This is a genomic window from Listeria sp. ILCC792, assembly GCF_900186135.1.
GTDB classification, from domain to species: domain Bacteria; phylum Bacillota; class Bacilli; order Lactobacillales; family Listeriaceae; genus Listeria; species Listeria goaensis.
The window spans coordinates 1-57671 of sequence record NZ_FYBO01000008.1; the positions used below are offsets into that span (position 1 = coordinate 1).

A 57671-nucleotide genomic window follows, 5' to 3' on the forward strand; every position below is an offset into this window, starting at 1 on the left:
GACGCGTCCAACAATTACGGCTAGACCTTGTTGAAGCGGTGGAAGAAGAAAAAATTCTGGAAAACTATTTACAATTTGAGCAAAGTCATACCCACTTTTTCCAAGAACTTTTAGCGCTTGTGATGACGGCGCAAAGAACGATGCGGCAACTCTTGCAGGAAGTCGAGTTTAACGCCCAAACCGGCACCTATACATATCCGAAAGGCTATACCCAGTCGATGGATGCCTTGAAACAGCGGCTTAATACCGTTCGCGGCGTAGACCCAAAACTGGTCGAAGCGCTGAAAGCCTATCAAGTTTTGGCAGTGGTGTACTACGATGCGGAGGGAAAGCCGCAAGTGATGTGGCTGCTTGAACAAAACGGAGTGGGTGTGCATGACCCGAAACTGAAGAAATACTTAGACAAGGCAGGAAAGTATTTAGACCCAAGTGACTACCAAATTATCACGAATGAGGAGTTGAACAAAAAAATCACTGAATCGTGGAAAACCGGCACCTATTATATGGACGGCACGCAATACACCGGTATGGCTGGTGGTACGCTTCGGGCATCAGCGTATGTGGAATCGGTGAAAGGTACGCTGGATGAAAGTGGCCTGATGGACGTGGTGATGGGGCTAGGCTTGAGTACGGCGGCGATTCGGGGGAGTATGACGTATGAGGGAGCTAGTGGGGCTAAGGTACCTAAAGACTATTCTCAAACTAGAGAATACTGGAAAAAAGATGTTGATTTTAAAGATACCAAAGTTTATCAAAGAAATGGTATAATTGATATTAATAGAGTAGACGTTAAAGGACGCTCAAACCTTCAAAGAATGGAACAAGGTTTGGCACCTTTAGGACCAGATGGAAACCCAGTGAATTTGCATCACATGACTCAACGAGATATAAGTTCTATTGCTGAGGTAGAGCAATCTTTCCATCAAACTAATTCTAAAACAATTCATATTAATCCTAACTCAGTTCCGTCTGGAATAGACAGAAAGTCTTTCAATAAATGGCGTTCGGATTATTGGGAAAATAGAGCAAAAGACTTTAAATAAAGGAGATATTACAATGAGTGGAGAGTATAATAAAGCAAAAGAACTAATTGAAGAGAATCAAGATTTAGTAGACGCTTTTGGGGGAGCTTCGGATGATATTATAAAAAAAGCTCAGACAGTTCTTGATTTACAATTCCCCGAAGATTATAAACTTTTCTTATCTTGTTTTGGTGCTTTAACTTTTGGTTCTATTGAAATCTATGGTGTTTTTAGAGAGGATTTTGAAAATTCGGGTGTTCCAGATACTATTTGGTCTACGTTAAATGAACGGAAATTAGTAAATATGCCAAAATATTTAGTTATTTTGTATAATACTGGGATGGGAGAAATGTATTGTTTAAACTACAAGGATTTGAATGAGAAAAATGAACCTAAAATAACATCATACTTCCCAGGTTTTTCTGAAGACGCACAAAAAAATGAAGTTTTATACAATAACTTTGGAGAATTTCTTTTAGACATGGTGAATGAAGAAATTCATTAAAAATAAAAAGGCACGTTACTATCTGATTGGCGTCGGATAGTAAAGCTTTGAACTCACTAATCAAGTTGCTAAAAGCTAGCTGTATTCATTGTATAGAAGCTGTACTACCGAAAAAGATATGAGAAAACTAACTCTGTAAAAAGAGTAGCATACTCATATCTTTTTAACTGCTTTCAAAAGTATAAAATCATTGTGTTGCTTGGTATGAGAGACGGCTTGTTAAGTGGACAGGAGCTGGATGGGAACAAACATCAAAGGGATTAAGTAACATGAAAGTATATCAAGCTAGGACTGTTACAAATAGTGGTATCTAAGCTAAACAAACATTCCCTGCTGAGGGCATGTAAGACATATAAATCTTGGCTATCTGAATAAAAAAAGGAACTTAGGAGAATGGCAATCAAGAAAATAAGTGGGACGAAGCTTTCTGAAAACTGATTTTGGTATAGAAAATCTAATATCTAGGCAAGATTGGAATAATTATTTTAAAGTCAAATAACTAGACATTGTCAAAGAAGAAAAAATTCTGGAAAACTATTTACAATTTGAGCAAAGTCATACCCACTTTTTCCAAGAACTTTTAGCGCTTGTGATGACGGCGCAAAGAACGATGCGGCAACTCTTGCAGGAAGTCGAGTTTAACGCCCAAACCGGCACCTATACATATCCGAAAGGCTATACCCAGTCGATGGATGCCTTGAAACAGCGGCTTAATACCGTTCGCGGCGTAGACCCAAAACGGGTCGAAGCGCTGAAAGCCTATCAAGTTTTGGCAGTGGTGTACTACGATGCGGAGGGAAAGCCGCAAGTGATGTGGCTGCTTGAACAAAACGGAGTGGGTGTGAATGACCCGAAACTGAAGAAATACTTAGACAAGGCAGGAAAGTACTTAGACCCAAGTGACTACCAAATTATCACGAATGAGGATTTAAACAAAAAAATCACTGAATCGTGGAAAACCGGCACCTATTATATGGACGGCACGCAATACACCGGTATGGCTGGTGGCACGCTTCGGGCATCCGCGTATGTGGAATCGGTGAAAGGTACGCTGGATGAAAGTGGCCTGATGGACGTGGTGATGGGGTTGGGCTTGAGCACGGCAGCCATTCGGGGGAGTATGACGTATGGGAAGACTGGTGGAGCTGACCCAATTCTAACAATATCAAATAGATATCCGAATGAAGCACAGTTAGGAAAATCTTATAATTTCACCATAAAAAACGGGAATATTAAGGGTTTAAATGGTATTGAAACAGTAGACTTTATTATTGATATAAATGGGAATCTAAAATTAGGAAGCGGCCATTCATTTTTAGCTAATGGCGAATCTGTTCAGGCTGCTGGAAAACTAAAAATAAATGGAACAACTGGTCAAATTAGAAGGATTACGAATTGGTCAGGACACTATACCCCAAGTCCCGACCAAGCAATATTATCTCCAAATGCCCTTAGAGGTGTTGGGCTAAATGTAAATAATAGTTGGTTAGAAATATATGATATTAATTTGACGAGTTCTGGTTATGTTAATTTGGCAGAAGTTAATTTAGTGTCAAGTATTAAATTGAAAATTAAATAATTAAGGGGAGATTAATGTGGAGAAAGTTACTCAGATGAATAAGGAAATTTTTAAAAATAACTTAATTGCTACGGTAGCGGAAATTAGAGAAAAAAAGAATGTATCTTTTAATGATTGTAAGTTTATTATTGTTCCAGTACAAGAAAAAAATAAACCACTAAGTACCGAAGATGATTATATGAGATTGAATATTTTAAGTAAAGAAAATATTGGTGGAAAAAAAATCCCAGTAAAACAAACGGTAGGAATTTTAGCTGGCTTGCAACCACTTGTGCCAATTTGGATAAATGTATCTTTTTATGAAATGGAAGAAGATACTGCTATATTTAAATTAGAGACGAGTTTACGTTTCAGAAAACCAACCTTATTGAGAAATGCAGAAACAGGACATGCTCCTTTTAAGGCAATTTTTTAATGTTATTTTGCTAGATTCTAAGGATGAAGTAGAAAAGGTTTGAAAGAATAAATTTAAATATTTAGTGTAAACTGTGGACATGTTATGCTTAAGAGGCTCAAGGGACAAGTCAAGGTACTAGCTATTTCGTGAGTGCCTCGGGTACTAACAAACTGACATGTCCGCTAAAGAAAGTCAATAGTGATGTTAGGAGAGCCTAGCGGTCTATTGACTTTCTTTATAATGTTTTACGGATTAGAAGAGACATTATTCTCTTTTTTCCACTTCTTTATCATGGACGGCACGAAATACACCGGTATGGCTGGCGGCACGCTTCGGGCATCAGCATATGTGGAATCGGTGAAAGGCACGCTGAATGAAAGTGGCCTGATGGATGTGGTGATGGGGTTGGGCTTGAGTACTGCGGCGATTCGGGGGAGTATGACGTATGAGGGAGCTAGTGGACTTGGAAAGAATATTGAAAATGCTAACCCTTCGGAAATTAGGTTCAGTCAAACTTCTGTAAATGGTTCAGATGAAATTATTGCTAGCATGAAAGCGAATGGTTGGAAAGGTGACCCAATTGATGTTGTGAGAATGCCTGATGGTAGTTTGACAACTCTTGATAACACAAGAGTTGCAGCAACTAGAGAGGTTGGAATAGACGTCCAAGCCAATGTTAGAAGCTATGATACACCTTTACCTGATTAAGCCACAATCGATAGATTTACGACAAAAAAAGGCGTTCCAAAAACATGGGGAGAAGCTATAGAGTTACGAGTTGGAAAACAGAAAGCTGATTTTAGAAATAACAATCCAATGGGGTCGTTTGATTTAGAAAAAATGAAATAGAAAGAATGTGCTTATAGTCATGAAAAAATTTTATATTGAAGAAGACGTATTTATATACCCTGAAGCCTATAACAAATTAATTGAATTAAACTTGGTAGATTTTGATGTGTGGTATTTAATTGAGTCAGGTCAAGCAACTAGAAGGTACTATGATTTGAAAGAAAGGTATCCTAATAGAAAGTTAATACCCTTTGCAAGAAGAGATGATAATGATGATATAGCTTGTTTTGAGATTGGAAAAGAAAATAAAGTTCAATTAATTCATGATTTCACTACGGAAGGTTTTGAACAAAGAGGCGAATTTGAGGATTTATGGGAGTGGGTAGAATTTGCTGTTAAAACAATGACTGAATATAATCGGGAGGAAGAAATTGTCTAATAAAATAAACTATACAAAATTGAGTAAAGAAGTTTCTTATGCATTACGTCATGCTCCATGGGAATATGAGTTAGAACTGGATAAAAATGGTTGGGTACCAATTGACCAATTATTACAAGCATTACATCAGTCTACCGAATGGCAAAATGTAGAATTTGATGATTTAAAAGTAATGATTGAAAAATCAGAAAAAAAGAGGCATGAAATCAAAGAGGATAGTATTCGAGCATTATATGGACACTCTGTTCCAATGAAAATAGTAAAAGAAGAAGCTATTCCTCCTAAATTTCTGTATCATGGAACTGCACATAATCTTTTATCTGAAATTGAAAAGAGTGGTTTATCTCCCATGTCTCGACAATATGTTCATTTATCCGAAGATATAGAGACAGCTAGTTTAGTAGGGAAAAGAAAAGAGAAAAATCCGATTATTTTAGTGATTAATACAGAAAATGCTAGAGCGAAAGGAACAAAGTTTTATTTGGGAAATGAAAAAGTTTGGTTAGCAGATACTATTCCATCAGAATTTATAGAAGTATTTACACAAAAATAAAAAGGTACTCTACTATCTGATTGGAGTCGAATAGTAAAGCCCTGATTAGTAAGCGTGAACTCACTAATCAAGTTGTCAATAGTTAAAAAAACTAACTGTATTTTTAGAAAATACTTTTCTAGTATTAATAAGTATTGCCAGAAAATATAAGTGAATAATGATAGGTTTTAATGAATCCTTAAAAGCCATATACTATGTTGTAAAATGATACAGAGATTCAACAAATAAACTCCAACTTGCAATACTCAAGGAACAATTTGTGGAACTGGATAAAGATGATTAGGATGCCAAGTTACTTGAAGATTTAAATTTTTCTTCGTATGCTGGACTAAAAACATATTTATTTTTTAATAAAAATAAATGCGCGGTATTGATTAACAAATTTAGGAGCCTGAAAACGGTTCCTTTTTTGGTGTCAGTTTGCTAAGATAAAAGGGAGGGGGCGACAGAAAATTGGATTCGAAAATAACTTTTTATATGACAAGGCACGGTAAGACGTTGCTGAATACACTTGAAAAAGTGCAAGGTTGGTCAGATTCGCCGCTGACGAATGAAGGCCGGGAAGTGGCAGAATACTTAGGTCGCGGTTTAGATATTTCGTTTGATGCGGTTTATACGAGCGACCGTGGACGGACAATTGAAACGGCGGATATTATTTTAGTGGAAAGTGGACAGACCCATCTGGAGAAAAATATTCTAAAAGATTTGCGCGAATTTTGCTTTGGGAAATTTGAAGGTTCGCCGAATGAGGAAATGTTTAGCACCGTGATGGCACATCTTGGTTATGCTTCGCCAGAGGAAGGCATGCGAAATTTAGGTTTAAAAGGGGTCCAATTGGTGCTTGAGGCTGTGAGTGAGCTTGACGAAACCGGTCTTTCAGAAAGCTGGGCAGATATGGAGGCGCGCCTCATGCGCGCTTTAGACAAAATGATCGAGCAGGAACAAGGCGAAAGCGAAAAGCACGTCTTGGTGGTGGCGCACGGAATGACGATTAACGCCTATTTGACGATTTTGGCGCCGGAATTTGTAAACCCGATGCTTGAAAACGCGAGCATTACGAAAATGGTGTATGAAAACGGAGAAATACGCGTGGAGTCGGTGAATGACACTAGTTATATTTTAGCAGGACAAAAATAAATTGAAAAAAGCATAAATCCAGTAAAACCCATCTCTAGAAATGGCGTTATTGCTGGATTTATGCTTTTTATTATATTTCTTATTTCATGAATTTGACGCAAACTGGTTCTGGAACTTTGATATCTTTTTGGAGTAAAGTCAGTTTGCCGGTTTCTTTGTTGACGCTGAAAATAGTAACGTTGTTGGAGTTTTCGTTTGTTGCAACGAGGATTTCGCCAGTTTTATCTAAGTCAAAATCGCGCGGTCCGACACCTAAAACGGGTACCGTTTCCAGCAAACTCAATTGTCCGGTTTTATCAATCGCAAAAGAAACAATCGCATCTTGACCGCGGTTGGAAACATAGAGGAAGCGTCCGTCGTTTGAAATGTGAATCGCACTCCCTTTGTTTTCAGCTGTAAAATCAGCCGGAAGCGATGGAATCGTTTGAACGACCGTCAACTCGCCGCTCGTGCTGTTATACTCTGCTACAACAACTTCTGATGTGAGCTCGGTCATGATATACACGTACTTCGCATTTGGGTGGAAAACTAAGTTTCGTGGCCCGCTTCCAGGTGTGAGAAGCAAATCAGCCACCTTTTCAAGTTTGCCAGACGTCGCGCTATACGTCGTCACGTAGTCCGTTCCAAGGTCACATGTCACGACAAATTTTTGATCGGGCGTAAAGCCAGCAAAGTGTGCATGTGGTTTTTCTTGGCGTTCGTGTACGCTTTTTCCGGTATGCTCGATTTCAGAAATCGGTGCGCCTAGTGCGCCGTTTTCAGTTGGATAACTTAAAATGGTTCCTAAGTGATAGTTCGCTGAAACAACAATTGAATTGTCAGCCGATGCATCAACATAACAAGGAGGATTGCCAGTTTTTACTTGTTCATTTAAAAGAGCAAGTGAGCCGTCCTCATTAATTTTGAATGCAGCAAGGCCACCTTTATCGCCGTCTTTCGCTACAGAATACAAATATTTTTCATCATCTGAAATTTTTAAATAAGTTGGGTTATCCATTGTGCCCGCGTGCTTATTTTCTAAAACTTCGCCCGTTTCGCGGTCCATTACAAGGCGATAAATTCCTTTACTTTCCACTTTCGTATATGTACCAATGTATGCGGTTGCGGTTTTATTTGACATAAATTCGATTCCTCCTGTTAAAAAGTCATTTCACGCTTTATTATAGCACAGACTTAAGCTCCTATGCTGACTGAAAGCATAGGAGCTTAAGTGATTCTTTCTTATACAACGCCTTGTGCAAGCATTGTATCGGCAACTTTTAGGAAGCCGGCGATGTTTGCTCCGACGACGAGGTCACCCTCGTAACCATATTCTTTTGCAACGAAGCTAGCGTTTTTATAAATGTTTTTCATAATATTTTTTAGGTGGTCATCGACTTCAGCAAAACTCCAACTCATTCGACTGCTGTTTTGCGCCATTTCAAGAGCAGAAACACCAACTCCTCCAGCATTTGCTGCTTTTGCAGGACCAAATAAGATTTTATTCTCATGGAAAACCGAAACAGCTTCTAGTGTGGACGGCATGTTTGCCCCTTCTGCAACAGCGATGACACCGTTTTGAACGAGCGTTTTCGCTTGTTGTTCGCTAATTTCATTTTGCGTCGCACATGGCAAGGCAATGTCACATGGCACTGACCAAATATCGCCATTTTCATAAAATTCGGCAGTGGGGTGTTTTTCAAGATAGGTGTGAAGGCGCCGACGCTCTACTTCTTTTATTTGTTTTAATGTTTTAAGATTAATACCTTCTGGGTCAAAAATATAGCCGTCAGAATCGCTACAAGCTACTACTTTTGCGCCTAGTTCTTCGGCTTTTTCAATCGCATAGATGGCTACATTACCAGAGCCAGAAACGACAACCGTTTTATTTTTAAAAGACTGATTTGTTGCGGCGAGCATTTCTTTTGTGAAATAAACAAGACCGTAACCTGTTGCTTCTGTTCGCGTCAAGCTCCCACCATATGTGAGGCCTTTACCAGTGATGGTGCCAGCGTCAAAACGGCTCGTCATTTTTTTATACTGCCCGAATAAATAGCCGATTTCGCGACCGGATACGCCGATATCACCAGCAGGGACATCTGTATCTGGACCAATGTGCACCGCGAGTTCAGACATGAAACTTTGACAGAAGCGCATAATTTCTGCATCGGATTTTTCTTTTGGATCAAAATCGGAACCGCCTTTACCACCGCCGATTGGCAAACCAGTTAGGGCGTTCTTGAAAATTTGTTCAAAGCCTAGAAATTTTACTATACTCCCATTTACCGAAGGGTGGAAGCGAAGTCCGCCTTTGTAAGGGCCGATAGCGCTATTAAATTGTACGCGGAATCCGCGGTTTACTCGTACCTTTCCGGCATCATCTACCCAGGGAACACGGAATGTAATAAGGCGTTCAGGTTCAGTTAGACGCTCTAAAATGCCGTTTTCTTGGTACTTAGGGTCTTTTTCCAGCGCAGGAATAATCGCATTTAAAAATTCCTTTACTGCTTGATGAAATTCAGTTTCTTCTGGATTACGTCTTTTGATTGTTTCAAAAATCTCCGCCGTATATTGCTCAGCAGCTTGACGATTTTCTGAAACCATTGTTGTTTGCCCCATATTAACACTCCTTTGAAAATGATTAACTTGCACGGAATGTTAATTATTCCGCATATGTTTGGTGGGATGTGAAATTATATTACTCTTGTTGTTAAGTTTACCATGTTAAAAATATATCTGGCAAGTAAAAAAACAAATTTTCTGAAAAAAATAAATATATAGGCATAACAAAGAAAATATTGTATGATTGGGCGCACAAAAAAATTCCCATGCGGGGGGACGCATGGGAAAACAGGGAGTTAATTGGAGTTGTGATTTCTGAGACAAAATCAAGGGATAATTGGGAAACTTAATGAATAGACATAAAGTCGTTTGTCTCAGGAAAGTCACAAGTTATTCTTTGGGTAAAGTAACTTTCTCCGATAAAATAAGTATAGAAGAATAGTGGCAATTAATCCTGCTCATTGGCTTACAATTTGCGGGTGCAACATTACAATTTTGTCACAAATCTTGGATTTCCTTACGGTCGCTCGTTTTACTGAGGCGACCTTCGCGTTCAAGGAGTTTTTGTTCGATTTCAGAAAGGGTGACGCCAGATTCCACGAGCAAAACGAGTAGGTGGTACGTCAAATCGGCGGTTTCGCTAATCAATTCGGCTTTTTCATTTTTGGCGGCAATAATGACTTCGGTTGCTTCTTCGCCAACTTTTTTTAAAATCTTGTCTAAACCGCGGTCGAACAAATAGGTTGTGTAGGAGCCTTCTTTTGGCGCGGTTTTTCGGCTCGCAATTTCAGCGTATAGCTTTTCTAACATGACGACACATCCTTTATTTCATTTGTGAAACAAGAGCGCGAACCTAAGTGGCAGGCGGGCCCGGTTTGGTGGACGCGAATAAGCAAGGTGTCCAAATCGCAGTCGGCCGTTATTTGTGCGACTCGTTGCACGTGCCCGCTTGTCGCTCCTTTATTCCAAAGTGCTTGTCTTTTTCTCGAAAAGAACCAGGTGTAGCCGGTTTCGAGCGTTTTTTGGTAGCTTTCTTCGTTCATGTAGGCGAGCATGAGAACTTCGCCGTCTGAGGCGTCCACGATAATGGCTGGAACGAGTCCTTTTGAAAAATCGATTGTCATAAGCGCACCTCCACTGCGTTTTTTTTGAGTGTTTGTTTCACGTCCTGAATATCAAGCTCGCCGTAGTGGAAAATGCTCGCGGCAAGTGCGGCGCTTGCTTCTGTTTGGGTGAAAACATCGACCATGTGCGAGGTGCTTCCGCAACCACCAGAGGCGATGACAGGAATTTTGACGGCCTGCGCAATCGTTTTCGTGAGGGCGATATCATAGCCGTTTTTTGTCCCGTCGCCGTCCATGCTTGTGAGTAAAATTTCGCCAGCCCCGAGTGCTTCCGCTTTTTTTGCCCATAAAACGGCATCGAGGCCTGTATCATGTCTGCCGCCGTGTGTGAAAACGTGCCACGAATCCTCTACGCGCTTGGCATCGATTGCGACGACGATGCACTGGGTGCCGAATTTATTCGCCCCTTCTGAAATGAGCTCTTTGCGTTTGATGGCCGCTGAATTTAATGAAATTTTATCTGCGCCAGCTTTTAGAAGCGCCTGCATTTCTGCGGTCGTTTGAATGCCGCCGCCAACTGTTAATGGAATGAAAACTTGTTCGGCTGTTTTTTCGACGACATCGATCATCGTTTTGCGCCCTTCATTTGTGGCTGTTATATCGAGGAACACAATTTCGTCGGCACCGGCTTTGTTGTATGCTTTCGCGATTTCAACGGGGTCGCCAACGTCTTGTAGGGCAACAAAATTGATGCCTTTGACGACACGGCCATTTGTTACGTCGAGACAAGGAATGATGCGTTTTGTGAGCATTAGTTTTCCACCTCCAAAATTTCTTTCATCGTGAGGCTTTCGCTATATAGCGCTTTTCCAGCGATGGCGCCCGCTAGGTTTTGCTTTTTAAGCGCGATTAAATCCGCTTGATTTTTCACGCCACCAGAAGCAATAATTGCGCAGGAAACTGCGTTTTGTAGCGCCGCAAGCTGTTCAAAATTCGGACCAGCGAGCGTTCCGTCGCGCCCAATATCCGTAAAAATCAGCGTCGCAACACCAAGTTTTTCCATTTGAACCGCAAAGTCAGTGAAGCGAATATCACTCGTGTTCAGCCAACCATCAGTTGCAACAAAGCCGTTTTTAGCATCAATTCCAACCGCGATTCGCTCGCCGTACTTAGTCACCGCCTCGCGCACAAATTCAGGCGAGGAGACGGCACTTGAGCCAATAATCACCCGTGCAATCCCACTTTCGAGATACGCCGCCACTTGCTGCATCGAACGAATCCCGCCACCAACTTGTACCGGTAAACCCGTTTGTTCACTCATTTCTTGGATTAAAGCGAGGTTCGCGGGATCGCCGTTTAATGCGCCGTCCAAATCCACAATATGCAAATACGAAGCGCCTGATTTTTGAAATGCCAGAGCTTGCGCCACCGGATTTGGATTCACAATCGTTTCCTTGTCGAAATTGCCTTGATACAGCCGCACACATTTGCCGTTTTTTATGTCAATTGCTGGGTAGACACGCATCGCACAACCTCCTTAAAGCCACGTAAAATTTCCAAACCAACCGTATCACTTTTTTCAGGGTGAAACTGCGCCCCGTATACATTTTCACGTTGAATGAGCGCCGGCACAGCTAGACTATGTTTTGCTACAGCAGAAATATAAGCCGAATCCGTTTCTGCAAAATAAGAATGCACAAAGTAGACATAACGTCCGTTTAAATTTTCCGTAAGAAGATTTTCTTGCTGCACGTCAATTTGATTCCAGCCCATATGTGGCACTTTGAAGCCAGCCTCTTCGGGGATTTTTTTGACTGTTCCGGGAATCAGGCCGAGCCCTTTCGTCAGCGTGTGTTCCTCGCTTGAATCAAGCAACAGCTGCATGCCAAGACAAATTCCGAGTAGGGGAGTACCTTTTTTTGCGGCCGTTAAAATGGGTGTCACAAGTTTTCGTTCTTCGAGTTTGGCCATCGCATCGGGGAAGGCGCCCACGCCGGGAAGGATAATGCCATCTGCCGTCTGTATTTCTGCCGGGTCCGCCGTAAGTTGGCTAGAAAGTCCCACAAAATCGAGTGCTTTTTTCAAACTGCGTGTATTTCCAGTATCGTAGTCAATAATGGCAATCATTTACAGGACTCCTTTCGTGGAGTTCACGCCTTCGATTTCAGGGTTTATCGTGACTGCTTCAGAAAGGGCGCGCCCGAAAGCTTTAAATAGCGATTCGATTTTATGGTGTGTATTTTGCCCGTAAAGTACGCGCAAGTGCAGGGTCATCTTAGCATTTGATGCGACCGCTTGGAAAAATTCTTGTACGAGCTCTGTGTCGAAATCACCAACTTTATCGCGTTCAAATGGGGCGTCAAAAACGAGAAAACTCCGACCCGAGAAATCGAGCGAACAATGGCCAAGACTTTCATCCATCGGGACAAAAGCGTTGCCGTAACGGTTAATTTGCGCCTTATCGCCGAGCGCTTCCGCAAGGCATTTCCCGAGCACAATCCCAATATCTTCTGTTGTATGATGAAAATCGACTTCCGTATCTCCCTTTGCGAGACAGACCAGACTGAGGCGCGCGTGTTTAGCGAACAATGTCAACATGTGATCTAAAAAACCAACCCCGGTTTGAATCTCAGAAGCATTTTGTTTATCAAGCTGAAGTTCTAGTGTGATTTTTGTTTCGCCAGTTTCCCGGCTTATTTTAGAAGTTCTCATCTTGCCTTTCCTCCAATCGAATTTGAATGGCGCGTGCATGTGCGGTTAAGCCTTCTGATTCAGCGAGCTCTATTACATCTCTGGCCGCATCTTTAAGCGCATTTTCTGAATATAAAATAAAACTTGAGCGTTTTGTAAAATCGTCCACGCCAAGCGGAGAGGAAAACTTCGCTGTGCCTGCCGTTGGAATGACGTGGTTTGGTCCCGCGATATAATCGCCAAGCGGTTCAGTCGCATGTGCACCGAGGAAAATCGAACCTGCATTTTTAATTTGTGGTAAATAAAGCAGAGGGTTTTCCATTTGGATTTCAAGATGTTCGGGTGCAATTTCATTCGCGATTGCGAACATATCCGCCGTGCTCTCCGCCAAAATGAAATGCCCGTTCTGAAGCGCCACCTCACAAATTGTTTTCCGTGAAAGTGACTGAACTTGCCGCAACAATTCGTCTTCTGTCGCTTGAATAAGCGCGTTTGATGTCGTCACCAAAGTGACGCGCGCAAGTTCATCATGTTCAGCCTGTGACAACAAATCCGCCGCAATAAAGGCTGGATTCGCCGTTTCGTCTGCTAAAATAAGAATCTCAGAAGGTCCCGCAATCATATCGATGCCGACTTGACCGAACACTTCGCGCTTGGCTGTTGCCACAAAAATATTTCCCGGCCCAACAATTTTGGCAACGCGGGGAATGGAGTCTGTCCCGTACGCTAACGCCGCAATAGCTTGGGCCCCGCCAATTGTGAACACTTCGTCAACGCCCGCAATTTTCGCAGCGGCAAGTACGGCAGGATTTAAGTCCGCATCAGGCGGGGTCACCATCACAATTTTTTCAACGCCAGCGACTTTTGCCGGAATCGCGTTCATCAAAACCGATGAAGGATAGCTCGCCGTCCCGCCAGGCACATAAATGCCGACTGAATCAATTGGCGTCACACGCATGCCGCGAATAACCCCGTCTTTTTCGCTGTCTAAAAAACCACTGCGTTTTTGTTTTTCATGGTAGTCCGAAATGTTCTTACGTGCAGTTTCAAGCGCCCGAATAAGCGAGGCGGGCACGGATTCATATGCCGCATCAATTTCAGCTTGGCTCACCCGAAATGCCGTCAAATCCACGTCATCAAATTCCTTTGTCAGGCGAACTAAAGCCGCGTCACCGTCTTCTTTCACAGCAGAAATAATTTTGCGTACAGCATCACCTACGTCCGCATGCGTCTGTTCGCGCACTTCCAATTGTTTTAAAATAGTTGCCACATTACCCGTGAGTCGTTTCATTCGCCGTCCGCTCCTTTAAAACAAGTTGTAACTTGTCAATTAATGAAAAAATTCGCGTTTTATTTTGCTTAAGAGAAGCCTTATTCACAATCAGTCGTGCCGAAATCGGATAAAGTTTCTCTACAACCACAAGGCCATTGTCACGCAGTGTCGCGCCGGTTTCCACAATGTCGACGATAGCGTCCGCCAAACCAAGTAGCGGCGCAATTTCAACCGAACCTTCGATTTTAATAATTTCAACATCCTCGCCGCGCGCCCGGAAAAATTCTTCCGTTACGTTCGGATATTTCGTCGCAATCACTTTTCGCTTGTAGTCAGTCGGATCAAACGTAGGCGGAGCCGCCAAACAAAACTGGCATTTGCCAATGTTCAAATCGAGCACTTCATAATAACTACTCGCCGCCTCAAGCAAAATATCACGCCCGACAATCCCAATATCCGCCGCCCCGTGTTTCACATACGTCAGCACATCGACCGCTTTTACGAGGAAAAAATCAATTTCATCCGTGTCACTTTGAAAAATCAATTTTCGCTTCTTATCCGCTAAAACCGTACAATCAACGCCCGCCAAAGTAAGTAAGCGCACAGCCTCGTCCTCAAGCCGACCTTTCGTTAGCGCAATCTTCAACCTCAAACCCGCTCACCCCTCTCAAAAATCACCTTCATACCTTCTTTTTGGAAAGAAACGACAGTCTCGATTTTCCATTTTCTCGCGAAAGCAATCGATTCGTTTTCCGAGTCTAACAGGCTAAGTGTACTATCTGGATTTTCCTGATAATAGCGCTCCGCCGCGCCTAGTTCAGCTAAATCATAATGAATGAGCACTCGTTTTGTAGCCAGCTTTTCAGTTAAGCCGTGTCGCTCTTTGAGAGCTAAAATGGCATCTAAATGGAGGGCAAGCCCAACCGCAGGTACCTTTTCCATCCCAAAATGTTCCGACAGCCGGTCGTATCTGCCGCCGCTTAAAAAATAATCCGCTGCAAAATTCGCAAAGCCGCGAAAAATGAGCCCCGTATAATAGCGCAATTCCTGAACTAAACCAATATCGACAGTGAGTAATGCATCTGGTTCAGCCTGTTTAATCGTTGCTGCAATCTCTAAAATTTCATCAAGTGGTGCATAGAGTTCAGCGTCAGGTAACAATTCCTTCGCCTCTGAAATCGTCGTTTCAACTTGCCCGAATAGTCTTGGCAGGGCGCATAAAAAGCGAGTCCACTGTGGCTCAAATTGTTTTGCGAAGACCTCCATGTCAGACAGGCTTTTATTTTGTAACAGCTTACGAAATTCAACTTCCTCCGTCGCACTTAAACTTAATTTTTGAAGGAGTAGCTCATAAAAACCAGCATGTCCGAGCTCCATCTGAAAATCCGGAATTTGCAGTTCCCGCATAAGCCGAATCCCAGATAACAAACATTCCACTTCCGCTTTTCTTGAGCCGTAACCAATTAGTTCAATCCCAGTTTGCATTTCTTCATTTCGGTCGCCGCCGTGACTGGCATTCGCGCGAAAAATTTTCCCACTATAGGCAAGCTTTACCGGCAACAAAACGCCTGTTGTATGTACCACACGGCCTATCGGTAAAGTCATATCCGGGCGCAGGGCTAACATTCTCCCTTTTTCATCAAAAAAACGATAGTGGGTTTCCTTTGTTTCTAACGAAAAAACATCTTCAAATTCGATAATTGGCGTTTCAATGCGCATAAAACCCCGCTTTTTGAAAAAATCTTGGACGGTGTGCTCCAATTTGTAGGCCGCTTCGGCTTCCCGAAAAAGCTTATCGCGTGTCCCAGTTGGCAAATTTAAATTCCAGTTCATCTGCAAACTCCTTTCTGATATTTTAACTTATTAGCATATTAGCATGTTAAAGCGTTTTTGTAAATGGTTTTATGTTATAATGATGGAAAATAAGGAGGGGACGCGCATGAAATGGGATGGGCACACGCATACGGAGTTTTGTCCGCACGGTTCAAGGGAGGAAGTGGAGCGTTTCATTATTCGAGCTATCGAATTAGGGTTTGATACATATTCTGTCACCGAACATATGCCACTTCCGGCTCATTTTAATCAGCAGGCAGCAGGGGAGCGGGAGGCATACGAAACGGCGAGCATGGCGATGAGCGATTTGCCGTATTATTTGAAGGAGATGGCGCGGCTTAGGGCGAAATATCGGAGCGATCTCAAAATTAAAATTGGTTTTGAGGTGGATTATTTGGCGCAGTTTGAAGCATTTACGCGCGACTTTTTGAATGAATATGGGCCAGAATTAGATGATGGTATTTTGAGCGTGCATTTTTTGGAAGGGCAGGACGGCATTCGTTCAATCGATTTTAGCGCGGCAGATTACAAAACGGGCATTGTCGATTTTTATGGTGGTTTTCGGGAGGCTCAAATCGCGTATTTGGAACAAATAAAAGCCTCGATTTTGGCGGATTTGGGGGCGTTCAAGCCGAAGCGGTTGGGGCATATTTCGCTTTGTCAGAAATTTAGGCACGCGTTTAATACAGAAACAGCTCTTCCAGACGACGTGATGACCGACGTGCTGGAACTTGTGCAGCGTAGCGGCTATGCGCTTGATTACAATACGGCGGGGCTTTTTAAAGTGGACTGCCGTGCGACATATCCGCCTGAGATGTACGTCAAACAAGCGAAACACCTAGGCATTCCGCTTGTTTATGGGTCTGATTCACATGCCGTCCGTGATGTTGGACGAGCTTACTCGGTTTTTTCTGAAAACTTGTCATAGTTCGTCGCCGGAATTTTTAAGCCCGAGGTATGCACGATGCTGTTTTTCTCTACTTTCCAAGTGCCTTTCACAACACCGTTTTGGACGACAATCGGCCGAAAGAGGCCGTTTTTTGTAATGACTTCGCGTTGCAATTCTTCTGGCAAATGCACGGAGCGGTCGCGGTAGCTGATGAGCCATTCGTCAAAGCCGGCGAGCAAAACGGTGTGATTAGTCGCCGTTTTTTTCGTTTCCGGGTAAAAATAAAAGTCGCCATCTTGTACGAGTTCGCCGCTTAAACTCGCAAGCATTTTTTTGATGGTCGTCTGCGGAAGTCCGCTCCACCAATTGAAATCTTGAATGGTCGCCGGGCCGCGGCTTTTAAAATAAATCCGTCCGAGTTCTTGGAGTGCCTCATCAAATGTGGCATCTGTTTTATGCTGCTCCAAAAATTCCGTATTTTGAAACGTATTCGCATCCGCATGGAAAACTAAAATGTCATCTAGATTGGCCCTCGCAATGAGCTGCGCAAATGGAATGCCCGAACATGGCAATTCAAGCTGTTCGATGCTCGCTGAAAGCTCCGCGCGCGTTTTAGGCCCATCGCTAAGCTGCTTTTTAAGTTCAGCGTTACTTCGCTCAAAATCGCTTTCTGAAATCCCTAATTTTTTCCAATAACCGCGAAAGATTTGAAGAGTTCGCGCGCCGTAAACCTCTTTCAGCAAAAAATAATCTTCCGGGCGCATCGCATGAATCGTCCCGCGAAATGCCCATCCGCGAATGATTTGATTCTCCGCGAGCGTCCGCTCAATTTCAGCGCGACTCGAATTTTTTGTCCGACTTGCAATCGCATAAAGCATTTGCGCCCGGTTCTGCGCCTGCATCGCTCCAAAATAAGCGACCACTTCATCTGGCGTTTCAAAAGGCGCTAAAATACGCTGTGCGCCTGTTCGTAAGTGGATTAAATCTGATTTTTTCATTTGCAGCACTCCTTTTTTTTAGAATAGAGAAAGCAGCGTGAAAAAGCAACTAAAAAAAGGTCACGAAGTAAGATTATTCATTAAAAAACTAAAAAATAGCTGAAAAAAACATATTTCAGATTATTTGTTTACAAGTGATACAAATCTATGCTAAGGTAGGATCATTACACGAAAGGAGATGAAGCATTATGACAGAAAAAAAGAAAAATAAAGGTTTGAAGGTACTTCTAAGTTTGATGTTAGGATTTAGCTTTGTGTTTATGTTTCAAGGGCAAAAAGCAGAGGCTCTGCAAGTATCAAGCGTCTTGTACTACTATGAAAAGGGGTTTTATCGGACACTTTTTGGGGTGGAAAATTTCACGAGAAATAAAAATTATCGAACAATCTCTTACCAAAATGGTGCAAGCTACACAACAAAAACAAAACGGCTTTATGCGTACCAATCAGGAAGTTGCACAGCTTACACGAGAACTTGGAAAACATATTAATAAATCGCTTGGAATCTGGTAACTTCACTAGATTCCTGCTTTATAGTAGAAGGAGTAAGTGAACATGCAGATGAACCATATAGCGAAAAGTATTAGGCAGGTCAATATACTAAACGATATCACTTTTTCTTTAGGACGAGGAAAAGTGGTTGCTTTAGTCGGGCCTAATGGAAGCGGGAAAACAACGTTAATGCGGATTATGAGCGGTGTCCTTTGCGCGAGTAGCGGCGAAATCCTAGTTACGGAGGATAATAAAACGCTTTATTTTATGCAAGATAACAGCATTTTATATTCGTATTTAACAGGGATGAATCATCTTCTATTCATTGGACGGATGTATGGGAATGTGAAAAAGATAACAGAGATTGTTGAGAAATTACATATAATGCCTTTTATAAATAAAAAAGTTGGCACGTATTCTTTAGGAATGAAACAACAATTGCTATTTGCGATGGCGCTTGTTGCAGATGGGGATATTTTAATTTTAGACGAACCATTTAATGGACTGGACCCATCTGTAAGCACTGAATTTAAATTTTGTATCCAAGAGTTGAAGCACAGCGGGAAGCAAATTTTTATTTCCTCCCATATTTTGTCAGATATAGATGAAATTGCGGACACCGTTTTATTTTTAAAACAAGGAATGATTGTTCAAGCAGAAGAAGTGGGTGAACAGCATCTGGAGGAATATCAAATCACGCTGAAAACGGGACTAACAGCGCAGGCGATTCAAACGTTAGAAAGCCACAACTCGATTTACTCGCTTAATAGGAAAGATGAAAATTTACTTATAGTTAAAATTTCGGCGGGAAAATTAATAGATTTGACACGGCTTTTAAATGATTTACAGGTGGATGTTGCAAATATTTTGTTGCAAAATGAAAAAACGAAACACTTATATCATGAAATTTATGAACAGAAGGAGGATGGCGGCGAATGAGGAATATGTACCGCTTTGAATGGCAAAAATTAATGAAACGAAAATTATTTCTCATTTTGCTTATTTTAATCGTCAGTTTAATTGCGATACTTTTTGTTTTTTATCAGTCACAATTTAATTTTGAAAAAGAGAACGAGATAAATAGTGAACAAGAGGAGATTCAAAGTATTGAGATGGCGATTCAAGGTGTGAAGGCGGATCCGGCCAAGTCAATTGCAAAAAATCAAGTTCTCAGTGAATATGAGCGAGACTTAAAAGTGGCAAAAGCGAAGTTAGAAGCAATGAAACAAGGGAAATCAAAAGAAAGACTGAAACTGCAAATTACAGAAGACAAAAATTTGTTGCAAGATGTTAGAAGTGGCAATACGTATACGGAAATGACCGAAAAACAACTCGAAATGCAAATTGCTTTAAAAGAAAAATATGACCAAGGAAATTTTGAATACAGCGGAACAGAATTTCATTTAAACGGTTCGGGCTTTACATTGGGTGCGCTTCAATTCCTCTTTCCGTATATTTTTCCGCTGCTCTTTTTACTGGCGTCACTGACCGTCATAGGCTCTGATATTGATTCTGGGAAATTACGCTTTTTCTGGAGTTTGCCAATCAAAAAAAGACATGTTTTGCTTACGAAAGAACTTGTAGCCTTGACTTCTGGCGGTATTTTTCTACTTGTAACACTTTCCGCCGCTTACTTGATTCCAAGTTTGAAAAATGGTTTTAAAACCTTCCAAATGCCAGCTATTATTCAAAAAGGTGCTGATTTTTATATTGGCACAGAAGGTGAAGTTTTAGCTGCTGCCGTCATAATAGCCGTATTTATCGTGCTATTTCTAGTTTCTTTACTGACTGTGCTCAATTTAGTTTGCAGAAATAATATTTTGAGCGTCATTATTATATTCTTGCTTATTTTCAGTTCGGGATTTTTACTAGGCAAAATGGAATCAGATGCAGGCATTTTACTAATGTTTAATCCGTTTGTGTATGTCGATGTTGTCAATTTGGCAAATGGAAATATTGGTGCAAAACTGGGAAGTAGTTTCATAAATGTCATTACGGGTGTAGGCGTTTTACTTTCGTACATTGTAATATGTCAGCTCCTTATTTTTAAACTGTCGACAAATGAAAAGCTAATTTTAAACAAATAAATAGACTTTGAAAAAAATCTCAAAGTCTATTCGCGTTATTTTTAAACAACAAATATAAAATAAAGAATAAACAGCGCCATCATCACATACATGATGGGGTGGACCTCTTTATAGCGCCCTTTTAACACCATCGTAATTGGGTAGAAGATAAAGCCAATCGCAATCCCTGTCGCAATTGAGAAAGTTAAAATCATCATCAAGATGACGAAGAATGCGGGAACCGCGACCTCAAATTTCGACCAATCGATATGCGCCACGTTACCAATCATTAAAATACCAACAATAACGAGTGCAGGTGTCGTGACGGCGCTTGTAATTACGCCAAGCAGCGGCGAGAAGAAAAGCGATAAGGAGAAACAAATTGCGACGACAATCGCCGTAAGCCCTGTTCTACCACCGACCGCAACCCCAGCCGTTGATTCCACGTAACTGGTCGTTGTTGAAGTCCCGAAAATCGCACCAACAACCGTCGCAACAGAATCAGAAAAAAGCGAGCGTCCTGCACGAGGCACTTTATTATCTTTCACAAAGCCAGCCTGGTTCGCCACCGCAACGAGCGTTCCCGCTGTATCAAAGAAATCAATGAAGAAGAACGTTAAAATCACAATTAACATTTGGGGAGTAAAAATATCACCAAGATGGATGATAGCCTGCCCGAATGTTGGTGCCACGCTTGGTACGGCGGAGACAATTTGGTGCGGCACTTCGATTTGACCGACTAGCATGCCGACAATGGCGGTAGTCGCCATCCCAAAGAAAATCGCGCCCTTCAAATTGAGTGTCATGTAAATGACCGTAATAATGATGCCGAAAACGGCCAGTAAAACGGGGCCAGAATGAAGATTTCCAAGTGCGACAATGGTCGATTCATTCGCCACAATTATACCTGCATTTTTTAATCCTAGAAAAGCAATGAAAAAGCCAATACCGGCGCCAACTGCGTATTTTAGTTCAGCGGGAATTGCGTTGATGACTTTTTCGCGAATTCCAGAAACAGTTAGGCAAATAAAAACGAGTCCTGAGACGAGCACGCCTGAAAGCGCCGTCTGCCAAGGAATTCCCCACTGTGCGCATACCGTGAAGGCGAAAAAGGCGTTTAAGCCCATTCCGGGTGCCAAACCAATTGGGTAGTTGGCAATCAGACCCATGAGAAGTGAGCCTACAACAGAAGCGAGCACCGTCGCTACGAAAACCGACTTTAAATCCATACCCGTAGTGTGAAGCATTGTCGGATTCACAAACAAGACATACGCCATGGAAAGGAACGTCGTGAGCCCCGCCAAAATTTCAGTTCTTACATTCGTTTTGTTCTCGCGAAGTTTAAAAAATTTGTCCATTAAAAAAAGCCTCCCTGTTTTTATCACATTCGAAAAAGGGCGAGCTAAAAAAATACGGGAAGATCCCTATGTATTCATTCTGCTCGTAGTCGGGTCATTTACGGTAACCCGGTAGAAACATCCGAACCCTATTTTCGGACATATACGATATCTTTTTATTTTAGAGGAAAAAAGAGGGTTTGTAAATGTAAATTTTGAAAAAGTACCTCCCTCATGAATTTTCTTGGTATATATAGAAAAAATAACATCAAAAAGAGGTGACCATATGGGAGGATTTAGTATCGTCGGATTCGTTCTAATGCTCGCAATAATCGCAATTCTTGTTTACATCATTGTAAGGATTTTAAAAAAATAGCAATGAAAATGTGCAAGTAAGATACATAAAATTAACGTCTTTTTATCCTCATCTAAACAGGTGAGGTTTTTTTATATAAACTTTTAAATAAATTAGTTTATACTTTTAGAATAATCATGTATAATAAAAGAAAAAAATGAACTGGAGGATTTCAAATGAAGTATACATTTCCTGAAAATTTTTGGTGGGGTAGTGCAGCATCAGGCCCGCAAACAGAAGGTGCGGCAGATGTTGATGGACGCAAACCGAGTATTTGGGATTACTGGTATAGTAAAGAACCAGGACGCTTTTTTAATGGCGTAGGCCCAGCTAACACTTCTAACTTTTATTACCAATATAAAGAAGATATTGCGCTCATGAAAGAAACGGGGCATAATTCATTCCGTACATCGATTCAGTGGTCTAGACTCATTCCAGATGGTATCGGTGAAGTAAATCCGAAAGCCGTTGATTTTTATAATCGCGTAATTGACGAAATGATTGCACAAGGCGTCACACCATTTATGAACCTCTATCACTTTGATATGCCAATGTCGATGCAAGAAAAAGGTGGGTTCGAGTCGCGCGAAGTCATTGACGCGTATGCAACCTTTGCCGAAACTTGCTTTAAACTTTTTGGTGACCGTGTCAAACATTGGTTCACATTTAACGAGCCGATTGTACCCGTTGAAGCAGGTTACTTATATGATATGCATTATCCAAACGTTGTGGACTTCAAACGTGCGGTGCAAGTCGGATTCGGTACAACGCTCGCGCACGCAAAAGCTGTCAAAGCGTATCACGGATTAAAGCAAGACGGAAAAATCGGCATTATTTTAAACTTGACGCCGTCCTATCCGCGCAGTCAAAATGAAGCGGACTTGCGTGCAGCCCACTTGGCAGATTTAATCTTCAATCGCAGCTTCTTAGACCCAGTCACACTTGGCGAATTCCCAAGAGACCTCGTCGAATTGTTACGTGAGAAGAATTTCTTACCGGATTACACAGAGGAAGACCTAGCCATCATTAAAGAAAATATTATCGATATTTTAGGGGTCAATTATTACCAACCGCGCAGAGTTAAAGCAAAAGAATATATGCCACATAAAGACGCGCCTTTTGTCCCAGAGCATCTTTTTGATAACTACGAAATGCCTTACCGCAAAATGAATCCGTACCGTGGCTGGGAAATTTACGAGCAAGCGATTTATGATATTGCGATCAACATTCGCGATAACTACAACAATATTCCTTTCTTTATTTCGGAAAATGGGATGGGTGTTGAAGGCGAAGACCGGTATCGAAACGCTGAAGGATTTATCGAGGATACGTACCGAATTGAGTTCATTCAGTCGCATTTGAAATGGCTTCATAAAGCAATTTCTGAAGGTTCCAATTGTCTCGGCTACCATCTATGGACGTTCATGGATTGCTGGAGCTGGGCAAATGCCTATAAAAATCGCTACGGCCTAGTCGAAGTGAACTTAGATGAGAACTATAAACGGACAATCAAAGCATCAGGCAAATGGTATAAAACACTCGCTTCCGAAAACGGATTTGAAGCCTAATTTCATTTTATGGTAAAATTATGAAAAAAGACTCAAGATGAGGTGTCTGAAATGGCAGGAAACCAAACAAAATATAGCTTTATCGCCGAAGAAATAAGAACGCGCATTAAAAATCAAGAATACCCACTAGATAAGCCAATTCCAGATGAGATGACGCTCGCAAAGGAATTTGACTGCAGCCGAATGACAATGAAAAAAGCACTGGAAGTTTTAGTGTTAGAAGGCTTATTATACAGAAAGCGCGGACACGGCACGTTTATTATTAAGTCCGCACTTGATGCCGAACGGCTGCACATTCAAAGTCAAGAAGTGAACGGCTTTACAAAACTCGTGAACGGTGAAAAAGTCGACACCATCATTCTCCGCTTTGAAGTAGTTTTTCCAGATGAAAAAATCGCTGAAAAACTTCACGTGGAAAAAGAAACGCCGGTCTATGAAATCTTGCGGGTCAGAAGTGTTGCGTCCGAACCATATGTCATTGAACACACATTCATGCCCGTACAAATTGTACCCGGACTCACAAAAGAAGTTTTAGAAGGTTCAATTTACAGCTATATCCAAGATAAACTAAACCATAAAATCGCGAGTTCCTACAAGCAAATTCGTGCGGATAAATCTAATGAACTGGACCATAAATATTTAAAATGCCAACAAGACGATCCCGTCATGGACGTCGAGCAAACCGTGTATTTAAACAACGGCGTCGCATTTGAATATTCCATTTCAAGACACCGCTATGACAAATTTGTATTCACGACGGTAAATATTTCGCGGAGATAACAAACTAAAACCACCCCCAAAATCTAATTTTGGGGGTGGTTCATTTGCCAAGCAATTCGTTAGAAAATGCTGAACTGCGGCTGATAGGAACAAAAAGAAATCAAGACTCGCCCTTTTTAGTCCCAGAAGAAGTACCTGCAGTAAACCAGTAGACGATCCCTAAAACAAGGAGGGCGACGATTGAAGACAGGTACATGATGGAGTAATTGCTAAAGGTTGCAACGATACTTAAGCCGAAGCTCCCGATGGCCATGCCTAAATCCATACCGGAAAGAAAAGTACCGTTTGCTGCACCAATCTTGTCTGGCGCGGCACGTTCGACTGCAAGCGCCTGTAGAGCTGGCTGAGTCATGCCATAACCAAGTCCGAAAATTAATGCGGCTACAAAAAGTGTAAAAGCATTCCATGCCATAGAAAGAACGATTAATCCTGCTATCATGGCTAAAACGCCAGGTATAATAACAAAGCGGTGCCCCTTTACATCATAAAGCCGTCCAGCAAAAAAGCGACTGATGAGAATCGTAATCGCTTGACCTAAAAAATAAATCCAAGTATTGGATACATGAATTTCATTCCCGTATACCATCATAAAAGTTTGAATGCCACCAAGAGGGATAGCTAAAAGTAGACATAAAAAGGCTGGGAGTAAAGCGGATTTTTCAATGAGTGAAGATTTTGTTTTAGTAACAGAGCTGTTCTTTTTCAAATGAATTTGTGAAAGTAATATCAAATTTGCGCATAAAAATAGTAAAGCAAAGGTAATTAAAAAATTAAAATCAAACTGATTAATAATGATAATGGCTAGAATAGGGGCAATAGACATGCCTAAGGCCGTCGTTAAGCCGTAAAAACCAATCCCTTCGCCGATTCTATTTGGCGGAACTAAAGAAGAAACGCCAGTCGCGATAGAGGTCGTACTAATGCCCCAGCCGGCGCCTTGTAAAAGCCGAATCATCAAAATTAGAATGACCACAGATGAAAAATAAAAACTAAAAGTCGATACAATTAAAATAACTATGCCAATCAAAATTAAAATTTTTGAGCCTACACGATCGTTCCAACTTCCTGAAACAGCGCGTGTGAAGAGTGCGACAACTGAAAAAAGTCCAACAGAAAGGCTCGCGGAAACTTGCGAGCCGCCAAGTTCAATAATCCGAGCTGGTAAGGTTGGCATAAAAACCATAAATCCGATATAGAGAAATAGGCTTCCTATTAGTAGAAAAATATAATCTTTCGTCCATAATTTGCTGCTTTTATTCAAAATAATCCCTTCTTACTTTATGTTTTGGTCGATTTGGAGCATAATTTGTTGCCACAGCTTCAAATCGTCTGAGCTGATATGACGAAATATAGTTTTACAAGTATCTTCTACAACATATCTTAATTGATTTGTTTCGTTCTCTCCTTTTTTTGTTAAACTAATATGTGTTTTCCGACGATCCTCAGAATTAGTTTGGCTTGTCACAAGCTCTTTTCTTACTAATACATCAATAATCCGATTAACAGTAGGTGTATCCTTATGAACAAACTGAGCTAATTCTTTTTGTGATAGTGGCTGTTTCTGTTGAATTACATTTAAAACAGACCATTGTTCAGGTGTAACATTAAATTCCGATAAGTTCCTTGTTAAGTATAAATGCATGTTTTTAGCCATTACCGTTGTATTGAAAGTAAGGTTGTCAAACTCCTGACGCAAAGTAAACACTCCTATCCCTATATAATTGTCATAACAATCATTGTTATGACAATTATATAAGAAATGATACTAAAATGTCAACTTGTTTATGCGTACAATTGGTTCTGATGCCTTTTATGCTATACTACACGATGTATTTAAATGCAAGCGAATGACGGAGCACTGTATGATTCGTGCGGACGGCGATTATAGGTTGGAGCTTTAAAAATAGACTAAGATACAGAAGTAAAAGAAGATATCCAAGTTAAAAAACATTTTAGAAATCCGAACATTTATATTTTGTAAGCTCTTGTGAAAAAAGGAAGATAGAAGCTTCATTCTGTCTTCCTTTTTATTTTTATGCTAGTCTAAAGGCAGAAGAACAATTAGGGGGAATAGATATGATAAAAGTTGTCTTTACTTACCGGACAAAAGAAAAGGATTTGCCGGAACTGATGGCGAAATTTGCTGAATCTGGAAGTAATCCGGAATTTCATTCGGAGGTTTCGAATCAAAAAATTGAGATGTTTAAACGCACGGACGGCGATGATGTTTTTGTTGTTTTGGATATTTATTATGCGTCGAAAGAGGACTATGAGGTGCGTACGGCATTTGAACGTAGTCAGCCAAAATGGAATGCGATTTGGTTTTCGGATAATTTGAAACATGAGGAAGTATCGGTGGAGGTTTTTGACGTTATTTAATTTATTTTTTATTCAGCACCAGTTTATAAAAAGTTCATTTTTGACATGTAAAATGAAAGCAGAAAATCATTTGGAGCCCGTAAAATACGGTTCTTTTTTGAAAAGTAGGGAGAAAAATGCGGATACGTTCACGATTTTTAATTTCCTTTTTAGGAAGCCTGTTTGTTATTATCCTCGCGCTGATGGCGATTTTTGCAGTGGTTTTTTATGCAATAACGGGCGAGGCGCCTGTGCCGACAACGCTTTATAAAACTGCAACAGAGCAAAAAGCCATCACATTTGCGGAGCAGGAAGCGCTCATCACTTTGCGAAATACGGCGAAAGATGACCCGGCGAAATTACTCACGACAGATACAAAAAAGCAAATTACGGATTATGAAAAAAAAGGGGTAAAAATCGTGATCAGACGAGGAAACTCAATTTTGTATCACTCGGATGGACTAGTTGTCAAGTCGCTTCTTGTTCACGCCCCTAAGTTCGACACGGATAATATTTATACCCAAGGGACGATTGATAATAAGGGCAATTTATTTCGCTATTTAAAATTTGATTTCTATTTTCCAGACCAAGAAAAGGGTAGTGTGATGATTTTAAATCAGGAAAACAGTTTTTCCGAGTTTATGCAGAAATGGGGCGTTATTTTAATTAGCGCAATTCTTCTCCTTGCGATTTTGCTTCTTGTGCTGTTTAATCGGTCGCTCAATCGGTCGGTGATTCGGCCGCTTAGGGAATTAAATGCGAAAGTTAGTGCTATGCGGGGCGGGGACTTGAATGAGCCGCTCGTCATTTCGAGCCATGCGAAAGGGGAAGTGGACGACTTAGCGAATGAATTTGAGTCGCTGCGGTCAGCTTTACATGAGGCGAACAAGGAAAAAGAAAAGTACGAGGAGAACCGAAAAGAGCTGATTACGAGTATTTCGCATGACTTGAAGACGCCGATTACATCGATTATTGGATATGTAGAGGGGCTAAAGGACGGGGTCGCGAAGACGGCAGAACGGCAAAACCAATATCTCGGTATCATTCATAGTCAAGCGAAACATGTGGACCACCTAATTGATGAGCTATTTATTTTTTCTAAGCTCGATATGCATAAATTACCGTTTCAGTTCGAATCGATTCCGATTTATGATTTTTTGACGCATTTTGTTGACGAATACACGATTGAACTGGCGCAAAAAAACATCAAACTCGTAAGTGATTTTAAAGATGAACACATTTTTGTGCGTGCGGACCGGATGCAGCTTCGCCGTGTGCTCGACAATCTCGTTCAGAACAGCACGCGCTACATGGACAAAACGAACAAGGAAATCCGCTTGAGCTTGCGTAGCGGGGACTCGGAGGTCATCATTTCCGTCCAAGACAATGGGGTTGGTATGTCTAAAGCGGAAGTGGCGAAGATTTTTGATCGTTTTTACCGCGTGGAGAAATCCCGGAACCAAATGACCGGCGGCAGCGGTTTGGGGCTTGCGATTACGAAGGAAATTATTGCGGAACATGGCGGCGAAATTTGGGCGGAAAGCGCTGTGGGCGCTGGGACGACAATGTTCTTTACGCTAAAAAAGGGGGAGCGAAACCAATGAAACGCGTATTATTAGTGGAAGACGACCAAAATATTGCGGACTTGGAGCGCGATTATTTGGAAATCAATCAGTTTGCGGTGACGACGCGTTATGACGGCGAATCTGGTCTCACAGAAGGTTTAGAGGGCGATTATGATCTCATTATTTTAGATGTCATGCTGCCCAAATTGTCGGGCTTCGACGTATGCAAGTTGCTCCGCGAAAAAATTGAAACGCCGATTTTAATGGTGTCCGCGAAAAAAGAAGACATCGATAAAATTAGGGCGCTCGGATTAGGCGCAGATGATTACATCACCAAACCATTCAGCCCTAGCGAACTTGTCGCCCGTGTGAAAGCCCACCTTGCCCGTTTTGACCGGCTAACAAGTCGGAAGGAGAGTGCCGACCAAATTGTGATCCGCGACATTGAACTAGATGGCCGTTCACATAAAGTTTACGTTTCTGGCGAGGAAGTCACCTTTACAACGAAGGAATTCGAACTGTTGAAATTTTTGATGCAAAATGTAAACCAAGTTTTTAACAAAGAAGCGCTTTTTGAAAAAATCTGGGGTTTTGACGCCTTTGGTGATACTTCAACGGTTGTCGTGCATATTAAGCGCATTCGTGAAAAAATTGAGCTTGATTCTAAAAATCCGACCTATTTGGAGACTATTTGGGGTTCGGGTTACCGATTTAATGCCTAGAAAGTAGTGATAACCATGAAAAAAGTATTTTTTAGTCTTTTTAGCATCATGATTCTCGCTGCCTGTCAAAATGAGGCGAATTTAAAACCGGAAAAGACGAAAACGGAGGTTAAAACGATGGAAAAAGCTGAATTTGTGGACGGAACACTGCTTAAAGCCACAAGTGCCAATGATTTAGCGGCAGTGAAACACATTGTCGAAAATCAAGAGAATGTGGTCATTGATGAACAAAACGCGCAAGGGGAAACCCCACTTTTAATCGCAACGCATAAAAATTATCCAGAAATGGCCATCTATTTAATGGAAAACGGCGCCGACATAAACGTGCAAGACAGCATTCAAGACAGTCCATTTTTATATGCCGGAGCACAGGGGCGAACTGAAATTTTAACTTTTATGCTAGAAAATAAAACGCCAGATGTGAAAAAAGTGAACCGATACGGCGGCAACGCATTGATTCCCGCTGCTGAAAAAGGTCATTTAGACAATGTGAAACTCCTTTTAGCTCACCCGTCAACTGATATTGACCATCAAAACAATTTTGGTTACACTGCGCTAATTGAAGCCGTCGCACTAACAGATGGCTCCAAACTGTATCAACAAATTGTCGCGGAACTTCTAGAAGGTGGCGCAAATAAAGAATTGCGTGACAATAACGGCATGACCGCACTTGATTACGCGAAACAACAGCAAAATCAGGCGATGATGGGTTTGTTGCAAGAATAAAAGAGCAGAAACGAATGTTTCTGCTCTTTTAAAACTTCTCCTTATGCTCCCTAAAACGCCGAATACTATGATTAAATACCTCAGATAGCATTAGCCCAGCCGCAATGGCACCAGCTACCATTGCGACTTGTACAGAAAAGCCAATTGCCACCGTATACTCGCCCAAAACAAAGTTTCTTACAGCTTGAAAAGCCAAACTTCCGGGAACAAGCGGCACAATACCGGGAACGTTGAAAATCGTAATCGGCATATGCTTATATTTTGCGAAAAAGTGACTCGCCACCGCGACGACGAAAGCGCCCGCAATTGTGGCCATCACCGTTCCGCTACCAAATTTATTTAAAGCATAAAAAAGCATCCAACCAAAAGCGCCCGTAAGTCCGCACGCATTCAGTGCCTTTTTAGGGACATTCGTAATAATCGCGAACGTGACCGTTGCTAAATAACTAAAAATAAATTGAACAAGAATCGTTAAAATCATGAAAGCCCCTCCTCACGTGAAAAAGCGGAAAACAACCGCAATCCCAATTCCAATCGCACCAGAAGTTAAAAGCGCCTCCGTCCCGCGCGCCATTCCACTAAGCAAGTGCCCCGCCAGCAAATCCCGCACCGCATTCGTAATCGGGACACCCGGAACAAGCGGCATAACACCACCAATAATAATTTTGTCTAAATTAACGCCAAGATGAACGTGTACAACAAAAACAGCGAGAATACCGACAATAAACGAGGCGAAAAATTCAGCTAAAAACTTCACTTTCAACCATTCGGCCGTGTAGTAAAAAATAATGAAGCCAGTCGCGCCAATTAAACACGTACTAATGAAATCCACTAATGAACCACCAAAAATAATCATCAGCGCGCCGCTCACAAGACCCGCCGATAAAATTTGCAGCCAAAGCGGGAAGAAGCGTGTATCGTATTCTAATTTTTTTAAACTGGTATTTAGTTCTTCTAATGAAATATGGTTAGCCGCGAATTCGCGGGAAAGATCATTGACTAGGGAAACTTTTTCCAAATTGATAGTTCTTGTTGGAATCGGTTGTAATTGGAGGTTGTGTTCGCCTTCAACGGACATGAAAATCCCAGTTGGCGTCGCAAAACTAACGCCTTTTTTTTGAGTTGCAGCATCGGCAATTCGGTTCATCGTATCTTCCACACGATAAATTTCCGCGCCACTCTCCATCATGATTTTACCGGCCATTAGGCAAGTTTCGAGCATAAAATCGCGATTTTTCTCCAAAAAAATTCCCTCCTTTTTTTAAAAAATAAGCACTGTACTTTATCCTAACCTAGATTACTAAGAAATTCTAGTCTTTTTATGTATAAATTGTGGAGTTTGGGGGTAAAGAATAACTATATTTAGCTGATTATAGGGGGATATTTATGTTTACGTATGATATTTATGAGCCAATCGGAAGGAAAGATGGTGAAACTTTTCCTGTCATTTTTGCTCTCCATGGGTTTGGCGGAGACGAATTAGATGTACCAGGCGTTTTAGAAATTATGATGGATCGTTACGTTGTTGTTGCACTTCGTGGTAAGGTGGAATATGGCCCAAGTTATGGTTTTTACCACATGGCGACAGAAGGTGAACCAAGCGCGAATGAAATTCATGAAGTTTCAAAAGAAGTCCTGCAATTTATGCACGATATTATAACAAAATACGATACCATTAATGAAAAAGATACTTTTCTGGTCGGCTTTGACCAAGGGGCAATGGTTACACTCGATTTAATGTTACGTTACGGTGGCAAAATAAGCGGTGCAGCACTTCTTAGTTCGCGCTTTTTAGCCTATACAAAAGATTTACCCCCAAATTTACTTTTGAAAAACACACCGTTTTTTGTGGCACACGGAACGCAAGATATCGCAGTACCAATTGAAGAAGCAGAAAACTTAACACGCTTTCTAAAAACTATCTCGAATAAAGTCGAGTTTCATAGCTTTTTTACAGGCCATCATTTAAAAGAAGCCGAAGAAGACGAGCTCGAAATTTGGCTGGATAAACTCGTTCAACCGAAAACGCAAAAAAAATAAGAATAGGGAAATTTTTCCCTACTCTTATTTTTTTGTTTAGATATCAAGTTCCAAAATGAGCACTTTTAAGTAGTTGCCTTCTGGAAATTCAGGGTGGACTTTAAAATCACTTGGAAGCGTGTGCGTTTCACGGATTTTGAAAGTACGCTTGCTTTCTTTAAAGGCAGCCGAAATGATTTCTTTAAACTTTTTGAGTGAAAAATTCGCATAGTTTGTCGAGGCAATGATGGTGCCATTTGGTGCTGTAATGCTAATTAATTCTTCCATCAGCGTTCCGTAATCTTTTGCGACACTAAACGTGATTTTCTTTGTACGAGCAAAGCTTGGTGGGTCGGCGATGACTAAATCGAACAGCATATTTTTTCGTTTGGCGAACTTCATGTATTCGAATACGTCCCACACTAAAATCGATTGTTCTTCGGGATTAAAACCGTTCACAACAAGTTGTTCGCTCGTTTTGGTCACGCTTCGTTTTGCAACATCCACGCTTGTCGTATTTAAGGCGCCGCCGTACAAAGCCGCAACGGAAAATGCGCCCGTGTAGGAAAATGTATTCAGCACGTTTTTTTGACTAGCAAATTCTTCCATGATTCGCCGTCTGACATTGCGCTGATCAAGGAAAATCCCCGTCATCCACCCATCATTTAAATAGGTCGCGTACGTCATGCCGTTTTCTTTCACAAGTAACGGAAATTCTGGCACGTCACCGCCAACAAAATCGTGTGTGTTTTCCTCCCGGAGAAATCTCTTTTTCTCGTAAATGCCTTTCACAAAAGGTTGGTCAAACATGGCGCGCAAAAGCGCTTTTTGGTAGCTGTAAATCCCCGCGCTGTACCACTGCAGAAGCAGAAAGCCATCATAATAATCAATCGTTAGACCACCAAGCCCGTCACCTTCTCCGTTAAAAAGGCGAAAAGCCGTTGTGGTGTCATCGTGAAAAAGTTCCTGCCGATTTTGTACCGCTTCCTGTAAAAGTGCGCGAAAAAACTCGGTAGACAGCGTTTCGTCTTCCTTGCGGGAGAAAACCCAGCCATCCCCCTTATTTTGTTTCCCGTAATACGCTTTCCCAAGAAACGCTTTATTCGGCGACACAAGACGCAAAATTTGTCCTTCCGCAATTTGCTTTGGCCAATTCACAATCATTTCGCGCTGCACGAGTGGGAACCCGCTCTGATATCGCTTCACATATTTAGGTGCCACTTGCAAAGTTAGTTCTTCCATCTAATCACTCCATAAAAAAGCTTCCTACACATTGTAGGAAGCTTTAGACTGTGTTCCAATTAGAAATTAGCTACGCGACCAAAACCTACAAGGTATTTGCCCCAGCCAGTTCCATAAATATTGTCATATTTCACGCCAGCGTTTTGTGCGTTGATCATTTGACCGCCACCAACATAAATCCCAACGTGTGAAATACCACTACCATAATCGAAGAATACTAAATCGCCTGGTTTCGCTTGAGCAGCAGAAACTTTCGTTGCTTGAGCATACTGGGAACCAGATGTGCGAGATAAATTCACGCCGATTTTAGAAAATACGTATTTAGTGTAACCAGAGCAATCGAATGTAGTAGGGCCATTTCCACCCCAGCTATAACTTTTACCCAAGTGCTTTTGCGCTTCAGCAATTAAAGCGCTGTAGCTCGAACTTGAGCTTGCTTGGCTAGAACCAGTATTTGTGTTTTGACTTGGTTTGCTTGTATTTGAAGTCGTATTTGTTGGTGTCGATACGTTAGTAGCAGGAACAGTGCCTTTTACTTTAAGTACTTGCCCAACTTGTAAATTATCACTTGTTAGCCCATTTAAAGCTTTTAATTTCGAAACGCTAGTACCAAAAATGCTAGCAATTTTACTTAAAGAATCACCGCTACGAACCGTATAGCTCGATGCATTTGTATTGATAGAAGGTGCTTGTGGCGTTTCTACTTTAGCAGGCGCTTGTGTTGTCGTCTCTTGTTTAGGCGCTTCTGCTTTTTCAGTTTGAGCAGGTGCAGCAGCTTTCACTTCACCTTTAACTTTTAAAACGTCCCCAACAACGATAGCATCGCTAGAAAGGTTGTTTAAAGCTTTCAAATTAGCAACAGAAGTACCGAAAAGACCCGCAATTTTGCTTAAAGAATCGCCACTTTTAACCGTGTAGCTAGACGCATTCACATCAACAGACGGTACCGCTACTTGTTCAGCAGCAGGCGCTTTAGTTGTTTCTTTTTCAGCCACTTGGCTTGTTTCAGCCGGAGCAGTTGTTGCTTGTTTCGGTGCAACCGTTTTGGCAGCACTTTCTTTTACAGCTAAGTTTTGTCCAACGTAAATAGAAGAAGAGGATAAATTATTCCAAGACATAATATTTTGGACAGAAGTACCAAATTTAACTGACAGCGCCCAAAGCGTGTCACCACTTTTAACCGTGTAAGTAGAAAGATTAGCTTCTTCGACTACAGGAGCAGCTTTTTGTTCACTAGCTGGTTGAGTAGTTTCCTTTTCCACTTTTGGAGCAGGAGCAGCCACTTTTGCTTCACCTAAGAATTTTCCATTTACATAACCTGTTTTTCCGTCAGCAAATGTAATTTTATTCCAGCCGTTTGCTTCAGTAGATTCAACAGTTACTTTTGTACCACCTTTAAGCGATGTTACAATTTGATTGTCTACGCTAGGCCCTTTACGGACGTTCAACCAAGTTGCAGAAACAGATTTCTCAGATTTTTCTTCTTTTACTTCACTCACGACAAGTTTTTGACCCGGAAAAATCTTATCTGAATCCAAATTGTTTAATTGTTTTAAAGAATCAACAGTCGTATCATTGGCTTCCGCAATTCCCCATAATGTATCACCAGACTCCACAACAACACTGCTAGCAGAGGCAATTGTTGGAGCCGCAAAAGCTGTTACGGCAATCCCCGCAGTAGCAGTAGCGATAGTCGCTTTTTTCATATTTGTATAACCCCTCTCTTTTCAAAAAACTCAGTTAAAACTTGTATGTATACCGATTAATACCCATTTTACCCAGTTTAAAGCTAAAAAACAAACAAGCGAATGATTTCAAAACGAGGAATATCGGACTATACCAGCTTGTTGTAATAAAGCTGTAATGAAAGAAGGACACGAACGTATATTCCTCGGTCTTCTGACGTATTGCCATGGAACTTTTGGTTGAGAAACAAAAGTTGCTAAAGGTTGAACAAAGTTTCGTAAAAGGAAACCTATTTTAAAAAGACAATAGAAAAATTTAATCAAATTGTAATATTCATTTTTATGAATGATTTATAAAAAAAGAATGTCCATTTTGCAGGGCGTAAAATGAAGACGTAGTGAGACTTTCCGTTTCATGTAACATAAACAAACATTAAATACTCTAAAATAATTCATGAATGATGTATAATAACTTTACGGAGGGGAAAAAATGAAACAGAATTTTGATGATCGCAAAATCGTTCGCGAATATCGCGAAATCGCGCGACAAATTGTTCGCAAAGAAGGTTTATACATCAACATGGAACAAGCCGAATTGCAGGAGCAGACGCGAATTTGGCGCGAAAAATTTGAAACGCAAGAAATGACTTTACGAGATAAAATTAATATTTTTGCCCTTGTCAGAGAAGCAGCAAAACGAATTGTGGGCTTAGAAGCTGTTATTGTCCAACTCATTGGAGCCCTCGTTTTAGGTGACGGTAAAATCGCCGAAATGAAAACTGGGGAAGGAAAAACCCTCGTTTCACTTTTCGTCATGTACATAGAAGTTTTGCGTTCAGGGCGGGTGCATTTAATTACAGCCAATGAATATTTGGCACGACGCGACCGCGAAGAAATTGGACAGGTACTTGAATATTTAGGGATTTCAGTTGCGCTTAATGTAGCTGGATTAGAGAAGGACCAAAAAAAAGCAATTTATACTGCGGATGTTATTTACGGCACCGCTTCTGAATTTGGCTTTGACTACTTGCGCGACAACATGGTGCGGCAGCTAGACGATAAAGTTCAGACAGGCCTAGATTTCGTTTTAATCGATGAAGCGGATTCGATTTTAATTGATGAGGCGCGCACACCGCTTCTTATTTCGGATCATAAAGAAGAAGACTTAACAATGTATGAAAAAGCCAATAAGTTGATGGCGAAAATGTTAAAAGATGATTATGAAATTGATGAACATAAAAGGCTCGTCTGGCTAAACGATGCAGGAATTGAAAAGGCTGAAATGTTTTGGCAAGTAGATTCGCTCTATGCGGCGGAAAATCAGCCGTTATTGCGCATTACGATGCTGCTTCTTCGTGCACATCATTTGATGCATAAAGATAAAGATTATGTCGTACTTAATGACGAAGTGCTCATTGTTGATCCGCACACTGGGCGGGCGCTTCCGGGACGCCGTTTTAATGACGGGCTCCATCAGGCCATTGAGGCTAAAGAAGGCGTAACAGTCAACGAAGAATCGCGCACACTTGCGACTATTACAATACAAAACTACTTTAGGATGTATAAAAAAATCGCTGGAATGACCGGCACAGCCAAAACGGAAGAAGAGGAATTTAGGCAGATTTACGGCCTCGATGTGGTAGTCATCCCAACCAATTTGCGAGTGAACCGAGAAGACATGCCAGACGATGTATTTTATTCCAAAAAAGAAAAAGGGCGTGCGATTGTTTACGAAGTGTCGTGGCGCTATGAGAAGGGCCAGCCAACCCTAATTGGGACCTCATCAATCAAAAGCAATGAGTGGATTAGCGAATTGCTAACAAACGCGGGTATCCCGCATCAAGTGTTAAATGCGAAAAACCATGCGCAAGAGGCCGAAATTATTGCGCGTGCAGGTGAACCTGGTATGGTGACACTTGCGACGAACATGGCGGGACGTGGAACCGATATTAAGCTTAGTCCAAGCGTTCATAAGCTTGGCGGTCTTGCTGTCATCGGCACGGAGCGACATGAGAGCCGCCGAATTGATTTGCAGCTAATGGGGCGCTCAGGTAGACGTGGGGACCCGGGTTTCAGCAAATTCATGGTGTCTATCGAAGACGACTTGTTAGAGCAATTTGATAGTAAGAAATGGGAAAAATATCGTTTCAAATTGAAGCGTCGCCACCCAAAAGACGGCAAGCCCGTTAACTCATCAAGAATTAATGGCTTTATTTTAGATGCACAAAAACGGATTGAAGGCGCCAATTATGACCTTCGAAAAGATCTTTTATCGTATGATGAAGTGATTGATTTGCAGCGCAAGATGGTTTACAAAGAACGCGACCGCCTGTTAGAGCAACACCGGTTAGAAATTTCTTCTGAAAAAATCTTGTTAGAAGTTGCTGAACGAACGTTTCGTGAGGCCAAGGACGAATTTGAACAAGAAGAACTTTATGAACGGCAAAAAGAGCTGCTTGGTGGAACGAAATTTCCGTATACTTTTGATGAAGTGACATTGATGGAACCGGAAGAAGTAGGCGAGAAAATTCTGGAATGGCATCAAAAACAGCGTCGGAAATTTCCTGTGAATACGATTAGCATGATTGAAAAAGAGGTATATTTAAATTTGATGGATCAAATGTGGGTTATCCATTTAGATGAAATGGTGCAACTACGCGAAGGGATTCATTTGCGTGCATACGGGCAGCTTGATCCGCTCGTGATGTATCAAAAAGAAGGCGCTCATTTATTCGAGAAATTTCAAGCGGACTATCATTTCTTTTTCGCGCATGCGCTTTTAGAACTCGACCCAGATGGACTTATTATGGGCTAAATTTTCCTTCTTAAGACTGATTTTTGGCTGAAAAGGGGATTTTAACGAGAATTTTTAACAAAAGGTCAGTATAATGGATAAAAAAAAGTAGGTGAAAAGATGAAAGGAACATTTTCCAAGTTTAAACAATTTTTTATTGAAAATAAATTTGTATTAGGGCTACTCATTTTTTTACTAGTAGCGCTCGATATTTATGTGCTCACGAAAATATCGTTTATTTTTCACCCGCTGATGGTTGTGCTCGAAACAATTGCGGCGCCCATCATTTTAGCAGGTATTTCGTATTATCTTTTCAACCCGATAATTGATTTTTTAGAGCGGAAAGGTTGGCATCGTGGCTGGGCAATTGGGCTTCTGTACATTGTTATCATCGGCATTATCGTGATTGTTTTCAGTTTTGTCATTCCAGCTGTTCGGGATCAAATCGTGAGTTTGGTCAAAACATTTCCTACATATTGGAACCAAATTACGGACAGATTTAACGAGTTTACCCAGTCCCCACTTTTTGATCAAATAAAAGAACGAATTTCGAACAATATGAGCGACATCATGAAAACATTTTCTGAAAAGGGAACGAGCTTTGTAAATAGCGCGATTGACAGCATCGGGAATATTGTTGGAACAGTAACGGAAGTTGTCCTTGCGATTGTCACTACGCCACTTGTGCTTTTCTATTTGTTGAAAGATGGGAAAAAGCTGCCGGATTTCATTTTAAAAATGCTTCCAGTGAATGGACGCGCACATACGCGACAAGTGTTCTCTGAAGCAAACCACCAAATCAGTTCCTACATTCGCGGTCAGATTATCGTAAGTTTCTGCATTGGGATTCTGCTTTTCATCGGCTATCTCATCATCGGACTTCCTTACGCTCTCACGCTAGCGATTATTGCGGCCTTTACAAGTATTGTGCCGTATTTAGGACCAGCAATTGCGATTACGCCGGCGCTTATTATCGCTACCGTCACTTCTCCGTGGTTGCTACTTAAACTGATTGTTGTCTGGGTTGTCGTACAACTTCTCGAAGGGAAATTTATTTCGCCACAAGTAATGGGCAAATCGCTCAAAGTGCATCCGATTACGATTTTATTCGTCATCCTCGTTTCGGGAAAACTATTTGGCGTTTTAGGCGTTATCTTCGCAGTACCAGGCTACGCCGTACTAAAAGTTATCGTAACTCACATTTTCATCTGGTTTAAACGAGTTTCCGGACTATACGGCGAACAACCAGAAAGCGAATACGAGCAAATTGAATCGAAAAAGGATTAAATAAAAATAAGGTAGACAAAAACGTCTACCTCAGTTTGTAGAAAAACTCTAAACTTAAGCCAAACAAAACGTACCACGCACAATTAGACTGTTGACAAATGGTGAGATTCTTACGCATTGCCGAGTACCGCACCGGAGCGTACTGGAGTACGTGATGACTGAAAACAGGAAGGGCGTAGTTTGCCCGACCATGTGAGAAGTTAGGCGAAGCGGAGCGGAACGGAGGCAAAAACTCCGAAGATTGCTGTTTGTCATCAGTCTGAGGTAGACAAAAACGTCTACCTTATTTTACTTAGAAAAGAGATATTTAGTTTAGGCGGGTGATAATATGCGTGTATTTGCAGGAGTTCTTTCAATTCAAGGCTCGATTTTAGGGCTTTTATCTTGGTTTGCCAAATCTGATGTCCCACCAGAGAGTCTTTTTGGAATGCCGGAAAATCTTGCTAAAGTAGCGGGGTTCATTTTATCAGTTGCCATGTTTATCGCGGGCATTTTAATTATTTTAGCTAAAGAAAATGACTTTTTTCTATTTGTCGCTTTAATTTTATGGGTGTTCGGCATTATTATAGGATTGCTCTTTTCACCAAGCTTTTCAGGCGTTTACTTTCGCCCGATTTGCTGCTTCATCTGCCTGTTAATTGGCGCCTACATTTTCACCGACTACACCCGTAAAAAACATTAAACAATTTTGTTTAGAAAACGAATTGCGGCTTCATACGCAAGGCGCCCGTCTGTTTCAGTCGTGTTCGTATCAAAATCATGCGGCAAATTGTGTACGGTGTAAAGTTCACTTTCTAGCGTGCCATTTTTAAGCGTCTCCGACTCAGAAATTGGTACATCTTGGTCAGCAAAACTATGGGCCAAAAAAAGTGGCGGCAGAAAATGAAAATCGCGCTCGGGAACTAAATCGAATGTGTCAATAGTTTGTATTTCAGCGTTTTCCCCAAAAACAAGCTCTTGCCATACCCCGTTTTGTCTCGCGTAAATATAAAGCGGGTAGCGGCTATCAACGGAACCTGTGACAATTGGTTCGGGATGAATCATCGTGTCTTTTAGCGAGTCGCTAATTTTCGGGAAGGATTGAAAGTAAGCAGTTTCTTCGTGCAAGAAAGCGGCATTTACTGTAAAATAGCCGTAGAAAGACAAAACCGCAAATGGATGTGGCAAAGTTGGATCGGTTGCCGCGAGTAGTGCAAGAAAAGCACCGGCTGAACGACCGAACAATGCAAAATCATTTTGTGGAAGTGACAGCGTTTCCGTTGCTTCTTTTTCAAACCATAAAATGGCATCCTGGATATCTTCGTAAATTTCTGGCAGTTTCGTTTCAGGCGCGAGCCGGTAGTCGACCAGTAAAAGGTTGTATCCGCCGTCCAAAAATTGCTGGATGTAGGCCTTGTCTAGGTCGCTCCTAGTGCCGTATAATAGGCCGCCACCGTGAAAATAAATGACCGTTTTAGCACTTGGCGTATCTCGCGTTATGAGGTCTGCGGCTAATTTTAGGCCATTTTTTTCAGAAAAAATAAAGGTTTTTTGATTCACTGTAACAACTCCCTTCCCTTTTAGTGTATGACGTGTTTGTTTAAAATGCTAGTGTTTTCATTTCGGCATTTTGGGGGATAAGGAGAGAGTATAAAACTTGAAGGAGGAAATTGGCATGAAAAAAGAAAAATCTGTCATCATTATGAATTTCTCAGAGGAAAGTGTTGCTTATCAAGGCTTTTCGGAGATGAAACGTCTACATACGGAAGGGAAAATTCGCGGCTATCAAATGGCTGTTTTAAAGCATGATAAAGGTGCTAAACTAAATGCAAAAGATTTTATCGATTTTACTGGGGCGGATAAAAATATAAAAGATAGCCTGATTGGTATGCTTATCGGCATTCTAGGCGGTCCTTTAGGCGTTTTACTCGGCTGGGTAGTAGGTAGCGTTGTTGGCTCCATGCAAGATGCTGGGGAAGTAAAAAGTGCGATGACTGTTTTTGAAAAAACGCTTGAAACAATTCCAGAAGGCGCAACCGGCATCATTTTAATTGCAACAGAAACAGATCGCGAAATCGTCAATGATGTTGTTTACGGCGACCTAAAAGGAAATATTGCGCGCATGGACGAAGAACTTGTTCAAAACGAAATTCGTGAAGCGCAAGCAGCTGAACAAGCAGCAGGCGACACGGCGAAGAAAAAATGGTTTAAGAAATAAGAATTTAGCTTGCGGGCACAACAAAACGTAATACGCAAAATTAGATAGGCACTAGAGAAACTAAAATTTCTAGTGCTTTTTTATTAAAATGAAAATGATAACGCTTTACTCAAAATTCGCTATTTTCAATGCAAATGAAACGTGATACAATGAACAAGTTATTGCACTTTTAAATCGTGAATATTAAATTTATTTGAGTTGGAGATGAAAGATTTGGATATCGAAAGTAGTCCATTAATGCAGAAGATTGATTACAGCACGAAGAAGAAAATTGATTTAGTAAATAATAGTGTTATTCGCTATATCGTTCGTGCCATGCTGGCTTGTTTATTCCTCACACTAGGTACAGCAGTCGCCGTTATGATTGGTGATAAAGTGGACCATTACGCATTTGGGCTTGGCAAAATTGTGTATGCCTTTATGTTTAGCTGGTCGCTCGTGATGATTATTTACATGAACGCTGAACTGGGGACATCAAATATGATGTATATGACAACAGGCGTTTACCAAAAAATTGTACGTCCAGGAAAAGCGCTACAAATTTTATTCCTTTGCGTTATTTTCAACTTAATTGGTGGTATTTGTGCGGGATATCTTGTTTCCTTAACATCGACATTCCATAATTTACCTGCTGATCACTTTTTATTCACAGCAGTAAGTGGAAAGCTTGAAAAGGCACCTATGCAAATTTTTGTAGAAGGAATTTTTGCTAATATCGTTGTAAATACAGCGGTGTTATGTACGCTTCGTATGAAAGACGATGCTGGAAAAGTCATCGCCATGATTTTCATCATTTTCATTTTCGCTTTCTTAGGATTTGAGCACGTTATCGCAAACTTTTCTTCGTTCTCGCTTGCGTTCTTTGCCTCAGGTGGCCATTTAGCAGCGATGACAGCTGGAAGTGTTGCGACAAACTTATCACTCGCTTTCTTAGGAAACTTTGTAGGTGGAGGCCTTGTGATTGGTTTAGGCTATGCTTGGCTAAACCGTACAAAATCAATTTATAAAGACTAAAAACATCCTTTTGGGTGTTTTTTAGTCTTTAGAAAAGAGGGGAAAAAATGAAATATGCTTTTAAACTGGCAATAAATGCTGATTTAAGTTTGGTAAGTCCAAGCATTTATACGGCAGAAGCTATCTATCAGGCACTAGATAATGACCGCGAACATTTACGAACTTATTTGGACTTTGTTGATAAAACAACGAGCATAGAGGACGAGGAAGCCTATATAAAAATGAAGCTCAGCGGCGAGATAAATGGCACAGATCGACTGTTTTTCATCGCTTATCAAGAAAAAATAGTTGGTTCTATCGACTTTCATTTTATGGATTTGAATAACCAGACTGCAGAAATCGGCTATTGGGTCGCTTCCCAGTACTGCGGCAAAAATATCGCAACAGATACCGTCCAAACCCTTTGCAAAATCGCTTTTGATGAAATGGGATTAAACAGACTTACAATTGTAGCCGATGTAGAAAATAAACCGAGCAACCGTGTAGCCGTTAAATGTGGCTTTAAAAAAGAAGGAACTTTCAGACAGAGTAAAAAAGTTTATAATGAATTAAGAGATTTTAATATGTATGCTTTACTTAAGGAAGAATTTTAAGACTTAACTCCCGTTTTGATTAAATTGAAGCGGGAGTTTTGATGTATAATAAAAAGTTAATTTATTCGCATTCTTCATACTCGCTTTTTAATTTAGATTATGGTATATTTTGGTTGTATTTTTCAGATTATTGTACGGGAGAAGTGTGTAGAAATGGAGAAATATGTGAGTTTTGCGCGCGTTATTGTCTTTATCTGTATCGTTTTACCAGCTTGTATCCCGCTCTTTTTCAGACGGCATAAAGAGGAAGAAATACTCGAAGAAGATGACTTGAAAAATTTTGAAAAAGATGAAAACGGGGAATACCCATGGGAGAAGCAACATAATAATAAAAATATATAATCAGGCTGATGATAAGCGGCGTTCTTTGGCGTTCTTGCCTGCTAATTTCATCATTTGTTGTCTGTCTGATTAAGGTGGGGTAGCAGTTTTCTACAATCTAGCCTTTTTAGGGAAAAGGAGACTATTATGGAAAAAACATTGCAAATTCAAGAAATCGTAAAGCACTTGGACGATTATCTCCCCGGACAGTTTTTAAATGACGAATTGCGTCCAAACCATCTGACACAAGTTGAATATCAAAACGTTAAATTAAGTACGGATCCTAATTTGTTAGCGGAAACTATGTTTATTGCTATCTCGAATGAGCGCAGAGACTATGTGAATCGAAAACCTGTTAATTGGACCGATGGTAATGCGCAAATTCAAGGAATGGAACAATCATTAGGTTTAATCGTAACCGAAACGCCAATCGAAAGTGCCCGCCACACCACACCACAGTTTATCGTTGAAAATAGTTGGACGTTTATGCTTGAATTCGCCAAGCTGCTGCGCGCTGACTTCCAAAAACCCGTCATCGCCATTACCGGTTCCGTCGGGAAAACCACTACTAGAATGCTCCTCACACATGTATTTAGCGACCAAAACGTGCTCGAAAACCGCGGCAATCACAATACCCGCTTCGCAATACCGCTCTACATGGCACAACTCATTCAAAACCCAGATATTCTAAATCTCGAAGTTTCATTAAACGCGCTAAACGGCTTTGATACGGGCTCCATGTCGAAACTCATCAAGCCGAACATCGTCATCATCACGTCAATTGGCGAGGCGCACCTAAGTTCGATGAAAGACACGAAAACCATCGCACTGTATAAAGGTAAAGTGTTGGAAGGGGCTAATGAAGATACGGTCGTCATTTTGAACGCAGATATTGGCAAAGAAGAACGCGAAATTCTATTAAACAAAGCGAAAAAATATACGAATCGTGTATTGACATACTCGGCGAGGAACAATGCGGCGGACGTTAGATTGATAAGCGTAAAACATGAAAAGTTTTATGATGAACTGGAAATTGCGTTTTTTGAGGAGAAACTTACATATTGTTTGCCGACTGGTTCGACGGGCCTCATTGAAAACAGTTTGGCGGCGCTACTTGCGTACTGGCAAATTGCTGGCGAAACAAACGGGGCGATTGTTAAAATGGAAACGTTCAAGCCGCTACCAAAAACGATGGAAATGATTCCACTCGCTTTACCAAATGGCGGATTTGCCTATATGGTGGATGATTCGCATAATGCGGCGGTGCCTTCGATGCTGAATGCGATTGACTATTTTAAGTCGCACAAGCAATTTTATCGCGGGAAATCGGTTTTAATCGTTGGGCAAATTGCGGATTTAGGGGAGAAAGGTCCTGAAGTGCACGTTAAAATTATGAAGGACGTGCTAGGCAGTGACGCCGATTATATTTTTGGTTATGGCAGCTTGTTTGAAGGTTTGTTTAAACAAAACCAAAATGAGCGAATTCGGTGGTTCAGCAATTTAGTGGACTTGCGAAGCCTCTTGCGCGACATTTTGACGGAAGATAGTTTGCTCGTGTTGAAGGGTTCTGTGACGGGTAGCGATTTCCATAAATTGGGTGGCTTGCTGAAAAGGGAATACCAAAAAAGAGAAGGCTAAAATGCCTTCTCTTCTGTTTTTTGAAGCAAAAACTCGGATAGGATTGGGGCGAATTTTGGGACTTCGGATTGGACTAAAAAGGCGTCGTGTCCGTAGTCGGAATCAATTTCGTGGTAGGAAACTGGGACGCCAGCTGTTTTTAAGAGTTCGAAATCGCGTCTTAGGTCGCGAATGCGGAAAAGCTGGTCGGACGTAATGCCAATTAAAAGGTAAGGCACTTGAATGTGCGTATAAGATGGCGCTGCCCCGTCTTGACTGCGGATGACATCGAACAGGTCAATCGCCTTTGTCAAATAAAGGTAGCTGTTAGCGTCAAAGCGTTCGACAAAGCTGTCACCTTGATATTGTAAATAGGATTCGATTTGGAAATGTTCTTTGGAGAAGGTGTCTTTTGAGCTTTCGTCCACTGTGAAGCGTTCAAAGCGCTGGGAGAAAAGTTCGCTTGTGCGATACGTCATCATGCCAACCATGCGAGCGGTTGCGAGGCCGCCTTCTGGTTGTGTGAGATAGTTGCCATCGTTGAATTCAGGGTCGTTTAAAATCGCCATTCGCTGGATAAGATTAAATCCGATGGCATCAGGGCTTGCCGCAAGTGGTGAGGCGATATTGATGACGGAACTGACGGCGTCCGAGTAGCTCACAGCCCATTCCGTTGCCTGCATGCCGCCCATTGATCCACCAATGACGGCTTTTAATTTTGTGATGCCAAGCGTTTTGATGAGTTCATATTGAACGCGAACGATATCTTTTACACTAAAACGTGGGAATGATAGGCGATACTGTGCGCCTGTGTCTGGATTGACGGACGAAGGGCCTGTCGAGCCGCTACAGCCGCCAAATACGTTTGTGCAAATAATAAAATAGCGCTTTGTGTCGAGTGCTTTTCCTGGGCCAATGTAATCGTCCCACCAGCCTGGTGCGTCAGTTTCGTGATGCTTCGCCGCATGGGCGGTTCCGGTAAGTGCATGTTCAAGCAAAATCACATTTGTTTTATCATCATTTAGTGTTCCGTAGGTTTCATAACCGATTTCAATCGGCTGAAGTCTTGCTCCGTTTTCCAAAATAAAAGCTTCTTTTTGAAATAATAATTGTTGTTTTAATCCCATTTTTAGACACCCTTTCATGAAGTTGATACGTGCGGAGCGTGCAAAAAACCCCTCCTAGCAAAAAATAAGCCAGAAGGGGTAGATATGTAAGAACGACTACCGACTTATCTTTCAGAATTAACTGCTGGAATTAGCACCGTGATCATTTGTCCGGTTGCTAAGGCTTCATCGGGCCAGTCCCTCCGCCTTTCTTGATAAGAAAACATATGAAATTAAGTTTAATCATAAGCGTGTTCAGACAATTTGTCAAGCAGGCGGAAAAGTTGTTTTTCTGTTTTTTAGGCTGATAAAATGGAGTAGGGGTGCTGGAAATGAAATTTAAGATTGTTAAACGAAAAATTCACGATATTCCAGTTTTGGAAATTACGAGTAAGACGAGCGTAGACAAGCCGCTACCTTTAGCGATTTATTATCATGGCTGGCAGACAAGCAAAGAACTCGTTTTAACACAGGGGAGAAAGCTAGCGAGTCGAGGGTTCAGGGTGTGCCTTCCGGACGCGCCAAACCACGGTGAGCGCCACCAAACTGTGTCCTCGGTCATTTCCTTAACATTTTGGAACAGCATTCAAGGAAATTTAGCAGAATACGAATTTATTCGCGACCATTATTTGGCGCAAAGTCTCACGACAGAAATTTTTGTCGGCGGCGTTTCGATGGGCGGCATTACCACGTGCGCGCTCCTAACGCATCACCCTGAAATCAAGGCAGCAGCTTGCATCATGGGCGAACCAAGCCCACTCAGTTTTCGCGCCCGCACCATTAGCCGGGCTAGTGAACGCCAAATTAAACTCCCGAGTGATTATGCGGATTTACTCGCTTGGCAAGAAAACTACGATTTGGATGGAAAGCCAGAAACCTTAGCGGGACGCCCGCTTTATATTTGGCATGGCACAGAAGACTGGAAAATCCCAATTGAAACCGTAAAAAACTTCGTCAAAAAAAATGCACCTAAGCCATACGGCGCAAATATTAAATTTGAAATTGGAGAAGGCGAAGGACATCTCGTTCAAATTGCCATTATGGATAAAGTGGCTGATTTTTTAGGTGGGGTCATAAAAGTTCAAAATGAAAAGAAATCATGGAAATCGTGAATTAAATTACACATAAAAAGTATAATTTTATATCTCTTTGTGACAAATATGTAAATTAAACTTAAATAGGTTTACACTTACGTAAAACGTGGTAAACTTATCTAGTGTTTACATAAATCATTAGGGAGGCAAAAAATGAAAACTTTTACTCGAATTTTATTACTAATTGCAGGAATTGCTATGATTGGCTTGGGAGTTTGGTTAATGTTCCACCCGCTTGTATCGCTATTAACATTTAGTTTTACAATTGCGTTTGTACTTCTAGTTTCAGGTATTTTTCATATTATTTCCTACTTTTCAAATCGCAAAGCGCAACATGTTTCTGGCTGGGTGCTAGCAGAAGGGATTTTATCTACTTTACTAGGTATCTTCCTACTATTTGACCAAATCGAAGGTGCTGCAACACTTGTACTTGTTTTTGCAATGTGGGTACTTTTTGCAGGTATTATGCGTACAATTGGCGCATTTGCTGCGAAACAAAACAACGTTCAAGGTTGGGGCTGGATTTTAACAATGGGTATTATCGGTATTCTTGTCGGTTTTATCGCGTTGTTCAACCCAGTAGTAAGCCTAGTTGGGATTGTATTTATTACAGGTACATTCTTTATTGTTGAAGGAATTGGCGCAATTTCTACTTTCTTCATCATGGGTAAAATGGATAAATAATTTCGAATACAAGGCGGTTGAGTATAGCTCAATCGCTTTTTTTGTGCACTCAAATGAAATGTTTTGAAAGAAAGTGATTGATTTTGACGGGAATAGATGTTATGATAACGGTGAACGGAGGGAATGAAATGTTAAATGCTGAGCGGAAAGAGAAAATTTTAGACATGCTGGAAAGCCTTGGTGTTGTAAAAATTTCAGAACTTGTAGCTAGTTTGAATTCATCTGAATCAACTATTAGGCGCGATTTGATTGAAATGGAAGAAGATGGATTACTAGAACGCGTACACGGCGGGGCGAAACTTTTGAAGCAACACAATTTGGAGCCAAGTATGGATGAGAAAACATTCAAACACGTTCATAGTAAGCAACAGATTGCAAAACGGGCAGCGGAGCTTGTTGCAGAAAATGATTGTATTTATTTAGACGCAGGTTCTACAACTATCGAAATGATTCCCTTTTTAGCAGATAAAAAAATTACGGTTGTGACGAATGGTTTAGGTCATGTTGAGCGGCTCGTCAATTTGCAGGTGGATGCTTATTTACTCGGTGGCAAAATGAAAGTGCATACAAAAGCCGTTGTTGGTGCGGTGGCGCTTGATAACATTGGAAACTATCATTTCGATAAGGTGTTCATTGGAGCGAATGCGATTCATCATGAATTTGGTTTTATGACGCCGGATACAGAAGAGGCGTTTTTAAAGCGCAAGGCGAGTCAGCTCGCAGGCGAAGTTTTCGTCGTAGCGGATCACTCAAAATTTGCGCAAGCAAACTTCGCAAAAATGTTCGAATTAAACGGTGCGACGCTCATAACGGATTACGTGCCGGTCAATAAAGCGGAGAGTTTTAGTCAAAAATTAAAAGTAATTGAGGTGGGGAAATGATTTATACGATTACGTTAAATCCGTCGATTGATTATATTGTGGAAGTGGCTGACTTGAAAATTGGCGATTTAAACCGAATGAAACGCGATTATAAGTTGCCTGGCGGGAAAGGGATTAATGTTTCTCGGGTTTTAAATCAACTCGGTGTGAAAACGATTGCAAGTGGATTTTTAGGCGGTTTCACGGGTCGCTTCATCGCAGAATGGCTGACAAAAGAAGGCATTGCAACTGATTTTGCGGATATTGCCGATGATACGCGAATTAATATTAAATTGAAGGCTGGGGACGAAACGGAAATTAACGGCCTTGGTCCTGACATTACAGAGGCGGAAGTGGCAGCGTTTTTTGCGCAACTTGAAAAGGTGCAAGCAAATGATGTGGTTATTTTATCGGGCAGTGTACCGCCGTCGCTTGGCGCGAATTTTTATGACCGCATCATTCAGTTGTGCCTAAAAAAAGGCGCCGAGTTTATGATTGATACGACAGGCGCCGAACTGCTTCGAGCACTTTCAAAAAAACCAATTTTAATTAAGCCGAATCATCACGAGTTGGCAGAATTATTCGGCGTACATTTCGAATCAAAAGAAGATTTAATCCCGTATGGTAAAAAGTGTCTTGAACTTGGTGCAAAACATGTTATCGTATCGATGGCAGGCGACGGGGCGCTACTTTTCACGGGCGATGATGTGTATTTTGCCGAACCGATTAAAGGGCAAGTGAAAAATTCTGTAGGTGCCGGGGATTCCATGATTGCGGGGTTTGTTGGAACTTTTGCAGAAACAGGGGATCCAGTACGCGCGTTTCAATTTGGCGTAGCAACAGGAACAGCGACAGCCTTTTCAACGGATTTGGCGACAGCAGACTTCATTCAAGAAATTTTGCCACAAGTTAATTTAGATAAAATGGAGGGGACGAAATGAAAATAACAGATTTGCTCAGTAAAGATGTCATGATCATGTCGCTTAAGGCGACGACGAAAGAAGCGGCCATTGATGAGATGATTGATTCTCTAAAGCGTAACGGCAAAATAAACGATGCTGCTTTATTCAAAAAAGAAATTATGAAGCGGGAAGCTGAGAGCTCAACGGGAATTGGCGAAGGCATTGCGATGCCGCATGCGAAAACGAAAGCCGTTAATACACCCACTGTTGTTTTTGCTAAAAGTGAGGCTGGACTTGATTACGAGTCATTAGACGGTGCGCCAGCTCATTTATTTTTCATGATTGCAGCGCCTGATGGGGCGAATGAAACCCACCTTGAAACGTTAGCAGCACTTTCTCGCTTGCTCGTACATCCTGATTTTGTGGCGCATTTGAAACAAGCGAAAACACCAGATGAAGTTACCGAATTGTTTGACGCGAAGCAAAATGAATCAGAAGCTGCGCCTGTCGAAACGGCTTCCGGCGACCAATTTGTCGTGGCAGTGACGGCTTGCCCAACTGGAATTGCGCATACGTATATGGCGGAAGATGCGTTGAAAAATAAAGCGCAAGAAATGGGCATTTCGATTCGCGTAGAAACAAATGGCTCTGAAGGCGTGAAACACCGTCTAACGGCCGACGAAATCAAACGTGCAGCGGGCGTAATTGTGGCCGCCGATAAAAATGTTGAAATGGCACGCTTTGACGGCAAACACGTTCTTGAAACACCAGTGAGCGACGGGATTCGTAAGCCAGAAGAATTAATTAATCGGGCTTTAAAACAAGATGCGCCAGTGTTTCATGCCGATCATGTGAAAAATGAAGAGGAGTCTTCGGAAAAAGTTTCCATCGGCAGTAAAATTTATAAAGATTTAATGAACGGAATTTCGCATATGCTACCATTTGTAGTCGGTGGCGGGATTTTAATGGCGATTTCCTTCCTAATCGAACAATTATATCCAGATAGCGCAGTTTACCAAATGCTAACTGCTATTTCAGATGGTAAAACAGGTGCCTTCGTATTCTTAATTCCAATTTTGGCAGGTTTTATCGCAAGCAGTATCGCTGATCGCCCCGGCTTAATGCCCGGTATGGTCGGTGGTTTGCTAGCCGCAACATCAGGCGCTGGTTTCCTTGGCGGCTTAGCGGCAGGTTTTCTTGCAGGGTACATCGTTCTTGGACTGAAAAAAGTGTTCGCGGGCATGCCTCGTTCGCTTGACGGCTTAAAACCCATCTTGCTTTATCCGGTATTCGGATTGCTCATTACAGGCGGCTTAATGTACTTCATTATCGATCCAATTTTCAAAGTCATCAACGATTTCCTGACAACGCAACTTAACGGCCTAGGCACAGCCAATGCGGCTGTCCTCGGACTTGTTCTCGGCGGTATGATGGCCATTGATATGGGTGGCCCGTTCAACAAAGCTGCATATACATTTGCAATTGGCGTATTCACTTCAACGGGTGACGGCGCATTTATGGCAGCCGTTATGGCGGGCGGTATGGTGCCACCTTTAGCCATTGCTTTAGCTACAACGCTATTTAGAAATAAATTTACCGAACAAGAAAAACAAGCCGGTCTTACAAACTACATTTTAGGACTTTCCTTTATTACAGAAGGGGCGATTCCATTTGCTGCGGCCGATCCACTTCGAGTCATTACATCTTCCGTCATAGGTTCAGCTATTGCTGGGGCGCTCACGCAAATTTGGGCAGTCGACGTTCCAGCCCCACACGGCGGTATTTTCGTAGCACCACTGGCGAACAAACCGATTCTCTTTATCATCGCCATTTTAATTGGTATGGTCATCTCTGGACTCATTTACGGATTTTGGAAGAAGCCGAAGCAAAACTAAAATTGAAAATGGTTAAGCTGACACACACGTGTGTCAGCTTTTTTGTGTTCAATACAATTTTTCATCACAAGGAAAGAAAGCGCTTTATTTAAAATTGGGATAGAATTACAATTTTATGTAAGGGTTATCATTTACTATTAAAGTATGAGGAGGGGAGTAGATGGAACAAGGAAGTAAGGATTTAATCATCTATCTTTTAACACATGAAAATACGGAGCTATTAGCGGTTGCTAGGCGTTTTCGAATTTCAGAAGATGAACTTTTAGATTGGATTTCAAAAATCAACCATCTACTAAAACAAGAAAAAATTTTTATTCATGAAAGCACGATTCGCTTGACGGAAAAAGGTCGCGAAGAATGCTATCGCCTTTTAACTGCCGAGGAGGAAATGTTGTTCACGTATTATGAAGTAAAACTAAGACGGCAACTTATTTTAATTCAACTTCTGATGGAACCGCGTTTTTTGTCCCTTAAAGCGCTGGCAGATTATGTGTATGTTAGCAAAAATACCGTTTTAAATGACGTCAAATGGATTCGCAACCATTTAAATGAAAGGCGGATTCATTTGGAATATTCTCGCAAGGAAGGCTATGCGGTAAATGGGGCGGAGTTTTTGATTCGAAGCAAGCTTGCTGAACTTTTGCGGGAGGTCATTAAAATACCATACGGGAAATTTGTGCTTGACGAAAAAAATTTAATTACTGTCAGTGAAACTTTTCTTTTGAAAAAAAGGCTTGAAAGTGTGGAGAAAAGACTGCAAGTGACATTTACAGACGAGCAAATGGAGGAGCTACCGTATATTTTAGTTGGCACCATTAAGCGTGCGGAAGTTTTACGTGCGGATTGGTCTTTTCAACTTAAGAAATATGATCTTAAAAATACCAAGGAATACCCGGTTATTAAAGAAATGTTTTGGGGGTATGATTTTTTATCCGAGGCGGATTATTTATACCTTGCTCTGCAAGTTTTGGCGTCTAGTTTGCTCGAATCCGTCCTTTATTTTTCAGAGAGCGATGAAATTGCCGACGCGACAACGGAATTTATTCAGCAATTAGAAATTTATTTTGCGACTGAGTTTGCGCATAAAGCGGAGTTTAAGGAAAAGGTGATGCTGCATGTTCGCCCGGCGGTGTACCGCAATTTGCTTGGCTTTCAAATTGTGAATCCACTGGCTGAGCAATTTAAGACGGAATATTTGCCGACTTTTCAAATTGTGAAAAAAGCGGCTGCGCCGTTTGAACGCCTAGTAGGGCACGCCTGGTCGGAGGAAGAAATTGTGTTTTTATCGATGATTGTGCTCGCTTGGATGTATCAAGAAGAGGAGTCTGCCGAACCTGTTTTTTCAGCCGCTGTTTTATGCCAAAGCGGGACATCGATTTCAAAACTATTGATTGAAAATTTAAAAATGATGTTTCCGACCATTGATTTTAAAGGGGCCTATGCCGTTAGACAACTTCCGGAAGTGGAAGGAGATCTTGATTTTATTTTTACGACGGTTCCCGTGCAAAGTCAGGCGACGGTTTTTGTTGTGCCGCCCATTTTAGGGAAGCTGGAACGAAAAAAACTGCGCAGGCAATTGGAACAGGCAATTTTGCTTGATGAGGGTATGCGAACGAAAGAACTTATGGCGATGCTAAAAGAAGCCATTCCATCTGAAAAACGCCCGTTTGTCGAGCAGCAATTGAATCAGTTCTTTATGAAAAAGCCGCAAATTGAAAAGGCGCCGAAAGAAATGGTCATTTTTGAGGAACAAATTAGCTTTTTAGAGGATGCAACGTGGGAATCGATTGTGGAGGAAGCTTTTGAGCCGCTGTTAAAACGGGGGTCTGTGACTTGGCAGTACGTTGAAAAATGCCGCGCCCATTTTTATGACCACTATGAAACGATGATGATTGGGCCGAATATTTATTTGCCACATGCATCACCAGGCGACGGTGTTTTAAATGCGGATATCCAAATTGTTCGTCTGAAAACGCCTGTTGAAACGCCGTGTGGAAGCGAAGTGGATATTGTGGTTGCTCTTGCGCCGTCTGAAAAAAATCGCCATATTTCACTTCTCTTAAAACTAAACGAACTCTTTTTAGACGAAAAAAAACGGCGGCTAGTACTCTCGGCAGAAAACCAAAATGAATTATACGAAATGATTGATAGGGGGTGAAGTGTTGGAGTATGCCAGTTTATTTCAAGAAAAAAACACCCTGATGGGGCAAATTGCGACAGATCAGCAAAACTTTTTTAGTCTTGCCGCAACGATTTTGGAAGACGGAGATTTTGTGGAGCGCTCTTTTTTTCGAGCGATTGTCGAACGGGAAAAGGTGTTTCCGACTGGCCTTGAGATGAATGACATTCGAATTGCCATTCCGCATACAGATGTTTGTCACGTCAAGAAGCCATTTGTTTTTGTGAGCAAATTGGAACATGCCATTCCATTTGTACAGATGGGAACAACGGATAAAGTGATTGATGTTCAGATGATTTTTATTTTAGGGATTCGGGAGCCACAAAATCAAGTGCCTCTTTTGGCTAAAATTATGGAAAAGTTTGGCGAGGAAAATTTTTCTAAGAGGTTACAAAATCTGCACGATAAGCAAGACATGGTGGCCTTTTTAAAAAAACAATTTGGAGGTTTTGAACAATGAAAAAAGTGATTGTAGCATGCGGTTCTGGTGTAGCGACGAGTCAAACGGTAGCGTCGAAAGTGGACCGAATTTTAAAAGAAAAGGGTGTATCTGCAGTTGTGGAAGCGGTGGATATTAAGTCGCTCGAACAGCACATTAGAACGAGCGATGTGTATATCGCGATTACAAAAGCAAATAAATCGTTTGATATTCCAACTTTAAATGGCATTGCCTTTTTAACAGGAATGGGCATGGAAGAAGAAACAACGAAACTGCTAGCCGCCTTAAAATAAAAAAATCAATAGGGAGCGTGAGGTAATGGAATCCTTACAAAGTGTTGTACAGTTTGTTTTAAATTTAGGAGCCGCTGTTTTTGTTCCAGCTTTAATGATTATTATTGGCTTAATTGTTCGAATGAAAGTGCGCGATGCTTTTAGCGCCGGTATTATTTTAGGTGTAGCTTTCCTTGGTATGAACATTGTGATTGGCTTTATGATTGAAGCGCTAACGCCTGCCGCACAGGCGCTTGCTGAGCGAACGGGTATTGGGCTGACAATTTTAGATGGCGGTTGGACTTCAATGGCTACCCTTGCGTGGGCATGGCCGCTTGCTTTTCTCATGTTTCCGGTTCAGCTCGGAATCAATGCGCTGATGCTCGTTTTCAATCGAACTAAAACGTTAAACGTCGATTTATGGAACGTATGGGGCAAAATTTTAACAGCCGTTCTAGTTTACGGCGTAACGCAAAATTATTATCTGGCCTTTTTAGTTGCTGGTATTCAAATTGTCGTTGAGCTTCTACTTAGCGACGCGAACCAACGACAAATTCAAGAATTAAACGGGATCCCGGGCGTTACAGTATCGCACGGAATGATGATTTTCTGCGTATTCTTGATGCCGTTTGATTGGCTACTAAAGAAAATTCCTTTTTTACGAAAAGATATGGACGCAAATGCGTTAAAAGAAAAAATTGGTATTTTTGCAGAAAATCATGTGATGGGTTTTATTATCGGTGGTTTGCTCGGTCTTGCTGCTGGCTATGATATTCCGAAAATTTTAATGCTCGCGATGCAAGCCGCGGCGGCATTAACGTTATTCCCAATGGTGGCTAAGCTCTTTATGCAAGCTTTATCACCGCTTTCAGATGGCATTTCTGAGTTTATGAAAAGGAAGTTTAAAAATCGCGAATTGTTTATCGGGCTGGACTGGCCCATTCTAGCTGGTTGTAGTGAAGTTTGGGTGGCCGTTGTCATCATGGTTCCTGTGACGCTACTCTTTTCGTTCATCTTACCTGGAAACGGCGTGCTACCATTTGCTGGCATCTTAAACATTTCCTTATGCGCCCCGGCGCTTGTTGTGACAGGCGGCAATTTGCTCCGCATGACCATTTTAGGGGTTATTACAACGCCAGTATTTTTATACGTTGCGACGTTTTTCGCAGACACCATTACGAAGCTGGCCAATTCAACGGGCGCGATTTCTTTAAAGGCAGGACAGGAAATTACGTGGAGCACACTTGAGTATCCTGTATTTCGATTTATTGCGGCGGAGGCGACAAAACCGAGTGTGATAGGCCTAGTTTTACTTGTAGGTTGGCTCGTTCTGCTATTTTTCTACTTGAAAGTCATGAAAAAACGTACGCAACAGTTTGAAGAGGCGGACGCGCAATGATTTATACGATTACGCTAAACCCCGCAATTGATCGGCTCCTTTTTATTCGCGAGGAGCTAGAAAAACGCAAAACGAACCGAGTCGTTCACACGGAATTTGATTGCGGCGGAAAAGGGCTTCACGTTTCACACGTGCTAAGCCAATATGAAATTCCAAACGTAGCGCTCGGCTTTATCGGCGAACAAAATCAAGCACAGCTTTTTGATATTTTAAAGAAACGCGCGATTTCGCATCACTTTTTTGTCGAGCCTGATGTGGCTACACGTGAATGCTTTGTCGTGATTAGCGAAACAACGAGCGGAAGCACGATGATGCCGGAAGCGGGTTTTACTGTCAGCGAGAAAAACAAGGAAAACCTGCTTCATTTCATCAAAGAAAACGTCAAAAAAAGCGACTATGTCGTGATTGCAGGCTCACCGCCGCCAGGTTATGCGCTAGCCGATTTTAAAACTTTATTTTCTACGGTGAAAAAAACAGGCGCTTTCCTCGCGTGCGATTTATCTGGTGAATTTTTGCTCTATGCCGCTAAAAATGGCGTGGATTTCTTAAAACCGAATGAAGAAGAAGTGAAAATCTTAGTACATCAGTCAAATGATGATTTGCTTCAAAATATTCGCGTATTGATGGGGAAAATTCGCTATTTCGTCGTTTCGCTTGGCAAAAAAGGATCGTATGTGGCTTATAACGGTAAGGTTTATCGCGTTTTGGCACCGCAAGTTATTGAAAAAAGTGATACAGGAGCAGGCGATGCTTTCGTCGGTGGCTTTATTGCTGGGTTGTCAGCTAACTTGACGATTGAAAATGTGATTCGTCGCGCTTCAAGTGTCGCCGCTAGCAAAGTGCAGTATATGGACAGCGCCACTTTTAGTGTGGAAGAAGCCGCTCATTTAAGTAAAAAAATTTCAATTATCGAAGTGGAGGAAATGTAATGTTATATGAAAAAGAGCGTAAAGATTTAGCGAAAATTGTGAAAACCATGTTTGAGCGCTTTGAAACGAACGCAGCTGGAGGAAATGTTTCGGTTAAAATGAATGATGAGCATATTATTATGACGCCCACTTTGATGAGCCAAGCCAGATTATGCCAATTATCACCATATGAAATTTTAGTTGTCGATCAAAATAACGAGGTGGTAGAAGGCGACGGCCGAGTCACACGCGAAATTAATCTACATCGTGCTTGTTACAACGAAAATCCAGCAATTGGGTGTGTATTACATGCTCATCCAAAAGAATCCATGCTGTTTGCAACGCTCGGAGTAGATTTACCAAATTTAACAGAAGCGACGCAAAAAATCGGCCGGATTCCAACACTCGAATTTGCCCCCGCGACGAGTAAGGAACTGGCAGAAATCGTAAGGCGGCATGTTGCTGATTTAGGCGAAAAGGCGGTTCCTAGCGCAAGTTTACTGAACAAACATGGCATCGTCGTACTTGAAAGCTCTTTGCATAAAGCATACGATTTATTGGAGCGTATTGAATATAATGCATACGTCGCGCAAAAAGCTATGGTGTTTGATGCGCTGAATATCCACAGCCTAACAGAAGAAAAAGAACTCAATTACAATTTGGAGGAATAAATATGGCAATCAATTTTGGTGTTTTTATTAGCGCGCTCCTCTTTTTAGTGGCCACAATTTTCCAATCGATGCTACTCATGTTTCTCGCGCTTATTTCAGCTATTGTCACGCAAAGAATTTACCGAAAAAAATATCCAAAGACAAACAAAAGTTGGCGAGAATTAATCGCTGAGAAACATCAAAAGGATTAAGTAGAAAAGGCAAAATGGGCGAATCCTATTTTGCTTTTTTTACCCGTATTTGTTAAAATAAAATAAATTTGATGGAAATGGAGGGATAAAGATGCGAAAATTAAAAATGAATCAGCAAATAAGAATTGAAGTAGCAAAATGTACCTTTAGCCCGCCGCATTTCCATTGTGTCCGGTAATAAAGGTTGACTTCAGTTCGCTTATGAACTGGAGTTTTTTATTTTGAAAGGGTGATTAAAATGACAAAGAGAATTAGAAAAAACAACTAACACCCAAGAGAAACACGTTTCTCTTGGCAAAATTTTAAGAGAAAACGAGGAAAAGAAATGTTAACAATTAAAGGAAAATATAACGAAGCCATTTGTTATACAGAACAAGTGGACGATGCAACAATCGGTCAAATTATGACCCTTTGCAATTTAGAGTTTTTAAAGAAAAGTAAAATCCGCATTATGCCAGATACGCATGCTGGAACGGGGTGCGTCATTGGGACAACGATGACCCTTCAAGATAAAGTCGTGCCTAATTTGGTTGGCGTGGACATTGGCTGCGGCTTGCATGTTGTCAAACTGAAACAAAATGTTAAATTGGATTTTGATAAGCTTGATAAAACCATTCGGAATCGCA

General features: G+C 41.4%; 60 protein-coding genes, 1 pseudogene and 2 riboswitches (1 of these 63 running past the window's edge). Of the genes and pseudogenes, 40 read left to right on the forward strand and 21 right to left on the reverse strand.

Going from position 1 to position 57671, the window contains the following annotated elements:
- The 8 genes and pseudogenes from CFS60_RS09285 to CFS60_RS09320 all read left to right on the forward strand — a co-directional run.
- Positions 1-1043: HNH/ENDO VII family nuclease (locus CFS60_RS09285; protein ID WP_304441196.1), on the forward strand; the 1043-nt coding region annotated here is incomplete at its 5' end.
- 13 nt (positions 1044-1056) lie between these two features.
- Complete coding sequence (locus tag CFS60_RS09290) at positions 1057-1527, forward strand: SMI1/KNR4 family protein (protein WP_088816468.1); 471 nt, start codon at positions 1057-1059, stop codon at positions 1525-1527.
- Between the two features lie 610 nt (positions 1528-2137).
- Positions 2138-3106 carry a hypothetical protein gene (locus CFS60_RS09295; RefSeq protein ID WP_159458303.1) on the forward strand — a complete coding sequence of 323 codons (969 nt, stop codon included), beginning with the start codon at positions 2138-2140 and terminating at the stop codon, positions 3104-3106.
- 16 nt (positions 3107-3122) lie between these two features.
- The gene (locus CFS60_RS09300) at positions 3123-3521 is read left to right on the forward strand and encodes a hypothetical protein (RefSeq protein WP_088810613.1); all 399 of its coding nucleotides are present in this window, start codon (positions 3123-3125) and stop codon (positions 3519-3521) included.
- A gap of 279 nt (positions 3522-3800) precedes the next feature.
- Positions 3801-4352: pseudogene (locus CFS60_RS14075) on the forward strand (hypothetical protein); the annotation flags it as partial.
- A 19-nt stretch (positions 4353-4371) separates the two neighbouring features.
- The gene (locus tag CFS60_RS09310; protein WP_088810612.1) at positions 4372-4731 is read left to right on the forward strand and encodes a hypothetical protein; all 360 of its coding nucleotides are present in this window, start codon (positions 4372-4374) and stop codon (positions 4729-4731) included.
- A gap of 4 nt (positions 4732-4735) precedes the next feature.
- Positions 4736-5284, forward strand: coding sequence for an RNA 2'-phosphotransferase (locus CFS60_RS09315; protein ID WP_369821524.1), 549 nt, complete (start codon positions 4736-4738; stop codon positions 5282-5284).
- A 477-nt stretch (positions 5285-5761) separates the two neighbouring features.
- Positions 5762-6421, forward strand: coding sequence for a histidine phosphatase family protein (locus tag CFS60_RS09320; RefSeq protein ID WP_162859601.1), 660 nt, complete (start codon positions 5762-5764; stop codon positions 6419-6421).
- A 79-nt stretch (positions 6422-6500) separates the two neighbouring features.
- Here the strand turns inward: CFS60_RS09320 and CFS60_RS09325 are convergent, their stop codons facing one another.
- From CFS60_RS09325 to hisZ, 11 genes are all read right to left on the reverse strand, one after another.
- Complete coding sequence (locus CFS60_RS09325; protein ID WP_088810609.1) at positions 6501-7541, reverse strand: lactonase family protein; 1041 nt, start codon at positions 7539-7541, stop codon at positions 6501-6503.
- Between the two features lie 101 nt (positions 7542-7642).
- Entirely contained in the window at positions 7643-9019 is a 1377-nt protein-coding gene (gene gdhA, locus CFS60_RS09330; RefSeq protein ID WP_088810608.1) for an NADP-specific glutamate dehydrogenase, read from the reverse strand.
- A gap of 441 nt (positions 9020-9460) precedes the next feature.
- Complete coding sequence (gene hisE, locus CFS60_RS09335; RefSeq protein WP_088810607.1) at positions 9461-9772, reverse strand: phosphoribosyl-ATP diphosphatase; 312 nt, start codon at positions 9770-9772, stop codon at positions 9461-9463.
- Entirely contained in the window at positions 9766-10086 is a 321-nt protein-coding gene (hisI, locus tag CFS60_RS09340) for a phosphoribosyl-AMP cyclohydrolase (RefSeq protein WP_088810606.1), read from the reverse strand. Before hisI ends, hisE begins: the two co-directional genes overlap by 7 nt.
- Entirely contained in the window at positions 10083-10838 is a 756-nt protein-coding gene (gene hisF, locus CFS60_RS09345; RefSeq protein ID WP_088839122.1) for an imidazole glycerol phosphate synthase subunit HisF, read from the reverse strand. Before hisF ends, hisI begins: the two co-directional genes overlap by 4 nt.
- The gene (gene hisA, locus CFS60_RS09350) at positions 10838-11551 is read right to left on the reverse strand and encodes a 1-(5-phosphoribosyl)-5-[(5-phosphoribosylamino)methylideneamino]imidazole-4-carboxamide isomerase (protein WP_088839123.1); all 714 of its coding nucleotides are present in this window, start codon (positions 11549-11551) and stop codon (positions 10838-10840) included. Before hisA ends, hisF begins: the two co-directional genes overlap by 1 nt.
- Entirely contained in the window at positions 11524-12153 is a 630-nt protein-coding gene (gene hisH, locus CFS60_RS09355) for an imidazole glycerol phosphate synthase subunit HisH (protein WP_088810622.1), read from the reverse strand. Before hisH ends, hisA begins: the two co-directional genes overlap by 28 nt.
- Positions 12154-12738 carry an imidazoleglycerol-phosphate dehydratase HisB gene (gene hisB / locus CFS60_RS09360; protein ID WP_088810603.1) on the reverse strand — a complete coding sequence of 195 codons (585 nt, stop codon included), beginning with the start codon at positions 12736-12738 and terminating at the stop codon, positions 12154-12156. It abuts the gene before it with no gap.
- On the reverse strand, positions 12725-14008 hold the full coding sequence (hisD, locus tag CFS60_RS09365) for a histidinol dehydrogenase (protein WP_088839125.1): 1284 nt from the start codon (positions 14006-14008) through the stop codon (positions 12725-12727). Before hisD ends, hisB begins: the two co-directional genes overlap by 14 nt.
- Entirely contained in the window at positions 13989-14642 is a 654-nt protein-coding gene (hisG, locus tag CFS60_RS09370; protein WP_088810601.1) for an ATP phosphoribosyltransferase, read from the reverse strand. The genes hisD and hisG overlap by 20 nt, the downstream gene beginning before the upstream one ends.
- Positions 14639-15823 (reverse strand): ATP phosphoribosyltransferase regulatory subunit, encoded by a 1185-nt coding sequence (gene hisZ / locus CFS60_RS09375; RefSeq protein ID WP_088839127.1) that lies wholly within the window; start codon positions 15821-15823, stop codon positions 14639-14641. The genes hisG and hisZ overlap by 4 nt, the downstream gene beginning before the upstream one ends.
- 106 nt (positions 15824-15929) lie before the next feature.
- Between hisZ and hisJ the strand changes: the two genes are divergently transcribed.
- A complete protein-coding gene (gene hisJ / locus CFS60_RS09380; protein WP_088825390.1) occupies positions 15930-16751 on the forward strand; it encodes a histidinol-phosphatase HisJ in 822 nt (273 codons plus the stop codon).
- Here the strand turns inward: hisJ and CFS60_RS09385 are convergent.
- Positions 16721-17710 (reverse strand): winged helix DNA-binding domain-containing protein, encoded by a 990-nt coding sequence (locus CFS60_RS09385; RefSeq protein ID WP_088839129.1) that lies wholly within the window; start codon positions 17708-17710, stop codon positions 16721-16723. The genes hisJ and CFS60_RS09385 overlap by 31 nt on opposite strands.
- A gap of 188 nt (positions 17711-17898) precedes the next feature.
- On the opposite strand from CFS60_RS09385, the gene CFS60_RS09390 reads away from it, so the two are divergent.
- From CFS60_RS09390 to CFS60_RS09400, 3 genes are all read left to right on the forward strand, one after another.
- Positions 17899-18198, forward strand: a complete 300-nt coding sequence (locus CFS60_RS09390; protein ID WP_088810597.1) for a hypothetical protein — start codon at positions 17899-17901, stop codon at positions 18196-18198.
- 64 nt (positions 18199-18262) lie between these two features.
- A complete protein-coding gene (locus CFS60_RS09395; protein WP_088810596.1) occupies positions 18263-19138 on the forward strand; it encodes an ABC transporter ATP-binding protein in 876 nt (291 codons plus the stop codon).
- A complete protein-coding gene (locus CFS60_RS09400) occupies positions 19135-20286 on the forward strand; it encodes an ABC transporter permease (protein ID WP_088810595.1) in 1152 nt (383 codons plus the stop codon). Before CFS60_RS09395 ends, CFS60_RS09400 begins: the two co-directional genes overlap by 4 nt.
- Positions 20287-20327: 41 nt before the next feature.
- On the opposite strand, the gene CFS60_RS09405 is transcribed toward CFS60_RS09400, so the two are convergent.
- Positions 20328-21623 (reverse strand): NCS2 family permease, encoded by a 1296-nt coding sequence (locus CFS60_RS09405; protein WP_088810594.1) that lies wholly within the window; start codon positions 21621-21623, stop codon positions 20328-20330.
- 66 nt (positions 21624-21689) lie between these two features.
- Positions 21690-21791, reverse strand: a riboswitch (purine riboswitch).
- A 342-nt stretch (positions 21792-22133) separates the two neighbouring features.
- On the opposite strand from CFS60_RS09405, the gene CFS60_RS09410 reads away from it, so the two are divergent.
- Both CFS60_RS09410 and CFS60_RS09415 read left to right on the forward strand, forming a co-directional pair.
- A complete protein-coding gene (locus tag CFS60_RS09410; RefSeq protein WP_088810593.1) occupies positions 22134-23525 on the forward strand; it encodes a glycoside hydrolase family 1 protein in 1392 nt (463 codons plus the stop codon).
- 51 nt (positions 23526-23576) lie between these two features.
- Entirely contained in the window at positions 23577-24305 is a 729-nt protein-coding gene (locus CFS60_RS09415; protein ID WP_088810592.1) for a GntR family transcriptional regulator, read from the forward strand.
- Between the two features lie 100 nt (positions 24306-24405).
- Here the strand turns inward: CFS60_RS09415 and CFS60_RS09420 are convergent, their stop codons facing one another.
- Together CFS60_RS09420 and CFS60_RS09425 are read right to left on the reverse strand one after the other, a co-directional pair.
- Entirely contained in the window at positions 24406-25566 is a 1161-nt protein-coding gene (locus CFS60_RS09420) for an MFS transporter (RefSeq protein WP_088810591.1), read from the reverse strand.
- Between the two features lie 12 nt (positions 25567-25578).
- A complete protein-coding gene (locus tag CFS60_RS09425; protein ID WP_088839130.1) occupies positions 25579-26001 on the reverse strand; it encodes a MarR family winged helix-turn-helix transcriptional regulator in 423 nt (140 codons plus the stop codon).
- Positions 26002-26381: 380 nt separating this feature from the next.
- Here CFS60_RS09425 and CFS60_RS09430 point away from each other — a divergent pair, with 380 nt between their 5' ends.
- The 4 genes from CFS60_RS09430 to CFS60_RS09445 all read left to right on the forward strand — a co-directional run bounded on the left by CFS60_RS09430 (position 26382) and on the right by CFS60_RS09445 (position 29676).
- On the forward strand, positions 26382-26684 hold the full coding sequence (locus CFS60_RS09430; RefSeq protein WP_088815571.1) for a hypothetical protein: 303 nt from the start codon (positions 26382-26384) through the stop codon (positions 26682-26684).
- 116 nt (positions 26685-26800) lie between these two features.
- Complete coding sequence (locus tag CFS60_RS09435) at positions 26801-28267, forward strand: cell wall metabolism sensor histidine kinase WalK (RefSeq protein ID WP_088839132.1); 1467 nt, start codon at positions 26801-26803, stop codon at positions 28265-28267.
- Positions 28264-28950 carry a response regulator transcription factor gene (locus CFS60_RS09440; RefSeq protein ID WP_088810587.1) on the forward strand — a complete coding sequence of 229 codons (687 nt, stop codon included), beginning with the start codon at positions 28264-28266 and terminating at the stop codon, positions 28948-28950. The genes CFS60_RS09435 and CFS60_RS09440 overlap by 4 nt, the downstream gene beginning before the upstream one ends.
- 15 nt (positions 28951-28965) lie before the next feature.
- Positions 28966-29676 (forward strand): ankyrin repeat domain-containing protein, encoded by a 711-nt coding sequence (locus CFS60_RS09445; RefSeq protein WP_088810586.1) that lies wholly within the window; start codon positions 28966-28968, stop codon positions 29674-29676.
- A 28-nt stretch (positions 29677-29704) separates the two neighbouring features.
- Here CFS60_RS09445 and CFS60_RS09450 read toward each other — a convergent pair whose 3' ends face one another.
- Together CFS60_RS09450 and CFS60_RS09455 are read right to left on the reverse strand one after the other, a co-directional pair.
- The gene (locus CFS60_RS09450) at positions 29705-30157 is read right to left on the reverse strand and encodes a threonine/serine exporter family protein (protein ID WP_088810585.1); all 453 of its coding nucleotides are present in this window, start codon (positions 30155-30157) and stop codon (positions 29705-29707) included.
- A 12-nt stretch (positions 30158-30169) separates the two neighbouring features.
- Positions 30170-30898, reverse strand: coding sequence for a threonine/serine exporter family protein (locus CFS60_RS09455; RefSeq protein WP_088810621.1), 729 nt, complete (start codon positions 30896-30898; stop codon positions 30170-30172).
- Positions 30899-31062: 164 nt separating this feature from the next.
- Here CFS60_RS09455 and CFS60_RS09460 point away from each other — a divergent pair, with 164 nt between their 5' ends.
- Positions 31063-31716, forward strand: a complete 654-nt coding sequence (locus tag CFS60_RS09460) for an alpha/beta hydrolase (protein ID WP_088839134.1) — start codon at positions 31063-31065, stop codon at positions 31714-31716.
- A gap of 36 nt (positions 31717-31752) precedes the next feature.
- Here CFS60_RS09460 and CFS60_RS09465 read toward each other — a convergent pair whose 3' ends face one another.
- On the reverse strand, positions 31753-32937 hold the full coding sequence (locus CFS60_RS09465; RefSeq protein ID WP_088839136.1) for a class I SAM-dependent rRNA methyltransferase: 1185 nt from the start codon (positions 32935-32937) through the stop codon (positions 31753-31755).
- Positions 32938-32996: 59 nt separating this feature from the next.
- Positions 32997-34643, reverse strand: coding sequence for a LysM peptidoglycan-binding domain-containing protein (locus CFS60_RS09470; protein WP_088815568.1), 1647 nt, complete (start codon positions 34641-34643; stop codon positions 32997-32999).
- 469 nt (positions 34644-35112) lie between these two features.
- On the opposite strand from CFS60_RS09470, the gene secA2 reads away from it, so the two are divergent.
- The 3 genes from secA2 (at position 35113) to CFS60_RS09485 (ending at position 39385) form a co-directional block, all read left to right on the forward strand.
- Positions 35113-37437 carry an accessory Sec system translocase SecA2 gene (gene secA2 / locus CFS60_RS09475; RefSeq protein WP_088839137.1) on the forward strand — a complete coding sequence of 775 codons (2325 nt, stop codon included), beginning with the start codon at positions 35113-35115 and terminating at the stop codon, positions 37435-37437.
- Between the two features lie 99 nt (positions 37438-37536).
- Positions 37537-38703: an AI-2E family transporter gene (locus tag CFS60_RS09480; RefSeq protein WP_088810580.1), complete on the forward strand. Its 1167-nt coding sequence runs from the start codon at positions 37537-37539 to the stop codon at positions 38701-38703.
- Positions 38704-39031: 328 nt separating this feature from the next.
- Positions 39032-39385 (forward strand): hypothetical protein, encoded by a 354-nt coding sequence (locus tag CFS60_RS09485; RefSeq protein ID WP_088815566.1) that lies wholly within the window; start codon positions 39032-39034, stop codon positions 39383-39385.
- Here the strand turns inward: CFS60_RS09485 and CFS60_RS09490 are convergent.
- Positions 39382-40242, reverse strand: coding sequence for an alpha/beta hydrolase (locus tag CFS60_RS09490; RefSeq protein ID WP_088825394.1), 861 nt, complete (start codon positions 40240-40242; stop codon positions 39382-39384). The genes CFS60_RS09485 and CFS60_RS09490 overlap by 4 nt on opposite strands.
- Before the next feature lie 115 nt (positions 40243-40357).
- Here CFS60_RS09490 and CFS60_RS09495 point away from each other — a divergent pair, with 115 nt between their 5' ends.
- The 5 genes from CFS60_RS09495 to CFS60_RS09515 all read left to right on the forward strand — a co-directional run bounded on the left by CFS60_RS09495 (position 40358) and on the right by CFS60_RS09515 (position 44466).
- Positions 40358-40900, forward strand: a complete 543-nt coding sequence (locus CFS60_RS09495; RefSeq protein WP_088810577.1) for a DUF1269 domain-containing protein — start codon at positions 40358-40360, stop codon at positions 40898-40900.
- 213 nt (positions 40901-41113) lie between these two features.
- Positions 41114-41914, forward strand: coding sequence for a formate/nitrite transporter family protein (locus CFS60_RS09500; protein ID WP_088839139.1), 801 nt, complete (start codon positions 41114-41116; stop codon positions 41912-41914).
- Positions 41915-41961: 47 nt separating this feature from the next.
- Entirely contained in the window at positions 41962-42507 is a 546-nt protein-coding gene (locus tag CFS60_RS09505) for a GNAT family N-acetyltransferase (RefSeq protein WP_088810575.1), read from the forward strand.
- 153 nt (positions 42508-42660) lie between these two features.
- On the forward strand, positions 42661-42849 hold the full coding sequence (locus CFS60_RS09510; protein WP_088810574.1) for a hypothetical protein: 189 nt from the start codon (positions 42661-42663) through the stop codon (positions 42847-42849).
- A gap of 126 nt (positions 42850-42975) precedes the next feature.
- Positions 42976-44466: a Mur ligase family protein gene (locus tag CFS60_RS09515; protein WP_088839140.1), complete on the forward strand. Its 1491-nt coding sequence runs from the start codon at positions 42976-42978 to the stop codon at positions 44464-44466.
- On the opposite strand, the gene CFS60_RS09520 is transcribed toward CFS60_RS09515, so the two are convergent.
- Positions 44463-45572 (reverse strand): homoserine O-acetyltransferase, encoded by a 1110-nt coding sequence (locus tag CFS60_RS09520; protein ID WP_088810620.1) that lies wholly within the window; start codon positions 45570-45572, stop codon positions 44463-44465. The two genes, CFS60_RS09515 and CFS60_RS09520, sit on opposite strands and share 4 nt — an antisense overlap.
- Positions 45573-45673: 101 nt before the next feature.
- Positions 45674-45773: riboswitch (SAM riboswitch) on the reverse strand.
- 110 nt (positions 45774-45883) lie between these two features.
- On the opposite strand from CFS60_RS09520, the gene CFS60_RS09525 reads away from it, so the two are divergent.
- The 13 genes from CFS60_RS09525 to CFS60_RS09585 all read left to right on the forward strand — a co-directional run.
- Positions 45884-46663 carry an alpha/beta fold hydrolase gene (locus CFS60_RS09525; protein ID WP_088825395.1) on the forward strand — a complete coding sequence of 260 codons (780 nt, stop codon included), beginning with the start codon at positions 45884-45886 and terminating at the stop codon, positions 46661-46663.
- 135 nt (positions 46664-46798) lie between these two features.
- On the forward strand, positions 46799-47329 hold the full coding sequence (locus tag CFS60_RS09530) for an HdeD family acid-resistance protein (RefSeq protein WP_088810571.1): 531 nt from the start codon (positions 46799-46801) through the stop codon (positions 47327-47329).
- A 128-nt stretch (positions 47330-47457) separates the two neighbouring features.
- Positions 47458-48210, forward strand: a complete 753-nt coding sequence (locus tag CFS60_RS09535; RefSeq protein WP_088839142.1) for a DeoR/GlpR family DNA-binding transcription regulator — start codon at positions 47458-47460, stop codon at positions 48208-48210.
- On the forward strand, positions 48207-49130 hold the full coding sequence (pfkB, locus tag CFS60_RS09540; RefSeq protein WP_088815563.1) for a 1-phosphofructokinase: 924 nt from the start codon (positions 48207-48209) through the stop codon (positions 49128-49130). Before CFS60_RS09535 ends, pfkB begins: the two co-directional genes overlap by 4 nt.
- Positions 49127-50986, forward strand: a complete 1860-nt coding sequence (locus tag CFS60_RS09545; RefSeq protein WP_088810568.1) for a fructose-specific PTS transporter subunit EIIC — start codon at positions 49127-49129, stop codon at positions 50984-50986. Before pfkB ends, CFS60_RS09545 begins: the two co-directional genes overlap by 4 nt.
- A 160-nt stretch (positions 50987-51146) precedes the next feature.
- Positions 51147-53144: a BglG family transcription antiterminator gene (locus CFS60_RS09550; protein ID WP_088815562.1), complete on the forward strand. Its 1998-nt coding sequence runs from the start codon at positions 51147-51149 to the stop codon at positions 53142-53144.
- Positions 53145-53148: 4 nt separating this feature from the next.
- Complete coding sequence (locus CFS60_RS09555) at positions 53149-53625, forward strand: PTS sugar transporter subunit IIA (protein ID WP_088810566.1); 477 nt, start codon at positions 53149-53151, stop codon at positions 53623-53625.
- Positions 53622-53897 carry a PTS sugar transporter subunit IIB gene (locus tag CFS60_RS09560; protein WP_088810565.1) on the forward strand — a complete coding sequence of 92 codons (276 nt, stop codon included), beginning with the start codon at positions 53622-53624 and terminating at the stop codon, positions 53895-53897. Before CFS60_RS09555 ends, CFS60_RS09560 begins: the two co-directional genes overlap by 4 nt.
- 25 nt (positions 53898-53922) lie before the next feature.
- A complete protein-coding gene (locus tag CFS60_RS09565) occupies positions 53923-55275 on the forward strand; it encodes a PTS galactitol transporter subunit IIC (protein WP_088839144.1) in 1353 nt (450 codons plus the stop codon).
- Positions 55272-56204: a 1-phosphofructokinase family hexose kinase gene (locus tag CFS60_RS09570; RefSeq protein WP_088839146.1), complete on the forward strand. Its 933-nt coding sequence runs from the start codon at positions 55272-55274 to the stop codon at positions 56202-56204. Before CFS60_RS09565 ends, CFS60_RS09570 begins: the two co-directional genes overlap by 4 nt.
- Positions 56204-56854, forward strand: coding sequence for a class II aldolase/adducin family protein (locus tag CFS60_RS09575; protein ID WP_088839147.1), 651 nt, complete (start codon positions 56204-56206; stop codon positions 56852-56854). Before CFS60_RS09570 ends, CFS60_RS09575 begins: the two co-directional genes overlap by 1 nt.
- A gap of 2 nt (positions 56855-56856) precedes the next feature.
- Positions 56857-57045, forward strand: a complete 189-nt coding sequence (locus tag CFS60_RS09580) for a hypothetical protein (protein ID WP_088810561.1) — start codon at positions 56857-56859, stop codon at positions 57043-57045.
- A gap of 325 nt (positions 57046-57370) precedes the next feature.
- Positions 57371-57671, forward strand: the beginning of a protein-coding gene (locus tag CFS60_RS09585) for an RtcB family protein (protein WP_088839149.1). It continues 848 nt past the right edge of the window; 301 of the gene's 1149 nt are visible here — the first part of the coding sequence; it begins with the start codon at positions 57371-57373; its stop codon lies beyond the right edge, outside the window.

Coding starts and splice junctions, on each gene's coding strand:
- CFS60_RS09445 (WP_088810586.1), top strand. CDS start 28,966: ATGAAAAAAGTATTTTTTAGTCTTTTTAGCATCATGATTCTCGCTGCC.
- CFS60_RS09390 (WP_088810597.1), top strand. CDS start 17,899: ATGACAGAAAAAAAGAAAAATAAAGGTTTGAAGGTACTTCTAAGTTTG.
- hisI (WP_088810606.1), bottom strand. CDS start 10,086: ATGACAATCGATTTTTCAAAAGGACTCGTTCCAGCCATTATCGTGGAC.
- CFS60_RS09470 (WP_088815568.1), bottom strand. CDS start 34,643: ATGAAAAAAGCGACTATCGCTACTGCTACTGCGGGGATTGCCGTAACA.
- CFS60_RS09460 (WP_088839134.1), top strand. CDS start 31,063: ATGTTTACGTATGATATTTATGAGCCAATCGGAAGGAAAGATGGTGAA.
- CFS60_RS09325 (WP_088810609.1), bottom strand. CDS start 7,541: ATGTCAAATAAAACCGCAACCGCATACATTGGTACATATACGAAAGTG.
- hisH (WP_088810622.1), bottom strand. CDS start 12,153: ATGATTGCCATTATTGACTACGATACTGGAAATACACGCAGTTTGAAA.
- CFS60_RS09395 (WP_088810596.1), top strand. CDS start 18,263: ATGCAGATGAACCATATAGCGAAAAGTATTAGGCAGGTCAATATACTA.
- CFS60_RS09560 (WP_088810565.1), top strand. CDS start 53,622: ATGAAAAAAGTGATTGTAGCATGCGGTTCTGGTGTAGCGACGAGTCAA.
- CFS60_RS09295 (WP_159458303.1), top strand. CDS start 2,138: ATGCGGCAACTCTTGCAGGAAGTCGAGTTTAACGCCCAAACCGGCACC.
- gdhA (WP_088810608.1), bottom strand. CDS start 9,019: ATGGGGCAAACAACAATGGTTTCAGAAAATCGTCAAGCTGCTGAGCAA.
- hisA (WP_088839123.1), bottom strand. CDS start 11,551: ATGCGTGTCTACCCAGCAATTGACATAAAAAACGGCAAATGTGTGCGG.
- CFS60_RS09480 (WP_088810580.1), top strand. CDS start 37,537: ATGAAAGGAACATTTTCCAAGTTTAAACAATTTTTTATTGAAAATAAA.
- pfkB (WP_088815563.1), top strand. CDS start 48,207: ATGATTTATACGATTACGTTAAATCCGTCGATTGATTATATTGTGGAA.
- CFS60_RS09410 (WP_088810593.1), top strand. CDS start 22,134: ATGAAGTATACATTTCCTGAAAATTTTTGGTGGGGTAGTGCAGCATCA.
- CFS60_RS09510 (WP_088810574.1), top strand. CDS start 42,661: ATGGAGAAATATGTGAGTTTTGCGCGCGTTATTGTCTTTATCTGTATC.
- hisJ (WP_088825390.1), top strand. CDS start 15,930: ATGAAATGGGATGGGCACACGCATACGGAGTTTTGTCCGCACGGTTCA.
- CFS60_RS09485 (WP_088815566.1), top strand. CDS start 39,032: ATGCGTGTATTTGCAGGAGTTCTTTCAATTCAAGGCTCGATTTTAGGG.
- CFS60_RS09545 (WP_088810568.1), top strand. CDS start 49,127: ATGAAAATAACAGATTTGCTCAGTAAAGATGTCATGATCATGTCGCTT.
- hisZ (WP_088839127.1), bottom strand. CDS start 15,823: ATGAACTGGAATTTAAATTTGCCAACTGGGACACGCGATAAGCTTTTT.
- CFS60_RS09465 (WP_088839136.1), bottom strand. CDS start 32,937: ATGGAAGAACTAACTTTGCAAGTGGCACCTAAATATGTGAAGCGATAT.
- CFS60_RS09450 (WP_088810585.1), bottom strand. CDS start 30,157: ATGATTTTAACGATTCTTGTTCAATTTATTTTTAGTTATTTAGCAACG.
- CFS60_RS09535 (WP_088839142.1), top strand. CDS start 47,458: ATGTTAAATGCTGAGCGGAAAGAGAAAATTTTAGACATGCTGGAAAGC.
- CFS60_RS09525 (WP_088825395.1), top strand. CDS start 45,884: ATGAAATTTAAGATTGTTAAACGAAAAATTCACGATATTCCAGTTTTG.
- CFS60_RS09435 (WP_088839132.1), top strand. CDS start 26,801: ATGCGGATACGTTCACGATTTTTAATTTCCTTTTTAGGAAGCCTGTTT.
- CFS60_RS09400 (WP_088810595.1), top strand. CDS start 19,135: ATGAGGAATATGTACCGCTTTGAATGGCAAAAATTAATGAAACGAAAA.
- CFS60_RS09440 (WP_088810587.1), top strand. CDS start 28,264: ATGAAACGCGTATTATTAGTGGAAGACGACCAAAATATTGCGGACTTG.
- CFS60_RS09530 (WP_088810571.1), top strand. CDS start 46,799: ATGAAAACTTTTACTCGAATTTTATTACTAATTGCAGGAATTGCTATG.
- CFS60_RS09520 (WP_088810620.1), bottom strand. CDS start 45,572: ATGGGATTAAAACAACAATTATTATTTCAAAAAGAAGCTTTTATTTTG.
- CFS60_RS09430 (WP_088815571.1), top strand. CDS start 26,382: ATGATAAAAGTTGTCTTTACTTACCGGACAAAAGAAAAGGATTTGCCG.
- CFS60_RS09575 (WP_088839147.1), top strand. CDS start 56,204: ATGTTATATGAAAAAGAGCGTAAAGATTTAGCGAAAATTGTGAAAACC.
- CFS60_RS09550 (WP_088815562.1), top strand. CDS start 51,147: ATGGAACAAGGAAGTAAGGATTTAATCATCTATCTTTTAACACATGAA.
- hisB (WP_088810603.1), bottom strand. CDS start 12,738: ATGAGAACTTCTAAAATAAGCCGGGAAACTGGCGAAACAAAAATCACA.
- CFS60_RS09580 (WP_088810561.1), top strand. CDS start 56,857: ATGGCAATCAATTTTGGTGTTTTTATTAGCGCGCTCCTCTTTTTAGTG.
- CFS60_RS09310 (WP_088810612.1), top strand. CDS start 4,372: ATGAAAAAATTTTATATTGAAGAAGACGTATTTATATACCCTGAAGCC.
- CFS60_RS09515 (WP_088839140.1), top strand. CDS start 42,976: ATGGAAAAAACATTGCAAATTCAAGAAATCGTAAAGCACTTGGACGAT.
- secA2 (WP_088839137.1), top strand. CDS start 35,113: ATGAAACAGAATTTTGATGATCGCAAAATCGTTCGCGAATATCGCGAA.
- CFS60_RS09565 (WP_088839144.1), top strand. CDS start 53,923: ATGGAATCCTTACAAAGTGTTGTACAGTTTGTTTTAAATTTAGGAGCC.
- CFS60_RS09570 (WP_088839146.1), top strand. CDS start 55,272: ATGATTTATACGATTACGCTAAACCCCGCAATTGATCGGCTCCTTTTT.
- CFS60_RS09385 (WP_088839129.1), bottom strand. CDS start 17,710: ATGAAAAAATCAGATTTAATCCACTTACGAACAGGCGCACAGCGTATT.
- CFS60_RS09290 (WP_088816468.1), top strand. CDS start 1,057: ATGAGTGGAGAGTATAATAAAGCAAAAGAACTAATTGAAGAGAATCAA.
- CFS60_RS09495 (WP_088810577.1), top strand. CDS start 40,358: ATGAAAAAAGAAAAATCTGTCATCATTATGAATTTCTCAGAGGAAAGT.
- hisF (WP_088839122.1), bottom strand. CDS start 10,838: ATGCTCACAAAACGCATCATTCCTTGTCTCGACGTAACAAATGGCCGT.
- CFS60_RS09405 (WP_088810594.1), bottom strand. CDS start 21,623: ATGGACAAATTTTTTAAACTTCGCGAGAACAAAACGAATGTAAGAACT.
- CFS60_RS09455 (WP_088810621.1), bottom strand. CDS start 30,898: ATGCTCGAAACTTGCCTAATGGCCGGTAAAATCATGATGGAGAGTGGC.
- CFS60_RS09320 (WP_162859601.1), top strand. CDS start 5,762: ATGACAAGGCACGGTAAGACGTTGCTGAATACACTTGAAAAAGTGCAA.
- hisE (WP_088810607.1), bottom strand. CDS start 9,772: ATGTTAGAAAAGCTATACGCTGAAATTGCGAGCCGAAAAACCGCGCCA.
- CFS60_RS09415 (WP_088810592.1), top strand. CDS start 23,577: ATGGCAGGAAACCAAACAAAATATAGCTTTATCGCCGAAGAAATAAGA.
- hisD (WP_088839125.1), bottom strand. CDS start 14,008: ATGAAACGACTCACGGGTAATGTGGCAACTATTTTAAAACAATTGGAA.
- CFS60_RS09505 (WP_088810575.1), top strand. CDS start 41,962: ATGAAATATGCTTTTAAACTGGCAATAAATGCTGATTTAAGTTTGGTA.